Annotated in this window: 49 protein-coding genes (1 of these 49 running past the window's edge); 32 read left to right on the top strand and 17 right to left on the bottom strand. The window is 39.6% G+C overall.

Translation table 11 applies throughout. From position 1 onward, the window contains the following. Position 1 precedes the first annotated feature (1 nt). A complete protein-coding gene (locus PSR9079_RS01400; protein WP_149980150.1) occupies positions 2–901 on the top strand; it encodes a redoxin family protein in 900 nt (299 codons plus the stop codon). A gap of 66 nt (positions 902–967) precedes the next feature. Then, entirely contained in the window at positions 968–2,248 is a 1,281-nt protein-coding gene (locus PSR9079_RS01405) for a flavohemoglobin expression-modulating QEGLA motif protein (RefSeq protein WP_145235968.1), read from the top strand. A gap of 146 nt (positions 2,249–2,394) precedes the next feature. On the opposite strand, the gene PSR9079_RS01410 is transcribed toward PSR9079_RS01405, so the two are convergent. From PSR9079_RS01410 to PSR9079_RS01425, 4 genes are read right to left on the bottom strand one after another with little or no spacing between them, the layout of a single operon-like run. After that, positions 2,395–3,198 carry a DUF1338 domain-containing protein gene (locus tag PSR9079_RS01410; protein ID WP_149980151.1) on the bottom strand — a complete coding sequence of 268 codons (804 nt, stop codon included), beginning with the start codon at positions 3,196–3,198 and terminating at the stop codon, positions 2,395–2,397. Between the two features lie 47 nt (positions 3,199–3,245). Beyond that, positions 3,246–4,727, bottom strand: coding sequence for a succinylglutamate-semialdehyde dehydrogenase (astD, locus tag PSR9079_RS01415; RefSeq protein ID WP_149980152.1), 1,482 nt, complete (start codon positions 4,725–4,727; stop codon positions 3,246–3,248). An 18-nt stretch (positions 4,728–4,745) separates the two neighbouring features. Next, positions 4,746–5,780, bottom strand: coding sequence for an arginine N-succinyltransferase (astA, locus tag PSR9079_RS01420; RefSeq protein WP_149980153.1), 1,035 nt, complete (start codon positions 5,778–5,780; stop codon positions 4,746–4,748). A 44-nt stretch (positions 5,781–5,824) separates the two neighbouring features. Beyond that, positions 5,825–7,030: an aspartate aminotransferase family protein gene (locus PSR9079_RS01425; RefSeq protein ID WP_149980154.1), complete on the bottom strand. Its 1,206-nt coding sequence runs from the start codon at positions 7,028–7,030 to the stop codon at positions 5,825–5,827. Between the two features lie 204 nt (positions 7,031–7,234). Between PSR9079_RS01425 and PSR9079_RS01430 the strand changes: the two genes are divergently transcribed. After that, a complete protein-coding gene (locus PSR9079_RS01430) occupies positions 7,235–7,663 on the top strand; it encodes an Lrp/AsnC family transcriptional regulator (RefSeq protein ID WP_145235943.1) in 429 nt (142 codons plus the stop codon). A 267-nt stretch (positions 7,664–7,930) separates the two neighbouring features. Further along, complete coding sequence (locus PSR9079_RS01435) at positions 7,931–8,956, top strand: GGDEF domain-containing protein (protein ID WP_149980155.1); 1,026 nt, start codon at positions 7,931–7,933, stop codon at positions 8,954–8,956. Here PSR9079_RS01435 and PSR9079_RS01440 read toward each other — a convergent pair. Together PSR9079_RS01440 and PSR9079_RS01445 are read right to left on the bottom strand one after the other, a co-directional pair. After that, complete coding sequence (locus tag PSR9079_RS01440) at positions 8,953–9,876, bottom strand: hypothetical protein (protein WP_149980156.1); 924 nt, start codon at positions 9,874–9,876, stop codon at positions 8,953–8,955. The two genes, PSR9079_RS01435 and PSR9079_RS01440, sit on opposite strands and share 4 nt — an antisense overlap. 91 nt (positions 9,877–9,967) lie before the next feature. Beyond that, positions 9,968–11,881 (bottom strand): putative bifunctional diguanylate cyclase/phosphodiesterase, encoded by a 1,914-nt coding sequence (locus tag PSR9079_RS01445; RefSeq protein ID WP_149980157.1) that lies wholly within the window; start codon positions 11,879–11,881, stop codon positions 9,968–9,970. Positions 11,882–12,532: 651 nt separating this feature from the next. Between PSR9079_RS01445 and PSR9079_RS01450 the strand changes: the two genes are divergently transcribed. The 10 genes from PSR9079_RS01450 (at position 12,533) to rluF (ending at position 28,177) form a co-directional block, all read left to right on the top strand. Then, entirely contained in the window at positions 12,533–12,832 is a 300-nt protein-coding gene (locus PSR9079_RS01450) for an isoamylase early set domain-containing protein (protein ID WP_149980158.1), read from the top strand. 10 nt (positions 12,833–12,842) lie between these two features. Further along, a complete protein-coding gene (gene malQ / locus PSR9079_RS01455) occupies positions 12,843–14,840 on the top strand; it encodes a 4-alpha-glucanotransferase (RefSeq protein ID WP_149980159.1) in 1,998 nt (665 codons plus the stop codon). Continuing rightward, the gene (gene glgB, locus PSR9079_RS01460; RefSeq protein WP_149980160.1) at positions 14,841–17,069 is read left to right on the top strand and encodes a 1,4-alpha-glucan branching protein GlgB; all 2,229 of its coding nucleotides are present in this window, start codon (positions 14,841–14,843) and stop codon (positions 17,067–17,069) included. It abuts the gene before it with no gap. After that, the gene (glgX, locus tag PSR9079_RS01465; RefSeq protein ID WP_149980161.1) at positions 17,053–19,113 is read left to right on the top strand and encodes a glycogen debranching protein GlgX; all 2,061 of its coding nucleotides are present in this window, start codon (positions 17,053–17,055) and stop codon (positions 19,111–19,113) included. The genes glgB and glgX overlap by 17 nt, the downstream gene beginning before the upstream one ends. After that, complete coding sequence (locus PSR9079_RS01470) at positions 19,103–21,628, top strand: glycogen/starch/alpha-glucan phosphorylase (protein WP_149980162.1); 2,526 nt, start codon at positions 19,103–19,105, stop codon at positions 21,626–21,628. The genes glgX and PSR9079_RS01470 overlap by 11 nt, the downstream gene beginning before the upstream one ends. A gap of 14 nt (positions 21,629–21,642) precedes the next feature. Then, entirely contained in the window at positions 21,643–22,944 is a 1,302-nt protein-coding gene (gene glgC / locus PSR9079_RS01475) for a glucose-1-phosphate adenylyltransferase (RefSeq protein WP_149980163.1), read from the top strand. 32 nt (positions 22,945–22,976) lie between these two features. Beyond that, complete coding sequence (locus PSR9079_RS01480; RefSeq protein ID WP_149980164.1) at positions 22,977–24,518, top strand: glycogen synthase; 1,542 nt, start codon at positions 22,977–22,979, stop codon at positions 24,516–24,518. 118 nt (positions 24,519–24,636) lie between these two features. Continuing rightward, positions 24,637–25,848, top strand: coding sequence for an EAL and HDOD domain-containing protein (locus tag PSR9079_RS01485; protein ID WP_149980165.1), 1,212 nt, complete (start codon positions 24,637–24,639; stop codon positions 25,846–25,848). Positions 25,849–25,864: 16 nt separating this feature from the next. Beyond that, on the top strand, positions 25,865–26,950 hold the full coding sequence (locus tag PSR9079_RS01490; RefSeq protein WP_246175468.1) for a DUF418 domain-containing protein: 1,086 nt from the start codon (positions 25,865–25,867) through the stop codon (positions 26,948–26,950). Between the two features lie 303 nt (positions 26,951–27,253). Next, positions 27,254–28,177 (top strand): 23S rRNA pseudouridine(2604) synthase RluF, encoded by a 924-nt coding sequence (rluF, locus tag PSR9079_RS01495; protein WP_149980166.1) that lies wholly within the window; start codon positions 27,254–27,256, stop codon positions 28,175–28,177. A 60-nt stretch (positions 28,178–28,237) separates the two neighbouring features. Here rluF and PSR9079_RS01500 read toward each other — a convergent pair whose 3' ends face one another. Beyond that, complete coding sequence (locus tag PSR9079_RS01500; protein WP_149980167.1) at positions 28,238–31,300, bottom strand: efflux RND transporter permease subunit; 3,063 nt, start codon at positions 31,298–31,300, stop codon at positions 28,238–28,240. 1 nt (position 31,301) lies between these two features. After that, positions 31,302–32,384 (bottom strand): efflux RND transporter periplasmic adaptor subunit, encoded by a 1,083-nt coding sequence (locus PSR9079_RS01505; RefSeq protein WP_145235892.1) that lies wholly within the window; start codon positions 32,382–32,384, stop codon positions 31,302–31,304. A gap of 122 nt (positions 32,385–32,506) precedes the next feature. On the opposite strand from PSR9079_RS01505, the gene PSR9079_RS01510 reads away from it, so the two are divergent. Beyond that, on the top strand, positions 32,507–33,400 hold the full coding sequence (locus PSR9079_RS01510; RefSeq protein WP_149980168.1) for a LysR family transcriptional regulator: 894 nt from the start codon (positions 32,507–32,509) through the stop codon (positions 33,398–33,400). After that, positions 33,401–33,706 (top strand): MGMT family protein, encoded by a 306-nt coding sequence (locus tag PSR9079_RS01515; RefSeq protein ID WP_145235885.1) that lies wholly within the window; start codon positions 33,401–33,403, stop codon positions 33,704–33,706. It abuts the gene before it with no gap. Positions 33,707–33,715: 9 nt separating this feature from the next. Here PSR9079_RS01515 and trhA read toward each other — a convergent pair whose 3' ends face one another. Next, positions 33,716–34,354, bottom strand: coding sequence for a PAQR family membrane homeostasis protein TrhA (gene trhA, locus PSR9079_RS01520; protein ID WP_149980169.1), 639 nt, complete (start codon positions 34,352–34,354; stop codon positions 33,716–33,718). A gap of 255 nt (positions 34,355–34,609) precedes the next feature. Between trhA and PSR9079_RS01525 the strand changes: the two genes are divergently transcribed. From PSR9079_RS01525 to PSR9079_RS01595, 15 genes are all read left to right on the top strand, one after another. Continuing rightward, the gene (locus PSR9079_RS01525) at positions 34,610–34,900 is read left to right on the top strand and encodes a hypothetical protein (protein WP_149980170.1); all 291 of its coding nucleotides are present in this window, start codon (positions 34,610–34,612) and stop codon (positions 34,898–34,900) included. Positions 34,901–35,113: 213 nt separating this feature from the next. After that, positions 35,114–35,692 carry an LON peptidase substrate-binding domain-containing protein gene (locus tag PSR9079_RS01530; protein ID WP_149980171.1) on the top strand — a complete coding sequence of 193 codons (579 nt, stop codon included), beginning with the start codon at positions 35,114–35,116 and terminating at the stop codon, positions 35,690–35,692. 66 nt (positions 35,693–35,758) lie between these two features. Further along, the gene (locus tag PSR9079_RS01535) at positions 35,759–36,382 is read left to right on the top strand and encodes a sigma-70 family RNA polymerase sigma factor (protein ID WP_149980387.1); all 624 of its coding nucleotides are present in this window, start codon (positions 35,759–35,761) and stop codon (positions 36,380–36,382) included. Continuing rightward, entirely contained in the window at positions 36,375–37,037 is a 663-nt protein-coding gene (locus PSR9079_RS01540; protein ID WP_149980172.1) for a ChrR family anti-sigma-E factor, read from the top strand. The genes PSR9079_RS01535 and PSR9079_RS01540 overlap by 8 nt, the downstream gene beginning before the upstream one ends. A gap of 8 nt (positions 37,038–37,045) precedes the next feature. Then, complete coding sequence (locus tag PSR9079_RS01545; protein WP_145235868.1) at positions 37,046–37,999, top strand: YbgA family protein; 954 nt, start codon at positions 37,046–37,048, stop codon at positions 37,997–37,999. Then, positions 37,999–39,393 (top strand): deoxyribodipyrimidine photo-lyase, encoded by a 1,395-nt coding sequence (gene phrB, locus PSR9079_RS01550; RefSeq protein WP_149980173.1) that lies wholly within the window; start codon positions 37,999–38,001, stop codon positions 39,391–39,393. Before PSR9079_RS01545 ends, phrB begins: the two co-directional genes overlap by 1 nt. Before the next feature lies 1 nt (position 39,394). After that, complete coding sequence (locus PSR9079_RS01555) at positions 39,395–39,823, top strand: nuclear transport factor 2 family protein (protein ID WP_145235859.1); 429 nt, start codon at positions 39,395–39,397, stop codon at positions 39,821–39,823. Then, on the top strand, positions 39,823–40,533 hold the full coding sequence (locus tag PSR9079_RS01560) for an SDR family NAD(P)-dependent oxidoreductase (RefSeq protein WP_149980174.1): 711 nt from the start codon (positions 39,823–39,825) through the stop codon (positions 40,531–40,533). Before PSR9079_RS01555 ends, PSR9079_RS01560 begins: the two co-directional genes overlap by 1 nt. Then, positions 40,530–41,786, top strand: a complete 1,257-nt coding sequence (locus PSR9079_RS01565; RefSeq protein ID WP_149980175.1) for an NAD(P)/FAD-dependent oxidoreductase — start codon at positions 40,530–40,532, stop codon at positions 41,784–41,786. Before PSR9079_RS01560 ends, PSR9079_RS01565 begins: the two co-directional genes overlap by 4 nt. Next, entirely contained in the window at positions 41,779–42,513 is a 735-nt protein-coding gene (locus PSR9079_RS01570; protein WP_149980176.1) for a DUF1365 domain-containing protein, read from the top strand. The genes PSR9079_RS01565 and PSR9079_RS01570 overlap by 8 nt, the downstream gene beginning before the upstream one ends. A gap of 26 nt (positions 42,514–42,539) precedes the next feature. Further along, a complete protein-coding gene (locus tag PSR9079_RS01575; RefSeq protein ID WP_149980177.1) occupies positions 42,540–43,802 on the top strand; it encodes an SAM-dependent methyltransferase in 1,263 nt (420 codons plus the stop codon). Between the two features lie 19 nt (positions 43,803–43,821). Continuing rightward, positions 43,822–44,292: a DUF2878 domain-containing protein gene (locus PSR9079_RS01580; protein ID WP_342799422.1), complete on the top strand. Its 471-nt coding sequence runs from the start codon at positions 43,822–43,824 to the stop codon at positions 44,290–44,292. A 44-nt stretch (positions 44,293–44,336) separates the two neighbouring features. Further along, positions 44,337–44,828, top strand: coding sequence for a chalcone isomerase family protein (locus PSR9079_RS01585; RefSeq protein ID WP_149980179.1), 492 nt, complete (start codon positions 44,337–44,339; stop codon positions 44,826–44,828). A 1-nt stretch (position 44,829) separates the two neighbouring features. Continuing rightward, entirely contained in the window at positions 44,830–45,363 is a 534-nt protein-coding gene (locus PSR9079_RS01590; protein ID WP_149980180.1) for a DUF3833 domain-containing protein, read from the top strand. Positions 45,364–45,571: 208 nt separating this feature from the next. Beyond that, complete coding sequence (locus tag PSR9079_RS01595; RefSeq protein ID WP_145235830.1) at positions 45,572–45,847, top strand: HU family DNA-binding protein; 276 nt, start codon at positions 45,572–45,574, stop codon at positions 45,845–45,847. A gap of 69 nt (positions 45,848–45,916) precedes the next feature. Here PSR9079_RS01595 and ilvN read toward each other — a convergent pair whose 3' ends face one another. Both ilvN and PSR9079_RS01605 read right to left on the bottom strand, forming a co-directional pair. Then, the gene (gene ilvN, locus PSR9079_RS01600; RefSeq protein ID WP_149980181.1) at positions 45,917–46,414 is read right to left on the bottom strand and encodes an acetolactate synthase small subunit; all 498 of its coding nucleotides are present in this window, start codon (positions 46,412–46,414) and stop codon (positions 45,917–45,919) included. After that, on the bottom strand, positions 46,414–48,138 hold the full coding sequence (locus PSR9079_RS01605) for an acetolactate synthase 3 large subunit (RefSeq protein ID WP_145235824.1): 1,725 nt from the start codon (positions 48,136–48,138) through the stop codon (positions 46,414–46,416). The genes ilvN and PSR9079_RS01605 overlap by 1 nt, the downstream gene beginning before the upstream one ends. A 544-nt stretch (positions 48,139–48,682) precedes the next feature. Between PSR9079_RS01605 and PSR9079_RS01610 the strand changes: the two genes are divergently transcribed. Continuing rightward, complete coding sequence (locus PSR9079_RS01610) at positions 48,683–51,715, top strand: immune inhibitor A domain-containing protein (RefSeq protein WP_149980182.1); 3,033 nt, start codon at positions 48,683–48,685, stop codon at positions 51,713–51,715. Positions 51,716–51,779: 64 nt separating this feature from the next. Here the strand turns inward: PSR9079_RS01610 and PSR9079_RS01615 are convergent, their stop codons facing one another. The 6 genes from PSR9079_RS01615 to PSR9079_RS01640 all read right to left on the bottom strand — a co-directional run. Continuing rightward, positions 51,780–52,787, bottom strand: a complete 1,008-nt coding sequence (locus PSR9079_RS01615; RefSeq protein ID WP_149980183.1) for an isocitrate dehydrogenase — start codon at positions 52,785–52,787, stop codon at positions 51,780–51,782. A gap of 345 nt (positions 52,788–53,132) precedes the next feature. Further along, positions 53,133–54,821: a hypothetical protein gene (locus PSR9079_RS01620; RefSeq protein ID WP_149980184.1), complete on the bottom strand. Its 1,689-nt coding sequence runs from the start codon at positions 54,819–54,821 to the stop codon at positions 53,133–53,135. Between the two features lie 10 nt (positions 54,822–54,831). Beyond that, positions 54,832–55,215 (bottom strand): DUF3192 domain-containing protein, encoded by a 384-nt coding sequence (locus tag PSR9079_RS01625; protein ID WP_149980185.1) that lies wholly within the window; start codon positions 55,213–55,215, stop codon positions 54,832–54,834. A 69-nt stretch (positions 55,216–55,284) separates the two neighbouring features. Further along, positions 55,285–56,058: a flap endonuclease Xni gene (gene xni / locus PSR9079_RS01630; protein WP_149980186.1), complete on the bottom strand. Its 774-nt coding sequence runs from the start codon at positions 56,056–56,058 to the stop codon at positions 55,285–55,287. 14 nt (positions 56,059–56,072) lie between these two features. Continuing rightward, positions 56,073–57,416, bottom strand: a complete 1,344-nt coding sequence (ppnN, locus tag PSR9079_RS01635) for a nucleotide 5'-monophosphate nucleosidase PpnN (protein ID WP_149980187.1) — start codon at positions 57,414–57,416, stop codon at positions 56,073–56,075. Between the two features lie 41 nt (positions 57,417–57,457). Further along, positions 57,458–57,671 carry the 3' portion of a GGDEF domain-containing protein gene (locus PSR9079_RS01640; protein ID WP_342799423.1) on the bottom strand. Its footprint extends 1,322 nt past the window's final position, so only the last 214 of its 1,536 coding nucleotides appear in the window; its start codon lies beyond the right edge, outside the window; its stop codon occupies positions 57,458–57,460.

The raw sequence follows: 57,671 nt of genomic DNA on the forward strand, positions 1-57,671 counted from the left end.
AATGATGAAGTCTAAATATATTACGCTGTTGTGGGTCTTTTTGTACTTTTCAAGCAGTCAACATTTGTTAGCAAATGAGTCAAATTTGGTTTTAAAAAACCAACAGGGGGAGCTGTTCGAGCTGAATAAAATCGTTGGCAAAAAGCCTGTGTATTTAAAATTTTGGGCAACGTGGTGTAAGCCTTGTATGGAGCAAATGCCACACTTTCAGCAGGCCTATGAACAGTATGGAGATACAATTGATACAATAGCGATTAACATTGATCTAAATGATGATCCTACTGCTGTTGCAGCTGTTAAAAAACAGTTTAATTTAACCATGCCTATCATGAGTGATCATACCGCAAAAGTTGCTCAGCATTATCAATTTATAGGCACTCCTTTTCATGTATTACTCGATAAAACGGGCAAAGTGATTTTTCAAGGCCATCAAGCAGATAAAGCACTTGATAATACACTGCGATTATTATCACATGACGGCGTGGTGGCAAAGGCCCGCTTGTTAGATGAAGGTAATAAGCAAGTTGCGACTGCTTTAGTTATTCCAGAGCATGGCTTAAAGGCAATATTATATACGGCAACGTGGTGTGATTGGTATTTAGCTGACACTCGCCCGAAGATGGCAACAAACTGTGCCGCAGCTCAAAAGCAAATCAATCTATTAACCAATCAGGGAATTGATATTGAAGCTAGGGTTAGCCAATTATGGACAGATCAAGCCGCTGTTGATGAATATATCGAAAAATTTAAAGTCATACATCCGGTGTACATTGATCACGGTAATGATTTATTTATTGATAATAAAATCAGTAGTGTGCCTACCTTGGTCATTTATAAAAATGGACACATGGTCAATCGTATCAGCGATTTTTCTAGCCCTGTGAATTTGCAAAGTAAGTAATAATTTGCTTTGAAAATGAGCAAATCTAGCCTATCCTCTAGGCTCATTCATCAGTGAGCTTAGAGCATGATAGATAAGGCGTTATTACTTAAAACTCGCGAGTTATCAGATCGATTAATCGCCCTACAAACCCCGATCCGTATCTTAGATGCGATAAATTGGGATAAAAGCATAAAAGAAGAGTTTTTTAGACAAAAATGTCAAAAAAATCCACTGGTTGATAAAGCCTATTATCAGCAACGGGATCTAGGTTTTGTACCTAGCGAGCTACGCCAAGCATTTTCTGATCTAAACCGTAATATCATTAGCCAGCTTGGGCAACTCAATCCTATCGCTCAATATATGAGTAAAATGTGCAGCGAGTACAAAACAGTATTGAGTATGCTTGAATACCGTGGCACTGCTGAATTTCATGATTTATCTGTAGAGTTGTTTGGTCATCCAAAAGATTTATTTCATGCCGGTGAGCCATCGTTATCAGAGCTTGCAAATATGCTTGAGTTACCGCTCAAAAATCTATTGGCGGCCGATATTTTACCTGATGATCCTAAAAATATAGATGCTGATGAAGCCGTTCGAATTCTTGCTGAACAAGTACGTTTAAGTATGCCAGGTATCGATGTTGAAGTGGTCATTAGTGATGGGATCGTCAGTGATGCAGCTGCTGGTGCTAATAATATTAAGCTAAATCAAGATGTAAAGTTTTCTCAACGTGAGCTTGATATTTTAGAAGTACATGAGGGCTGGATCCACGTAGGTACAACGCAAAATGGTTTAGCTCAGCCATACTTAACCTGTTTAAGTAAAGGCACACCAAGTTCAACAGTGACACAAGAAGGGCTGGCAGTACTAACCGAAATTATCACCCTTAAATCAACCCCTCGTCGTTTAGCGAAGTTAGTAAATCGTATTCAAGCGGTGACCAAGGTAATTGATGGGGCTGAGTTTGTTGATATATATCGTGATTATGTTGCCCAAGGCTTGAGTAAAGATGAGAGCTATACATTGGCCCAGCGAGTATTTCGTGGCAGTACCGCAACAGGCTTGCCATTTACTAAAGATATCGCTTATATCAAAGGGTTTGTATTGGTTTACAATTTAATTCGGGTTGCGATACAACTTGGTCGCATCGATCAATTACCCTTGCTGTTAGTGGGTAAAATCTCGATTGATGACTTTAGACTAATATCGCAATTACATGATTTAGGTGTAATTGAAGACCCTAAGTTTGTTCCGCCACATTTTAAAGATTTACGCGGTTTAGCAACGTGGCTTAGTTTTGGCCGTTTTATTGGTGATTTGTCATTTGAACAGTTAGAAAACGACTATAAACCACTATTTATATAGTGACTCATAATCCTAGTATAAAAACAATAAAAACGCAGTTGTAATGAACAACTGCGTTTTTCTATCGTACAGCTAAGTACTTTATGAAATCAGCCAGTAAGCACCCAGCTGCAAACACATGCACTTATGATCTGAATCTAGATTAATTAACGTGCATTGGTGCTTTCAAAGATTTTATCGGCCGATGCAGCAACGAAACCGGTATATAGTTCACCATCAGGTTTCGCATAACGCAGGGCAAACTCATAAAAACAACTAGGTACGCTCATCGTCGTGTCACTAAACTCTACGGCAAAGTCATCGGCAAGGGTTGATGATTGCTCAAGTAATACCTCAGGTGAGCCTTTTACTTCACCGCCTGAAATATTAAGGGCAAAACCGGCATCTTTAAGCGCTTGGTTAACGTCTTCAATTTTATCAAATTTGGCAAGTTCATTAATGTTCACGGTGAAATGATTAGCACGGTAACCCCATGCTGACATCCACGCTGCATATTCGCTTTCAGCCAGTAACTGTTTATAAGTTTCAGAGCTTACTTGCCAATGGGTGCCTGAGTATAAGAAGTTTTCTGCGGTTACGGCATCTGCATCTATGCTGGCAACCAGCTCATTAACGATGGCTTGCAGTTGCTCAGAACATTGCTCTACAAGTAATTCAGAAATAAATACTTTTGGTTGCTTTGGATCGCTATGCTCATAATGTTTAGCATACAATTTTTTAGCTTCAAAATGATATTCACCACATTCTTTATAACCGACGGCTAAGAAATGGGCGGCTAACTTTTCCAGACCAATTTTTTCATGATTGAAAGTGCGTAGTGCAATATGGTCGTTGATCACATCATCCTGTTGTGTCGAGCCTAGTAGCTCATGAACTTTTACAGCTGACGGTGTTACCGCTAGGTAGTTTTGCCATAAGTTGTCAAAAAGGGCATTTACATCTGTGTGCATTTTTAATTCCTTAATTTAATTTCTGCAGCCGTTAAGCTGCAGACTGATTATTCAATAATTAAGCCCGGCGCAAGGGTACTTGGTAAACTAACGCTTGGTGCTTCAACAGAGGCTACTGGGTATGAGCAGTAATCTGCGGCGTAATAGGCGCTCGCTCTGTGGTTACCACTGGCACCAATACCACCAAATGGCGCGGCACTTGATGCACCGGTAATTGGGCGATTCCAGTTAACAATACCGGCGCGAATGTGCTTTAAGAAGTGCTCATAATCTTCACTTGAGTCACTTAAAAGCCCAGCCGATAAACCAAATGAGGTATTGTTCGCTTCCACAATTGCACTGTCAAAGTCGCTATAGCGATAAATTTTAATTAATGGGCCAAAGTGTTCTTCATCTGCGATGCTGGCCACATTTGTTACATCGATAATACCAGGGCTTACAAAACCGGTGCCTGGTTTTAAGTGTTTTAGTTCAACTAAAGGTTCAGCTCCCATATCAATCAATTGTTGCTGAGCGGCGACCATCCCAAGCGCGGCTTTTTCGCTGATCATAGCCCCCATGAAAGGTTGTTCTTCGCTAAAGCTGTCTGCAACTTTAATACTTTTAGTTGCGGTGATCAGCTTTTCTAAAATAGCATTACCATTAGCTGTATTTGCAATAAATACCCGACGGGCGCACGTACAGCGCTGACCAGAAGTTATAAAGCCGGATTGGATAATGTCATGCACGGCAGCACTTACGTCGGCCACATCTTTAATTATGAGCGGGTTATTTCCCCCCATTTCTAGCGCTAAAATTTTACCTGGATGTCCAGCAAACTGCTTATGTAATAAATGACCTGTGTTTGAGCTGCCAGTAAAAAACAAGCCATCGGTATCTTGGTGGCTAGCAAGTGCAATACCGGTGTCAACTTCACCCTGAACAAGGTTGATCACCCCAGCTGGCAGGCCTGCTTTTAACCATAACTCAAGTGTGTATTGAGCAACAAGAGGGGTTAGCTCAGATGGTTTAAAAACGACGGTATTACCCGCTAAAATTGCCGGCACAATATGACCATTTGGGAGGTGGCCTGGGAAATTATAAGGGCCAAAAATAGCCACTACGCCATGCGGCTTATGACGAATAAAAGCTTTAGCGCCGGGCATTGGATTTTCAGTAGTGCCTGTTCGTTCATTATGAGCTTTTATTGAGATCGCCACTTTGCCTGTCATAGCACCCACCTCGGTGCGTGTTTCCCATAGTGGTTTACCTGTTTCGCGGGCAATGATAGTCGCAAACTCTTCGCTATTTTCTTTTAGCTGGCTGACAAAACGCTCAAGAACCGCAATACGCTCTGTAATTGGGGTATTTGCCCATGTAATGTGTGCCTGACGAGCTGATTTAATCGCTGCGTCTACTTGTTCTTTACTTGCCGCTTTACCTTGCCAAACAATATCCCCGTTACTTGGGTTTATTGAACTGAAATCATGACCTAAGCCAGTTTGCCATTGGTTATTGATTAGTTGGCTGTTGTGCGTATTAACGCTCATAGAAACTCCTACAGAGGTTTACAGACGGAAAAACCGCGCTGCATCTCCTTGTTTTAATTTAAGTGCTTTTGCAACTTCACTACTAATAATCAAGGTATGTTTAGCATGATTATAATGTGCATGTTTTGTGAAAGTGGCTCTGAAGTCATTCACGCCTTGATTACAAATAGCTAAGGTGTCGGAACTTTGTTGATTAATATGATCAAGTTCACCTATGGTAATAGGGCATACTTGAGATTCACGGATGCTACGTATATTGCCAAGTTTGGCTTCAACTGTTGGCCCAGCATCAAATAAATCAACGTAACCTCGATGCTCAAAACCTTCTTTTTCAAGCAATTTTAGTGCAGGTTTAGTGTGCTCGTGTACTTTACCAATTACAGCTTGCGCTTTTTTGCTTAACAGGTTGGCGTAAATAGGGTACTTGGGCATTAATTCACTAATAAATACTTTATCGCCTAAGCCGACTAAATGATCGGCTAGTGGGAATTCAATACTGAAAAAATGTTCTTCAAGCCATTGCCAAAATGGAGAATGGCCGTTTTCGTCACTAACGCCACGCATTTCTGCAATGATGGTATCGGCAAAACGCTCACTGTGTTGAGCCATAAACAAAAAGCGTGAACGCGATAAGAAACGTCCTGTTAGCCCTTTGCGGCTATCTTCACGTAAAAACAGTGTGCATATCTCTGAGCAGCCGGTGTAATCATTACACATGCTGAGAATATCAACGGTGTTATATACGTTAAGAGTGCGAGAATGATGAACCGTTTTACCTAAATGATAGTGATACAAAGGAACGTTCATACCGACCGCCGCTTCAATCGCGGTAGTGCCGACTACTTGACCTGTTTCACTGTCTTCTAATACAAATAGGTAGCCCTCGTCTTGAGGCTTATTAATGTTTTTTGCAAAGCTCCTTTCTGCTCGTTCAATTTTCTCTAGCAACAAGGCATCATCAACAGGTAATGATGTAAAACCATGGCCTGACTCTATTGCTATTTGTTTTAGTGAGTCAAAATCATTTGCGGTTATAGGACGTAATACTTGCATTTAAAAGTGCTCCATTAACGCCCTAAACAGGGCGTTAAATTAGGTTAACCGTTTACAACGTCTGCTACGGCTTTTTCAAAGCGCGCTAGACCTTCTTTAATGTCCTCAAGTGGGATCACCAGTGAAGGCGTAAAACGAATAACATCAGTACCAGCAACTAAGCTCATTAGTCCTTGTTGAGTACTTGCTACCAAGAAGTCGCGAGCGCGCCCTTCAAACTTGCTGTTTAGTACGGCGCCTAATAATAGACCTTTACCGCGTACTTCACTAAATACGTCGTATTTTGCGTTGATCGCTGCAAAACCATCACGGAAAAGCTGTTCACGCTGTTTAACGCCGCTTAGCACTTGTTCGGTATTCACGGTATCAAATGCCGCTTCTGCCACTGCACACGCTAACGGGTTACCGCCATAGGTTGAACCATGCGTGCCCACTTTAAGATGTGCTGCAATATCAGTCGTGGTGATCATCGCACCAATAGGGAAACCGCCACCTAACGCTTTTGCTGTTGTTAAAATATCTGGTGTCACGCCTAATTCTTGGTATGCGTATAGTGAGCCTGTACGGCCTACACCCGTTTGTACTTCATCAAAAATAAGCAATGCATTGTGTTTATCACACAAAGCACGCACACCTTTGATAAATTCATTATTTGCAGAGATAATGCCGCCTTCACCTTGCAGAGGTTCCATCATTACGGCACAGGTTTTATCGCTGATCAGTGCTTCAAAAGCTGCTAAATCATTGTAGTCACAATGATCAATTGCGGCTGGTTTAGGACCAAAACCGTCAGAATATGCGGTTTGGCCACCCACAGTTACGGTAAAAAAGGTACGACCATGAAAGCCTTTGTTAAATGCGATTATTTGGCTTTTATCAGCACCATGTACATCCAATGCGAAACGACGCGCGAGTTTTAGCGCTGCTTCATTTGCTTCTGCGCCTGAGTTTGCAAAGTAAACTTTGTCTGCAAATGTTGCGTCGGTGATTTTTTTAGCTAATCGAAGTGCTGGCTCATTAGTCATCACATTGGATAAGTGCCAGATTTTTTCGCTTTGCTCTTTTAACGCATTAACAAGGGCTGGGTGACAGTGACCTAAACAGTTGACCGCAATACCGCCAGCAAAGTCGATATATTCTTTATCGTTTTGATCCCAAACACGAGAACCTTGGCCACGCACCGGAATAACCTCTGATGGGTTATAGTTAGGGACCATTACGTCGTTGAATAATTCTCTTGTTACTTGCATTTGTTACACCTAATTCTGGCTTAATATGAAAAAAACAAATTGCATTTGATGGGTTAATCAAGCCGTTATTACCCTGCAATAATGTGCTTTAATGATTTTTCTTATTTACTACCGCCATTATCTGAGTTCAAAGCTTAAATTTGCAGTGCTATTTTGTGAAAAATGATTAAAATAAAACACAAAATGACGAGGTTAATAATCAATATGATAACTATACAAGACGAAAAGCTACTTTCTATACTTCGCACGAATGCCAGAGCGAGTATTTCTGATCTTGCCAGGGCACTTAACTTATCGCGCTCAACTGTACAAAGTAGGATGTTAAAGCTAGAAGAAACTGGAGTAATAAAGGGCTACAGTGTTGACTATGGCGATGCGTACTTAAGTGCCATGGTATCGGCCCATGTATCAATTAAGGTAAAGCAAAAACTAACCACTAAAACTAACCTTGAACTCAAGCAGATTGATGCTATTTCACAATTGTATGCTATCAGTGGTGAGTTTGATTTGATAGCCGTTGTACAAGCACAAAATTTAGAAAAACTCAGCCATTTACTCGATGACATTGGTAACTTAGATGGGGTTGAACGTACGACTTCCTCTGTTATTTTAGAAACAAAGTTTAAACGCTAAGTTGACCACAAATACAGAATGTCATACTTTATATATATTATTTTTTGCTGTGTAGCGTATTGAGGTTAAATTATTTCCTATCTTTACGACTAAACAAAACAGTATTTACGCACTACACTTACTACTAGCGCTGGGTTTTTTACTCGTTAATGTAATTATGCTCCCTAATTTTATTGGCGTTTTTATTTGGTTTATATTTTCTAGAACTTATGTTCGGGTAATTAATCATAATTAAGAATCTTCAGTTATTTGCAATATAGGATCCCTATGGAAGAAAACTTATTAAACTCTGTTATTAAAATAACTAAAAACCGCGATGTAGATTCATTAGAATATAGCTTGATCTCGACGATCCAAGAATTTGTAGGCTGTACAGAAATTGTTGTTTATAAGGATTTAGACGTACACACTGATTTAACGATTGAGCGCAGCATATCGTTAAAAGTAATTAATGGTAATCAGTTTGAATGGGCACAACGTAAAGTAGTCGATTCACCAGAGCCAGAACTGTTGTCATGTTTGCGATCAGCATGCATTATTACTGTACAATCAGCGGATGGCATTGAGAAGCGTTGGTTACCAATTTCTTTGCAAGATAAGCCGATAGGTGCTATTGCGGTTGTATGTAAAGGTTTAAAAAGTGCGGATCAAGTGTTGCTTAATGCCTTTTGCCGTATCTATGAAAATTATTTATTTATCTTGCATGAAAATGAACGGGATCAACTGACAGGTCTGTTAAATAGACAAACATTTGATAAAAAAATAAAGCAGCTAATTGAAAAGCAAGTAATAAAACAGCATAAAACAGCAAAAATGGATAACAATCGCAAGCGTAGGCTCAGCTCTACATCTTGGCTGGCAATGCTTGATATTGATCACTTTAAAAAAATAAACGACAACTTTGGTCATGTTTGTGGTGATGAAGTTTTATTGCTGCTTGCACAAAAAATGCGGCACTTTCTACGCTCAACCGATTTGATTTTTCGCTTTGGTGGAGAGGAATTTGTGATCGTGTTTGAGCCCACCAATTTTGAGTCGATTGAAAAGAAAATGAATGAGTTTATGGAGATGATCAGAGAAACTCATTTTCCATTTGTTGAAAATATGACCGTTAGTATTGGCATGTGTCGCATCAGCCCTTACGACTTTCCTATTAATGTGTTAGAAAATGCGGACAAGGCACTTTATTACGCAAAGGAAAATGGTCGCAATAGGCTGTGTTTTTATGAACAGTTAATGGAGAACAACTTGATTGACTCAAATGATAAAAGCACGGATATAGATTTATTTTAATCTGACGCCTTTGGTATTTTCTTAATGATAGTTTTTGTTACTTCATCAAGTTTAATGACATAGGCGTTACCGCCAATTCCTTTAAATTCTTCATCGGTGAATACAATGGTATTTTCATCATAGAAAGTAATCGCTTCTTTTTGAGTCACAATCCCCAAATCTATTCGTGATACGTCCCCTGAGAAAAACTTATCACCAGTAAAGTTTTCAAATAACCAAATGCTTGTTGAATCTAATAATACTAACTTTGTTCGATCGGGGCTCAGTGCTGCAGAGGTTATCCAGCAAAGCTTTTCCATTGTTGTACAGGTTTTAAATGAATCTATTAACTGCGCATCAAAATTAGCTGCATGATCGCCAACTTTATACACATTAGTAATGCCATCAAATGGCTCAGTACGGTTTTTAGTAAACAAATATAAGTGGCGGCCAAAGGCAACAAATGCTTCTAGATCAAAGTTTCGCTTATCTGGTGTGATAGGGCTACCGTCAAGTTCTGGATAAGTAAACTTGATAATTTCAGCTTCGGTGGTATCAGTTTTGATGTCGATGGGATTTTCTATTTTATAAATAGTGAGCCACTTACGTTCTTGTTTATTATTACCAAAGTCACCTAAAAAGAAGTGCCCAAAGTCATTCTGAGTCATATCTTCCCAATCAATGTTTTTCGCATTAGTAACAAGGACCTCTTTGGCGATAGAGCCATCTTCGTTGAGGCGATAAAGTTTTGGATCATCACCGCTGTCATTTATTGCCCACAAGCGCTTGAATTTATCAAATTCGATCCCCGATATTTCTTTGAGTTTAGGATCAACACTGAGTTTCTTTTTGCTGTATAAGGTATAAATTGACATGCTGGTAAGTACAATACTCACCAAAATGATGATTGAGATGAATGAATAAATACTTTTTTTAAGCATGGAGGAAGTAGAATCTGATACTAAGTTATTGAGTATTATTATCTATTTTAAGGTAAATTTCCATGCCAATAAGACTATAAATGAATAATCGTTAAGTTTCGAGGCTCCATACGCCAGTGCCTGTCGCCGCGATATGATTAACATTTCCTTGTAGTACTTTGCTGCCAACATTCACAGATGACTGCGGACGACTGACCAAATACCCTTGCACGCAGCTAATACCCATACGCTTCACTAATTCAAACTGGGCGATTTCTTCCACCCCTTCGGCAACGATTTTAAGGCCAAGCTTTGCGCCTAACTCACTGATTGAATTTAATATTTCATTATACTTCGGGTTCTCATTAGCTTGGGCTATGAATAATCTATCAATTTTGATCACATCAATAGGTAGATCAGCTAAGGTGCTTAAAGAACTAAAACCGGTACCAAAGTCATCAATTGCGATAGTGACGCCTTCTTTTCGTAATTTCTCTAATTCATTAATAATAGTGTGACTTGCGGTGATCAATGTTGATTCGGTGATCTCTAACATCAAAGAAGTAGGCGGGAGACCCGTTTTTGCGAGTTTTTTCATTACCCATTCGTGAATAGGGCGATGTTTGAGTTGAATGCCTGAGACATTAACTGAGATTTTAACTTTGCGCATACCAGCATTATGCCAAGCTGCCATTTGTCGACATGACTCTAGCATTATCCAATCACCAAGCTCTAATATAAGGTTTGATTCTTCGGCAATCGGAATAAACTCTACTGGAGAAATAGCCCCTTCAACAGGATGATCCCAGCGCACTAATGCTTCGAAGTAATCGATGGCGCAATCTTCAACATGCACAATAGGCTGAAATGATAAATGAAAATTATGACACGCAATGGCTAAACGCAGCTCTTCGAGTAAGTAATGGTAGCGACGCATTTTATTGCCCATTTCTGGCGAATAGACTTTAAAAATACCACGTCCATCGGTTTTAGCACGATACATAGCAACATCCGCCATTTGCAACAAAGCATGGGGAGTTGATGCACTCTCCGGGTAAACCGCAATACCGACACTGGCACTGATCTTTATTAGTTTATTGCCTAGTACAAAGTCTCGCTCTATTTCGTTTAATACATGCTGTGCAACATCCAAACTTTTAGAACTGGAATCAATGTTATTAATAAAAATAGAGAATTCATCGCCCCCTAAACGCGCTAAATTTTGCTCTAGTAGACTGGTTGGATTGATATCATTAAGCTTGTGATGGCGCAATACGCTGGCGAGGCGTTCGGCTACTTGAATCAATACTTCATCACCAAAACTGTGACCAAAAGAGTCATTTACTTGCTTAAAACCATCTAAATCAATAAATAACAAGGCACAGTGAATGTTTGTGAGTTCAGCACCACTGAGTTGACGGTCTAAGTGCTCTATATAAGCGTGACGGTCAATTAACAAGGTCAATTTATCTTGGCAAATACTGGTTTGAGTTTCACGAGCATAATTGGCTACATGGCTGGTTAAGGCATTAATTGCTTGGCTTAAGCGGGTAACTTCTGTTGCATGCTCAAGCTCAGGAAGTTGAATGTTAAATGACTCGATTACTTTTTTTGTTTGTGTATTAAGTTGTTCTATTAATTGTTTTTCGCGTTTAATGTTTAATTGCTTACCAAAATACCAAGTTAAAAATAAACCTATTAAAATCAATAAAATAAAGTTTATGGGTGACAAAATAGTGGCATTGAGCATTGATGACACTTGGGCAGTAATAAATTGTGTGTCTGTTGCTTTAATAAGTAAATAATCTGTACCATCTTTACGAACAATATAATGGCCATTTAATATAGGATTATACCAAGAGGGCATCGTTAGTTGGGTGGTAGCAGTATCAAAAGCGCGAGTGGCGATACTAGATTGTTGTGGGTTAATGGTATTGACTTGCTTGGTCAATAAAATATTCATGCCGTAGCAAAAAATAAACATAGCAATAAAGGCAATACTGAGTAAGCGAAAAAGTTTAGTCATTCCATTAAACCATTTTATCCCAATTATATGAGTTTATTATTAGGTATTACATAATTTTATCAGTATATAGTTTGTCAGAGTCACTGACAAAACATTTCTTTTTACAATAGTCTTGTAAAAGCAACCCTTTTCCTGTTAAGTGTTATTTTATCGATGTTTGCCGAACTTTTACTCAATTTAATCATTAAATAAATTCACTTTACCAGCGGTTAGTTGTTAACTACTTTAAAGGTCATAATTCAGACCGTGATTAAACTTGGTTTAGTTCTTGCTCTCATTTAATTGGTGATAATGAGGTGAGTGTTTTGTGTTTTATTTGCACATATTTGGTGCGATATTTTTTTAATTGCACTGTCATAAAGCATAAATATAACTTTGTTTAACTAAGGTGTGTTTATTTTTCGAGGTTACTTTTACTGCAGTATGTTTGATTGTTAGGCAAATCAGAGCACATAGTAGTGTTTTATCTACATAAATTGTGCGATAACGTAGCATAACGACCAATCGCAGTTTGAAAGTTGAACAAATTTCAAGCTTGAAAAGTTACACGCCCTAATAAAAATACATTTTACAGCCCTGCGTATGTTGAGTAGTTGAACGCACTTCTGTGGCAAGGATTAATTGACCTTAAGGTTTAGTTTGGAGCCCACTATGTTAAGTAAACGATTTTTTAAAACTAAAAATGAAGCTGAAGTTACATTTGAATTTCAGCATCCTCAGGCTGAGCAAGTTCAGTTAGTTGGTGAATTTACTGATTGGCAACCTGTTAATATGAAGTTTAATAAAAAAGAGCGATGTTTTAAGTTAAAACAGCGCTTACCGAATGATCAACAGTTTCATTTTCGATATTTAGTTAATGGTACTATTTGGGATAATGATCATCATGCTGATGGATACATAGCAAACAGCTTTGGTACAGAAAATAGTATAGTCAATACACAACGTATTTAAGGCGCGGTAAATGGAGTCTCTTTCACAGCTTTTTTATCTACATGGTATTGGCTATGAATACACCAAATATACCGGTGAACACGTGGTTTTTAGCGATGCAACCCGCAGTGCGGCACTCAGTTGTTGTGGTGTTGATGTTACAGATCACGCTCAAATAGCGCATTTAAATATCAGCTTAGATGCCAATAAGTGGCTGCAACTAGTACCAGAGTGTAGTTTGGTATGTGCTGAACAACCAGCCGTTAAAGTGCGTATTGATAGGCGTATGCTAGGGCAACAATGTACCGTATCATTTGCACAGCTTGATTTGCCTAGCATTACTCACCAATTAGCTGATTTGCAATGCAGTGGCGATTATTTATTTAACGACGTCACTTATTTAGAGCTTATTTTACCGCTTCCATTATTGCCAATTGGTTATCATGATGCGCATATTAGCGTTGCAGGTTTAACGGCGACAACTCAACTGTGGGTGACACCTAAATATAGTTTCCAAGTGACAGATAAAAAGCAAAGCGGGCTTTCAATTCAACTTTATAGTTTAAAAAATAATGCAGCACTAGGGATAGGCGATTTTGCCGATTTATTATCGCTGACCGAGCAAGCAGCAAATCATAAACTGGATTATATTTTACTCAATCCACTGCATTTATTATTTTCCGAGCAACCAGAGCGAGCAAGTCCGTACAGTCCAAATAATCGCGCGTTATTAAATCCACTCTATATATCAATTGATTTATGCGATGACAGCATTAATAACCCCGATATCACTGCGTATTTACAAAGCAGCTATGCGAGTGACTTTAAAAAGCGGACTCTGCAGTCGCAGTATATTAATTACAGTGCAGTGAGTGAATTCAAATACGCAGCCTTTAACTTGCTATACCAGCATTTTTGTATGCATGGGAGTGAGCACCGCAAACAACACTTCAGCGATTTTTGTCAACAGCATGGTGAGACACTTGCGACCTTAAAAGTCACTGACAGCGACTTTGCTTACTACTTGCAATGGCAAGCATATGTGCAATTAAAATTATGCCAAACTACCGCCCGAGAGCAGGGAATGAGTATTGGTTTGATCAATGATTTAGCGGTGGGGTGTGCCGGTGATGGCAGCGAGTTTCTCAATCAACAATCGTTGTTTACCGATTCTGCTTATGTAGGTGCACCGCCTGATCCATGGGCAGAGCATGGCCAGAACTGGGGATTGCCAGCACTGAATCCGATTAAGCTCAGTGATAATAATTTTAGCTACTACCGAGCATTGATCCGTGCAAATATGGAAAACGTCGGTGGTTTGCGTATCGATCATGTTATGGCAATTCGCCGTTTATGGTGGTGTTTCGAGCATCAACAGCAACAAGATGGTTGCTATGTGTATTATCCATTTGAGCATTTATTAGCGGTACTGACAATAGAATCCCATTTGAATCAATGTATTGTCATTGGTGAAGATCTTGGGGTTGTTCCACCAGAGGTGAAAGCTGCACTTGCAGATAAAGCAATATTTTCAAATAGCTTATTCTATTTTGAAAAAGATTATCAAGGTGAATTTTTAGCGGCCCAGTCATTTGCGCCACAATCATTGTTAATGGTTGCAAACCATGATGTACCGCCTTTCTTTGGTTGGTGGCAGGGGCTTGATCTTACCTTGAAACTAGAATATCAATTAGTTGATGAACAACAATTAGCTCAACTGCGTGCAGACCGAGAAATTGAAAAACAACGACTACTGCGTTTTCTGTCAGGATGTGCAGAGCACACCTTGTTTGTGGACAGTACAGCAAGTGATGTTTATCAGGCGCTGACCTTAGGCTTGGCCGCTGCACCAGCGCGGTTATTTACTATCCAGCTCGATGATTTAGATGAGCAAACGTTACCTGTAAACATTCCTGGAACGGATCAAGAATACCCTAATTGGCGTCGGGTATTAACGCATTCAAGTGAACAAATATTAACTCGTCACAGTGCATTTCTCAGTGCTATTAATTCCATAAGGACTAATTAAATGAACAGTATTGTTCGTAAAACCGCAAAGTCACAGCACTATGATCAACAAGTTAATGCTTTAAAGCGCGGCTGTTTTAAAGACCCGTTTAGTTTTTTAGGCGTACATGCAATTACTGACACGCACAGTGAAATACGCTGTTATATGCCCGGGGCAACAAAAGTAACGATTAAACTGCCTCAGCAAATGATTGTTAGCACACGCTATGGAGATTCAGATTTATTTATAGCACAGCTTAGTAATCAAGATATTTCAGCTTATCAGCTAGTGGTAGATTACAGCGATTGTCAGGTTATTTGTGAAGATGTGTATAGTTTTGATAGCAGCCTAGATGATAGTGCAATGTACTTATTTAATGAAGGCACATTAGAGCACGCATATCGCCATCTTGGTGCCCACTTTATTGATTTTAAAGGTGTTGCAGGTGTACGTTTTAGCGTTTGGGCACCTAATGCAAGCAGTGTTTCAGTTATTGGTGAGTTTAATCACTGGCAGCAAAGCCAACACTTTATGCGTTTTAACCCTGCGTCTGGAGTCTGGGACTTATTTATTCCAGAGCTAAATGAAGGTCAGTGTTATAAGTTTTCTATAACAACACTCAGTGGCGAAGTGCTCGAAAAGGCTGATCCATTTGCATTTAAAATGCAGCAAGCACCAGGCACTGCTTCAGTACTTCAAACTCGGCCCGCAGCAATTAAACTAACTGATAAAATGCAACGTCAGCGTGTTAAACGCAACGCGATTGATGCACCTATCTCTATTTATGAAGTGCATTTAGGTTCTTGGCAGCGAAAAGAGGGAGATCTTTATTTAACTTATCAAGAATTAGCACAGCGGTTAATTAATTATGTCACTGAGCAAGGCTTTACGCATATCCAACTTATGCCGATCAGTGAATTTCCATTTGATGGTTCTTGGGGGTATCAGCCAGTTGGCTTATTTGCACCAACGAGTCGGTTTGGCGGTTTGGATGATTTTCGTTATTTTGTAGAGCAATGCCACCAAGCTAACATTGGTTTACTCATTGATTGGGTTCCAGGCCACTTCCCAAGTGATCCGCATGGCTTGCATCGTTTTGATGGCACACATTTATTTGAACATGCCGATGTGCGTCAAGGTTTCCATCCAGATTGGAATACCTATATCTACAACTATGATCGCCCAGAGGTTCGCAGCTTTTTAGTTGCTAATGCAATGTATTGGTTAGAAGAATTTGCCATTGATGGATTACGTGTCGATGCTGTTGCCTCAATGCTATACCTTGATTACAGTCGTGAAGATGGACAGTGGATCCCGAATAAGTTTGGCGGACGCGAGAATCTTGGTGCTATTGAGTGTTTAAAACAAGTTAACTTACGTTGTTATGCTAATAACCCCGGCATTATGATGGTGGCTGAAGAGTCAACGGCGTGGCCTGGTGTTACCCGTCAGGTGAATCATGATGGCTTAGGATTTGGCTACAAGTGGAATATGGGCTGGATGAACGACAGCCTTCACTATATGCAACGCGATCCTTTATATCGCCAACATCATCATCACGAATTAACTTTTTCGATGGTGTATGCCTATAGTGAAAATTATATTTTACCTTTGAGCCACGATGAAGTGGTGCACGGTAAAGGCTCATTAATTGAAAAAATGCCTGGTGATGATTGGCAAAAATTTGCAAATTTACGCGCTTATTATGCATTTATGTGGGCGCATCCAGGCAAAAAATTACTGTTCATGGGCGGTGAGATTGCCCAGCGTAGCGAGTGGAATCATGATCAATCAATTGATTGGCATTTACTTGAGCATCTATCGCATCAAGGTGTACAACGAACTATCGCGCAGCTCAATAAAGTATATCGCGATGTTCCAGCTTTACATCAGCTAGATACTGAACCGTCAGGTTTTAGCTGGATCGATAATCAAAATGCCCAACAGAGTATTTTTAGTTTTATTCGCTTTGCTAAGAAAGCCAGTGATTACGTGGTTGTGATAAGTAACCTCACGCCAACGGTTTATCATGATTATTGTATTGGTGTACCAAGCTCAGGTGAATTTGAAGTCATTTTAAATACCGATGATGAACAGTTATTTGGTTCTGGAGTACAAGTGTGTGGGCAATCAGCTAAAACAACCAGTACAGTAACTCCATGCCACGGGCATCAACATAGCATTAAACTCTCACTGCCAGCGCTTGCGACGGTTTATTTAAGAAGGGTGGCTGATGAGTTTATCGATTGAATTAAATAAAGGGCAAACTTTTCCGCTGGGAGCCAGTGTCTTAACAAACGGTGTAAATTTTGCCGTTTATGCGCCATTGGCTAAACAGTTGTATGTGTGTTTATTTGATGCCAGTGGTCATACCGAAGTTTTAAAGTTAGCAATGAATAATAATGAAGGGGGGATATGGAGTTTACATATAACCCCACTGGCTATGGGCACTTTATATGGTTATCGCGCAGAAGGTGAATATCAACCTAAAAAAGGATTGTTTTTTAATAGCCAAAAATTGTTAATTGACCCCTATGCAAAAGATTTATTTGGTGAGTTTACCTGGAGTGAACGACACTATGGGCAAATGCCTAAAGGTACTTTGAGTACGGTAAACAACGCCATTGATATCCCTAAATCTAAAGTCACACAGCTGCAGCCTTATCAAGGTAAAAAACCGAGCCATAGTTGGGGAGAAACGGTTATTTATGAATGTCACGTTAAAGGCGCCACAGCACGACATCCCTCTATTCCAAGTCAGCTACAAGGTACCTATTTGGGCTTGAGCCATCCCAGTTTTATAGAGCATTTACGTACACTTGGCGTAACCACTTTAGAACTGTTACCGGTACATAGCTTTATTAGCGAACAGTTTTTAACCGCCAAAGGCCTGCAAAACTACTGGGGTTACAATACATTAAATTTTTTTACACCAAATAAAGATTACTTAGTAACTGATGAAATTGGTGAATTTCAACAAATGGTTACTAAACTTCATCAAGCGGGTATTGAAGTGATTTTAGATGTGGTTTATAACCACACCGCAGAGGCTGGCAGCGATGGTCCTGTGCTATCTTGGCGCGGTTTAAATAATCCGGGCTACTACCGCAGTGTTAACGATAATCCTGAAGTGTATATCAATGACACTGGGTGTGGTAATACCTTAAATATAGACGACCCATTTAGCTTGAAAATGGTACTCGATAGCTTACGTTATTGGGTAGAAATAATGGGGGTTGATGGTTTTAGGTTTGATTTAGCAACTATTCTTGGGCGTACGCCGCATGGCTTTAGCCAAACCCATAGTTTTTTACAAGCAATCAATCAAGATCCAGTGTTAAGCCAAGTGAAATTAATTGCTGAGCCTTGGGACATAGGCCCTGGTGGTTATCAATTGGGAGCATTTCCTGCGCCTTGGCGTGAGTGGAATGATAAATACCGTGATGTTGTTAGGCGCTTTTGGCAAGGGCAGCACAATATGCTGGCTGATCTTGCAAAACGTTTACATGGCTCTTTTGATTTGTTTGATCATAATCACCGTGGGCCATTAAATAGTATTAATTTTATAACCAGTCATGATGGCTTTACCTTAACCGATTTAGTGAGTTACGAACAAAAGCATAACGAAGCAAATGGTGAACAAAACCGCGATGGTCACAGTGCTAATTATTCGTTCAATTGCGGTGTTGAAGGCTTTACTGATGATTTAAAAGTTACCTCCATGCGGTTACAACAACAAAAAAACTTTTTACTTACCTTACTACTTTCCAAAGGGGTGCCTATGCTGTCATCAGGCAGTGAAATGGGCCACTCGCAAGGAGGGAATAACAATGCTTATTGTCAAAATAACCGCACTAGTTGGCTGGCATGGAAAGACTCGCAGCGTAGCCACAGCCTCATTCGTTTTATTGACGATGTATTGACCTTACGAAAGCAACACTGTGTGTTTAAACACAGTGTATTTTTACACGATAGCGATAAGCGATTTAGTGTTGATTGGTATACTGAGCAAAGCCAAGCCATGCAAGAAAGTGACTGGCATGATGGTTCAAAACAGTTTTTGATGTACAGCTTAAGAGACACACAATTAAATACGGCATTACTCATTATTTTGAATGCCAGTAATGTGGCAGTTAAATGTCAATTACCTGCTAATCACGATTTATCGGTATGGCGTTTAGCGATTTCAAGTGTTGATCAAGCAATGGTTAAAAATACAGAACAGTTTGAGGTTGCTGCACAAAGCAGTTGGGTTTTTACAGCCAATTTAGAGGACGAATGTAATGGCGAATAATGGTGAACAAATGTGTGTTGCTAAAGGTTGGCAAGATGCCCCTTTAATAGATGAAAGTACCCTTGAAGATGATTTATCACGCCATTTCTATTATACCCTTGGGCGCGATAAGGTCGGAAAGTCTCAACTGTATTTGTATAACGCACTAGCGTTGACAATTCGCGATCGATTAGTCGCTCGTTGTCGAGCAACAAAACAGCAAATGCACAGTGAAAAGCGTCGAAAAACGGCTTACATATCACTTGAGTTTTTAATGGGCCGAGCATTAGGTAATGCCATTTTAAATTTAGATTTAGAAGAGCAAGTCAAACTTGCACTTAATAATTATTGCGCTCACATTGAACATGTTGCGCAAGCAGAGCATGACGCTGGGTTAGGTAATGGTGGTTTAGGCCGCTTAGCTGCGTGTTTTCTAGATAGTTGTGCGAGTTTAGCATTACCTGTAACCGGTTATGGTATTCGTTATGAATACGGCATGTTTAACCAGTCAATCGAAAATGGCCATCAAATAGAGCAGCCTGATAATTGGTTACGTGAAGGGCATCCATGGGAGCTGAGCGCACCAGAGCAAGCCAAGCGTGTTAAGTTTTTTGGCCATGTTGAAAGTTATACTGATAAGAACGGACGCATTCATCGACAATGGTTAGACACTGAAGATGTATTAGCTGTCCCTTATGATGTGCCGATCCCAGGTTATAAAAATGACATAGTTAACACCCTCAGACTCTGGAAATCAGAAGCCACTGATGAGTTTGATTTAGGTGAGTTTAACGCCGGTAGTTACTCAGAAGCCGTCGCGCATAAAAACCTTGCAGAACAAATCACCATGGTACTTTATCCTAATGACAGCAGCGAAAATGGTAAAGAGCTACGTTTAAGGCAGCAATACTTTTTATCGTCGGCGAGCTTACAAGATATTGTTGGTCTATGGGTATCACAGCATGGTGAAAAGTTTTGTGATTTTGCTGATTTTCATGTTTTTCAACTTAATGATACCCACCCAAGTATTGCTGTTGCAGAGTTAATGCGATTGCTGATTGATGATTATGACTTGGATTGGGATGCTGCATGGCAGATCACCACAAAAACCATGGCGTATACTAATCATACGTTACTTCCAGAAGCGCTCGAAAAATGGTCTGTATCATTATTTGCGCGTTTATTACCGCGTATTCTTGAAATAATTTATGAAATAAATGCACGTTTTCTTGCTCAAGTTGCGTTGGCGTGGCCGGGTGATGTTGCAAAACAACAAGCGTTGTCTTTAATTGAAGAAGGCTCAGATCCACAAGTAAGAATGGCGTATTTAGCCATTGTTGGCAGTTTTTCAGTTAATGGCGTAGCTGCACTGCACACAGAATTACTTAAAGAAGGTTTGTTTAAAACTTTTTATGAATTGTGGCCTGAAAAATTCAACAATAAAACTAATGGTGTAACGCCAAGGCGGTGGATAGCTCATTGTAACCCCAAACTAACCCAGTTGATTGGTGAAAAAATTGGTCAAGATTGGGTGAGGGATTTTGCGCAAATTAGCCAGCTGCGTCGCTATTATGATGATGTTAAATTCCATAAACAATGGCAAAGCGTCAAACTTGAAAACAAACAACGGCTAGTTGATTTAGTCAAAGAGCGTTGTGGTGTTGAATTTGACACTAGCATGCTATTTGATGTGCAAGTTAAACGAATTCATGAGTATAAGCGCCAATTACTGAATGTATTACACATAATTCACTTGTATGACCGGATCCGTCGTGGCGATACCGCTAATTTAGTGCCACGCTGTGTATTACTAGGAGGAAAAGCCGCACCGGGGTATTACATGGCTAAGCGCATTATTAAGCTAATTAATAATGTTGCAGATGTAATCAACAAAGATCCGCTTGCTCAGCCTTATTTACGGGTGGCATTTTTACCAAATTATAATGTTACAGCAATGGAAACGATTTGCCCCGCAACAGACTTGTCTGAACAAATTTCAACCGCAGGTAAAGAAGCATCTGGTACCGGTAATATGAAGTTTATGATGAATGGGGCGTTGACGATTGGCACTTTAGATGGTGCTAATATAGAAATTCGCGATGCAGTAGGGGCTGATAACTTCTTCTTATTCGGCGCACAAGCGGAACAAATTGAGGGAATAAAACAAAGCTATAACCCATTACATATTATTCATAATACGCCTGACTTACTAAGTGTTATGCAATTACTTGAAAGTGGGCACTTTAATTTATTCGAACCTGGTTTATTTGACGACATTATTGGTGCAATCAAAAGCCCACATGATCCTTGGTTGGTTGCCCACGATTTTGATAGTTTTGTACAAGCACAAAAGGCGGTTGAACGCGCCTATCAAGATCAACAGCATTGGACGCAAATGAGTATTTTAAATACTGCGGCTAGTGGTACTTTTTCAAGTGATAGAACGATCAGCCAATACAGTGATGATATTTGGCATTTGGAAGCATTAACAACATCTAGTTCGGCCGACACAGCCGTAAGCAACAGCAAAGATTAATACGGAGATAAATTATGCCAAGTTATGCAAATCGCTACATAAGTAGTCTGACACGAGAAACCTACGCACTGATTTTAGCAGGGGGCAGAGGTTCACGCTTACATGAATTAACAAATTGGCGGGCCAAACCGGCGGTTTATTTTGGTGGCAAACATCGTATTATCGATTTCCCGCTATCAAACTGTATTAATTCAGGTATTCGTCGTGTTGGGATTGCCACACAGTATAAATCGCACTCGCTGATCCGCCATGTTAACCGTGCATGGGGTCATTTTAAAAAGGAACTGGGTGAATCGGTAGAGATATTACCGGCATCACAGCGTTATGGTGACGAATGGTATTGCGGCACTGCAGATGCGGTGTTCCAAAATATGGATATTATTCGTCATGAGCTACCTAAGTATGTAATGATTTTATCTGGCGATCATGTTTACCGTATGGATTACGGCGGCTTATTGGCAAAACATGTTGAAACAGGTGCAGACATGACGGTGTGCTGTATTGAAGTTCCTTGCGAAGAAGCCGCAGAAACATTTGGTGTGATGACGGTAGATGAAGAGAAACGAGTACGTCGTTTTGACGAGAAACCGAAAATGCCAAGTTCAATTCCTGGTCGTCCGGGCACTTGTTTAGCGTCAATGGGTAATTATGTATTTAATACTGAGTTCTTATTTGAACAACTAAAAAAAGACGCAGAAAACGAAGGTTCAGGCCGTGATTTTGGTCATGATATTATTCCAGCAATTATTGAAGAGCATAATGTATTTGCTTTTCCATTTCGAGAGCCTGGTCATGACGGCCAACCTTATTGGCGCGATGTGGGTACACTGGACTCATTTTGGGAAGCAAACATGGAACTGGTGATGCCAGAGCCACAGCTGGATTTATACGATCCAACTTGGCCTATTTGGACCTACCAAGAACAACTGCCACCGGCTAAGTTTATTTTTGATAATGACGACAGACGTGGCATGGCTGTAGATTCAACCGTATCAGGCGGCTGTATTATTTCAGGCTCGGTGGTTCGTAAATCACTGTTATTCTCTAATGTACATATTCGCTCATACTGCGTCATTGAAGAGTCGGTGATATTACCAGGTGCGATTATTCAACGTAATTGCCGTATTCGCCGTGCTATTATCGACCGTGGATGTGAAGTGCCAGCCGGTGTTGAAATCGGTTTTGATCGTAAAGCAGACGAAGAAAATGGTTTCAGAGTATCTAAAAAGGGTATTGTGTTAGTGACCCGTGAAATGCTCACAGAACTTTCCAAAAAACTTGAGCGCCAAGAGCGTGAGAGTAAACAATTAGCTTAAAATATCATACAGTTGTAGGAAGTAAGAAAAAGATGCATGTATTAATGGTTGCGGCCGAAAATGACGCTTTACCAAATGCCAAAGTGGGTGGTGTTGCAGATGTACTACGAGATTGTCCCAAAGCATTAGCGGAGCTTGGCTTAACCGTTGATGTGGTTATTCCAGATTATGGTTTTACCACGTTAGAGCGTGTGCAATTAGGCACGCTCCATGTGCCCTTTGCCGGATATATCTATGATGTTCAAGTGTGGCAAGTATATGTTGATCAGCAGCAAGTCAGGCAATTAGTTCTATCACATCCGTTATTTAGTCAGCACCATGGCGCTGTATACTGTAATGATGATGGTGACCGACCTTTTGCCACTGATGCCACTAAGTTTGCATTATTTAATGCTGCAGTGTGTGAAGCGCTATTGCAAGGTGTGATCACTCGTCCTGATGTGTTGCATTTGCATGATTGGCACAGCGCGTGTGTGGCGGTATTGTTAAAGTTTGATCATCGGTTTGCATCTTTTTCTTCTTTGCGCAGCGTATTTACAGTACACAATATTGCACTGCAAGGGATCCGCCCATTCAAAGGAGATGATTCAAGTTTAGAAGCATGGTTTCCGGCGTTGAGTTATAACGGCGAGATATTATGCGATCCGCGTTATCCTCATTGCTTTAATCCGATGCGCAGCGCTATCAATTTAGTTGATAAGATACATTTAGTATCTCCAAACTACGCACAAGAAGTATTGCAAGCCAGTGAACCGCATAATGGTTTTTTTGGTGGTGAAGGCTTAGAGCGCGATTTGAATAATGCGATGGCGAACAATAAAGTCGTCGGAATATTAAATGGCTGTGAGTACACTGAGCACAATGCACAGTCAACCAGTACGCTATCACAATTATACTTTGAGATAGAGCAGGCATTGTTTGTTTGGATGGCTAAAGAAGTTAACCTGCAAAGCAGTTACTATATAGCTCATCAACGGTTGCAGCAGTTCATTGAGCAGCCAGTTAAAGGGCCTTTAGTCACCAGTGTTGGACGCCTAACCGATCAAAAAGCTTTGTTACTGCGCCAACCCTACGAAAACCAGCAAGTGCTTGATGCATTGTGTGAAAAGTTAAATGAACAGCAAGGACGTATGATCATTTTAGGTTCCGGTGACACGGCCCTTGAAGAGGTTATAACAACTGCCATGGCACGAAATAGTAACTTATTATTTTTAAAGGGTTATGGTAATAGCGTTGGCGAATTACTGTATGAGTTAGGGGACTTATTCTTGATGCCTAGCTCCTTTGAGCCATGTGGTATTAGCCAAATGCTTGCTATGCGAGCAGGGCAGCCTTGCTTAGTACATCAAGTCGGTGGTTTAAAAGATACTATCACTCATTTGGAAAATGGTTTTAGCTTTAGTGGTGACACATTACAAACACAAAGCGAGGCGCTGGTAACGTGTTTTGCTAATACTCTTACTCTGAGACAAGAACAACCCAAACAATGGGATGAAATTGTCAGCAATGCTAAGGCTGCTCGCTTTACATGGTCTTATGTAGCAAAGGACTATATCAGTAAACTTTATAATTAATACTGCTATTTATCATCTTACTAGCTATAATGGATTGCAATAACATTATGATTTAGTTACTTAGTATTGTGTTTTATTTCGTAACTAACCATCAATAGTCGAGTTTAAGGGTGAAAAAGTGCAAGTATTTGTTGCGCGCCAAGCAATATTCAATCGTCAACAACATGTAGTTGCCTATGAATTATTGTTTCGTAATAGTACCAATAATTGTTTTCCAGATATTGACGAAAGCGTCGCAACAGCAAAACTGATCATGGAAAATCAGCTTAATTTCGGCACTCGACATATTACTGCTGGTAAAAAAGCACTGATTAATATCGGTCCTGATTCTTTAAAAATGGATTTATGTGCATTTTTGCCTTCGCAAGATGTGGTACTTGAGTTGCTCGAAACAATTGAGCCGACAGAAGAAAACTACCAGCTATGTCGTGCGCTGTTTCATAAAAACTTTGTGTTAGCACTTGACGATTTTGTATATGAGCCTAAGTGGGAAAGGTTTTTAAAACTTGTTAAATTAATCAAATTTGATATTCAAATAACTCCTTTGCAGCAAATTGAACCGCTGATTCGACGGCTGCAAAAATACAAAAAGCTAAAGTTGCTTGCCGAAAAAGTCGAAACTATTGATGATTTTAAAATAGCTCATAAGATGGGCTTTGATTATTTTCAGGGTTATTTTTTTGCCAAGCCGGTAGTCATTCAACAAAAAGACATTGATATAAACTATGCACTAGCGTTGACCATCTATGCACAAGTTATGAAAGAGCATCCTGATATCAATTCGATTGCGCGATTGTTTCAATTAGATACAGCATTAGCATTTAAGTTATTAAGATTGATCAACAGCGGTGTGTTTCCTGTCCAAAAAGAAATAGAGTCACTCAAACAGGCTTTAGTTTATTTAGGTCATGATCATATAAAGAAGTTTGTTAGTTTGATTATTACCGCTCACGTTGCACAAACGAAACCTAACGAATTGATCAAAATGTGTATCATTCGGGCGCGATTTTGTGAGCTGATAGCGAAAAAGATAGCGCCTTCGCAAGCGAATAGTGCCTTTTTAACCGGTCTTTTTTCGTTGTTGGATGCAATATTAGACCGGCCAATGGAGCAGTTACTCCTTCGTTTACCATTTCCAGAACCAATCAAAGACGCTCTAATGGAAGAAAAAAACACCCTGTATTATATCCTTACAACAGTAAAAGCGTATGAATCAGGTAGCTGGTGGGCTATGGAGCAAGCAGTTGTATTTATTAACATAAATAGTGATTTACTGCCGAAGTTTTATCGAGATGCGCTAGACTGGTCAAACATACATAAGCACAACTAACAAGTCGAGCTCAATAATGCGTAATCAAAATATGGATGTTATTCGTGGTGTTGCTGTGCTCGGCTTAATGTACATGAATGCCTATTCCTTCGGTTTATTTGAATTTGGTTACGTACCATTACAGTCCCCGCCTTTTTCGGATCATGTTATTCAATGGGTGAGCCTTAGTGTTATTGACGGCCGCTTTCGCAGCTTATTTTGCTTACTCTTTGGTGCTGGCTTATATATTCAGTGGCAGCGTTACCAGCAGGTTGAGCAATTGCAAAAACGCTTAAAAGTATTAGCCGTGTTTGGTTTACTACATGGCTTTTTGTTGTGGGCTGGTGATATTTTGTTTATCTATGCATGCGCAGGGTGGTTGGCCATACAATACCTTGATGCGAGTGACGAGATATTATTAAAACGCGGTTGGCAATTTCTATCATTAGCCGCAGCGATAACTTTTTTGATAGCCTTAGTTGACCCCACACTGACTATCTATCGAGATTCGGCAGATTTTTTAGCAAGTTATAATGCTTCACAAGGATCGGCATTAACTATTTTTGTCAATAATAGTGTGATGTTTATCGTGATGCTCATTGCACTTCCGCTGATCACTTTGTGGATGGCTGCAGGATTAATGCTATTCGGTATTTATGGCTATAAAAATAAACTGTTTGAGACCGGTTTAACTAAATTAAGCAAAATCAGAGTATTGGCAATTGCGCTACTGTTAAGTGCGATTAGGATCAGTTTTGAATATCAATCTAGCTTATTTATTAGTGCATTAAAAGAACCCGTAAGCTGGTTTGCAGCATTATTCACAGCCCTATTAATTATTCATTTTGTGGTAATGCTGATGACCAAACATGACTTTCACTTTATTGCATTGCAGCGTGCAGGAAGGCTCGCATTAACTTTATATCTAATGCAAACTATTTGCTTGTTATTGTTGTTTAAAGTTTTTTATCCGCACTGGGTGCTAAGCTTTAATCATTTAGAATATTACGTATTAGTGAGTGGTTTAGTTATTTTTCAACTTAGTTTTAGTGTGATTTATTCGCGTTATTTTAAGCAAGGTCCAATGGAATTTATTTGGCGAAAGTATGCAAATGCTGCTTGAGTTGAAGCTACTGTAAATAGTGTGGTAATTTTTCTCTGTCACAGTAGGTTAAAATTATCGCAAACCCATATACCGTAAAACAGAGCAATCGTTTAAGTATAAACAAACAGACTAGATGTTTGCTGTGAAAAGGCTAATTGTTGGTTTAACGGCGCTTTATACTGCGTTATTAATTTTAACAAGTGGCTTCTATTGTTTGCAATCTATGCCTTGTCTAAATCGCTTTTAAATTCAACTGAGCTCGCATCTTAAGGTGGTTTGGGTATACAATATCGGCCTTTAAAATTAATATGAATTTGGCCCATGACAGACTTAAAACGATTAAATAAATTTATTAGTGACACTGGTTTTTGTTCACGACGCGAAGCGGATAAATATATTGAAGATGGTCGTGTTACTGTCAATGGTATTCGACCGGAAATGGGTGTCAAAGTAGCATTGTCTGACACGGTACTGATTGATGGTAAGCCGCTGAAAAAAGTGCCGAAACGCGCGTACATCGCTTACAACAAACCCGTTGGTATAACCTGTACAACTGAGCGTAAAATTCAAAGTAATATCGTCAAAGCGGTTAACTACCCAGATCGTATTTTTCCAATTGGTCGCTTAGATCGCCCATCAGAAGGGTTGATTTTCCTGACAAATGAAGGAGATATCGTCAATAAAATCCTTCGTGCAGGTAATAATCATGAAAAAGAGTATGTTGTTACAGTCGACAAGCCATTAAATCGTCAGTTTGTGAATAAGATGGCAGGTGGTTTACCAATTTTAGATACAGTCACGAAAAAATGCAAAGTTACACAAACAGGACCGCAACAATTTACTATTGTATTAACGCAAGGTTTGAATCGTCAAATTCGTCGTATGTGTGAGTACTTGGGCTATGAAGTGGTCACCTTAAAACGCGTACGTATCATGAATGTCACGTTAAAAGGCTTAAATGTTGGCCAGTGGCGCCATTTAACTGAGCAAGAAATGGCTGAGATTAATAACTCGATTGCCGACTCGGGCAAAACCGAGGAGTTATCAGTGGATGAGAACAAACAATCTGCGAATATCAGCAAGCCTAAACAAGCACGCACGCCTTACAAAGATAACGATAAAAAGCGTGATTTTGCTAAGCATGTCAAACAAGGCCGTTTTGATTCTAAAAATGACCAAACTAACGCCAAACCTGCAAGAAGAAATAGCACCACTCGCACAGGCACATTAAGCCTTAAAAAATAAGATCAAATTGTAAAACCAGGAACAACATAAATTGTGCTCCTGGTTTTATTTAAACCTCAGTTATTTTGCTTTTGGCACCTCAATTTTAAATAGCACGGTATAAAGCACCGGCACTACGATTAATGTCAACACGGTTGCAAATCCTAAACCAAACATAATCGTCACCGCCATTGATTGGAAGAACACATCAAATAATAATGGGATCATTCCTAAAATGGTGGTGATTGCTGCCATCGCAACGGGCCGCACACGGCTTACACCGGAATCAAATACTGCTTGATAAGGCTCTTTGCCTTCACTGAGCTCAAGGTTGATCTGATCAACCAACACAATGCCATTTTTAATCAACATACCGCTTAAGCTTAATAACCCAAGTAGCGCCATAAAACTAAATGCGGCGTTCATCACTAGCAAGCCGGCGCTGACACCGATGATTGCTAAAGGTACTGTGGCCCAAATAACCAGTGGTTTTTTTACTGAGTTAAATAGCAACACAGTGACTGCAAACATCGCTAAATAGCCCAAAGGTAACGAGCCAAAAATAGCTTTTTTTGCCTTTGTTGATGATTCAAACTCACCGCCCCATTGTAATTCATAGCCATTAGGGAGTTTAATTGCTTCAATACCTGGCCTGATTCTTGAAAATAGTTTAGCGGGTGTTTCATCGCCGATTACGTCATGATCGGCCATTACTGTAATAGTACGTTTGCGATCGCGGCGCATTATTAGGCTGTCTTCCCACTGTACAACAAACTCATCCACCACTTGAGTAACTGGCACGAATACGCCTAATACTGGGCTGTATATTTGTAGGTCACGGAGGCTTTCAACATTAAGACGCTCTTGTGCCGGTGAGCGGGCAATAATGGGGATCTGTTGAGTACCATCTTTGTAAATGCCGACTTTTTTACCGGAAAAACTGGTTAATAATAGTTGGTCCAAGTCTGTTTTAGCGATACCCAGACGCCGCGCTTTTTGTTCGTTAAGTTGCGGGCGAATGAGTTTTGAGCGTTCACGCCAATCATCACGGATATTATAAGCACCGGTATCTTTTGCAAGCACTTCTTTTGCTTGTTTAGCTAATTGGCGAAGCACTACTGGATCAGCCCCCGAAAAACGTGCTTCTATTTTAGCATCAGTAGAAGGGCCTATTTCCATACGTTTTATTTTAAGCTTGGCATCAAATACGTGGCTGTATTCATAGTCGCGAACTTTTGCAATCATCGTCGCCACTGCTTCGCGGTCTTTTACACGGATAATTAATTGACCATAAGCTGGGTATGATTTTTCAGGTGCGTAGGTCAACATAAACCTTGGTGCGCCTTGGCCTATCGTTGACGTTACTTCTTCGACCAGCTCATCTTTTTGTAAGAATGCTTCGAGTTTGGCGACGCCATCTAAAGTGGCATGAATATCAGCCCCTTGGGTATGCCAATAATCAACGTAAAACATTGGCGTGTTAGAAGCTGGAAAAAACGCTTGTTTAATAAACTTAAAGCCAAAAACAGAGCTAGCTAATAAAACGACCATCAACAATAAAGTGGTTTTACGAAAACGCATCGAGGTGCTTAATAAACTTTTATATAGATTAAAGATCACACCTTGATATGGGTCTTCATCATGGCTTTGCTGCTTGAGCTCTGTTTCTTTAAACATTAAGTCAGCAAAGAAAGGAGTTAAGGTGATGGCAGTGATCCAGCTTAATAATAATGAGATAAATAATACCCAAAATAAGCTGCCGGCAAATTCCCCACTAGCGTCAGAGCTTAAGCCAATTGGCGCAAATGCAGTAATAGCAATCACGGTTGCGCCAAGTAAAGGCCACTTTGTTTGCTCCACTATATTAGCCGCTGCTTTTATCTTTGTTTGCCCTCGCTTTAGGTTTATTAAAATACCTTCAGTGACTACGATGGCGTTATCAACCAACATTCCTAATGCAATGATCAGTGCACCTAAAGAGATACGTTGTAAATCAATCGCAAACAGTTTCATGAAAATGAATGTACCTAATACGGTCAGCAATAAAATTGCCCCGATCAGTACGCCACTTTTAAAGCCCATAAAGACAAGCAGGACAACAATAACGATAGCGACAGCTTCGAGTAAGCTGATGATAAAGCCATTGACTGATTTTTCGACTTCAACAGGTTGGTTATAAACGGTATTTATTTCCATGCCATGGGGGCGCTGATATTCAAGCGATGCTAAATGCGCTTTAATGTTATCGCCTATATCCACAACGTTTACACCACTGCTAAACGATACGCCAACGAGCAAGGCTTGCTGCTGGTTAAAACGGATTACATTATTAGGTACTTCGGCGTATTCACGAAACACCGTTGCAACGTCACCGAGGTAAATCAGTTCATTTTCACCTGGTTTTGAGATCAGTAGATTTTCGAGCTCTTTTACGTCTTTGAATTCGCCTGTTGGGTGCAGTCTAATTGATTCATCGCCTACGCGTATTTTACCTGCATTCGATACGGTATTTTGTGATTGCAATAATTGATAAATTCTAGTTGGTGCAATACCAAGCTGCGCCAGCTTACGCGTCGATATTTCAACCATCACCTGTGCTTGTTGTTCACCACTGACGGTCACTTTACCTACGCCGTCAACGAGTACCAGTTCGCGCTTTAAGTAATCAACATAGTTTTTTAGTTCGTCATAAGAGTAACCATCGCCAGTGACGGCATACATTACGCCGTATACGTCGCCAAAATCATCTAAAATGGTACTTGGGTATACACCACTTGGCAGTGATGAAGCGTTATCGTTAATCTTGCGCCGTAGCTCATCCCAAATTTGTCGTAAGTCTTGTTTGCGATAGTTGCTTTTCATTTCAACGGTAATTTGTGATTTCCCAGGAGATGAAATGCTGGTTACGTAATCCACATACGGCAATTGTTGAATTGCATTTTCAATCGGAAAAGTAACTTCATCTTCTACCTGTTGTGGTGAAGCGCCAGGATATAAGGTGATCACCATGGCTTTTTTTATTGTAAATTCAGGGTCCTCAAGCTGACCAAGTCCTAAATAAGATACTACGCCACCGATTAATAGTAATAGCGCGCACATCCAACTGACGACCTTTTGTTTTATGGCAAGTTCAGCAATGCTCATTTTATAAGCCTCGCTCTTTTTGCCACGGACGTACTTGCATGCCTTCTTTAAGGTAGTGAACACCAGCCGCGACCACAGTTTGACCTTGCTCTAAACCAGCAAGCACTTCAATACCACGTCGATGTAATTGGCCAACTTCAACAGCTTGCTTTTTCACCTTGCCAGTCTGTGGATCGTATAGCCAGACATAGCTGTTATTAGTAGGCTGTGTTGGTTCAGAGAACACCGCTTCAACAGGGAGTAAAATATAGTGTGATTGCGAGTGAGTAACTTTACTTAGATCAATATCTACACTGCCGGTCATGCCTGCCAACAGGTTAAAATCCTTAGGCACAGGTAATGAAAATACCACCTTGTAAGTTAATGTGGCTGGATCTGCTTGGGTGTCGAATTCTTTAATCATTAAGGTATATGATTTATTTGGAAAACCGTCAAAAACCACGCTTGGCTGATAGTCAATGTCTTTATCAATACGGGCGATTAGTTTTTCGGGTACTTGAATGATCACATCCATTAAATCACGGGTTTCTAAGCGAAGAATGTTTTGTTTTGCTTGGATATTCTCAAAGTTTTTAACAAACACTTTGGAAACGGTGCCGCTAAAAGGGGCACGTAATTCGCTATTATCTAAGTTGGTTTTTGCAATTTTTAATGCCGACTCAGCTACCTGTTTATTGGCAAGTGCCTGATCAAGTTCGGATTGACTGGTAATTGATTTATTAAATAGTTTTTGTACGCGTTCAAGTTGCGAGTGCGCCAATTCAAAACGTGCTTTTCGCTCATCATATTGCAGTTGAAAATCTTCAGGGTCTAACTTGGCAAGGAGTTGATCTTTTTCAACATGTTGACCCGCCAATGCCGGGAACTCTAATAACTCACCGTTAACTCTAAACGCCAAATAAGATCCTTGATTTGCCACTACTTCTGCCGGAAAACTGCGTATTGTCTGATCTGAGTTAGTATCAATTTCAAATAGTTTTACTGGACGAATAGCTTGTTCGACGTGAGTGTCGGTATTTGACTCTTTACAGGCGACTAAACTCAGTATTAATGTTGATATAATTAAAACTGGCGACAGTTTCATGGTCTTCTCCGTGGCTATGAAAACATAAATTAGGTGCAGCATACGCCGCGAACATATAAAATAAAAATTATTAAATTTTAAAAAGATCATAAATAAAATTTATAATCTTAAGTTGGACCATTATGAACTTAGTGCAGTTAAAAATGCTTGATGCCATTGTTCGCACTCAAAGCTTGTCGCAAGCTGCTTCAGCACTGTATAAATCGCAACCAGCTTTAACGTTAGCTATTAAGAAACTTGAAGCTGAGCTTGGTTTTGAATTGTTAGATCGTAGCCATTATCGATTGCAATTAACTGAAAAGGGTCGTATTTATCATCGCGAAGCAGCATTATTATTAGATGCTCAGGCACATTTAGCACAACTGGCCAGTGAGCTTGCACTTGGTAATGAAGCAAATTACAAAATTTGTTATGAGCAGTTATGTCACCAAGCACTGTATAACGATATTATTTGCAATGCTTTTGTTAAACATACCAGCACCGAGTTTAGTGTAACCAGCGGAAAACGCTTTGTTTCTCTTGAGCAAGTTAATAAAGGACAAGCAGACTTAGGGATTGGACCGTGGTTTGATTTGTTTCATGCTACAGGCGATTTAGAAAGTTTACCGATTGGCAAGCTCGATATTGGTATTGTTAGTGTGACAGGATTAGTGCCAGATAAAGTAACTTATCAACAATTACAGAACTTTCCTTGTTTAGCGATGTTTGAAAGTGATATGAGTTTTGACTCTGATCGTTTATCGTATTCAAAAGGCTCTACCATGATGAAAATTGATGATATATCAACTTTAAAATCGTTTTTATTATCGGGAGCTGGCTGGGCAATGATGAGTTTAGCGCATTGTCAAAATGAACTTGAAAGTGGTGTATTACAACAAATTAAAATACTAGACAGAGAAAATACGTTTAGCGCACAGATCAGAGTATTCCGACAAAATGCCACTCATCATGGACCCGTGGCAAGAGCCGTGTGGCAAGATTTTAAGCAGTTAAGTAAAACGTTTTTAGGGTCGTAAATGCAAGCCAGTAAAGAAGACAAAATTTATACTGTGATGGCGAATATACCGCCAGGAAAAGTAGCCAGTTATGGACAAGTAGCGGCAATGGCAGGATTGCTAAATAATGCTCGGCTAGTAGGGCGGCTATTAAAGTTAATGCCAAAAGATTCAAGCATACCTTGGCATAGAGTGATCAACAGCCAAGGTAAAATTTCTTTTCCTGAAGGGACAGCGCAGTACCAAAAGCAATATCAATTACTGCAAAGTGAAGGCGTAATTTTTAAAAATGGTCGTGTTAATATGCGTCAATTTCAGTGGGACTAATTAAAAAATTTAACCGACCGTAATAATATAGCGGCTGATTGCAATATAGTGACAAACACAGCCAGCAATCACAAATACATGCCAAAGTGCGTGGCTATATTGACGACTTTTAGCACTATAAAAGAGTGTGCCGAGACTATACAAAATCCCTCCACTGAGTAACCACCATAGTGCGTTTACTGGCACATTTAAATAAAGCGGGTAGACGATTGCAACTGCAAACCAACCCATTAATAAATATGTTGATAAAGACACCTTTTTGTTTTGTTTTTTCACCATTAATTTATAGCACACTCCGCCAAGTGCTAAAGACCATATAAATACTAGCGTTAAAATCGACCAAATCCCGGTTAATGAGAGTACTAAAAAAGGGGTGTAAGTGCCTGCAATTAAAATATAAATAGCACAGTGGTCACATTTTTTATAAAAAGCCCGCGCATCTATGCTGCTACTGCTGTGATAAAGCGTAGATGATAAAAACAGCAACAATAAACTACCGCCATAAATAATTGCACTGACCGTTGCTTCAATCGTGTGTGTCTTGCCGATAAGCTCCCACAATACAAACAGTGAAAATACAACGCCTGCGCCGTGAGACAAGCTATTAAGTTGCTCTTCTTTTTTAGAATAAGCGGGTTTAACCGACATGACATACTCATCGTAAAACATTAATATGGGTTTGAGTGTACAAGTGTACGCTGAAACTTTCAATGCTTATTTATTGACTATATTTTAGTGTTTTTAACCACTTTGAATGGTTTTAAAATTCACATCATCAAAAGGTTATGCACTTATGTGATTTAAAGTGCATAAAAAACAATTGGTTAAAATTTATTTCGTGGTTGGCACAACCTTTGATTAAGTAATAGCGACTAACTTAATAACACAATAGGGAATACCATCATGAAAAGCATTATTAAACTATCTGTTGCAGCACTTTTGGTTGTTGGTTCTACACAAGCAAGTGCAAATGACGGTCAATTAGATATCACTCAAACGCTATCAAACAGCATTGCACATTATATTGAAAGTACGAGTGATGAATTACAAAGCAAATTAAAACAGTCATTGTTTAGTGATTCGCAAAAAATGTTAACTGAACTGCTTTCACAGCATAGTGAGCAATCAGCTAAAGTTGCGGAAAATACATCACAACTCGTTGCAACTAGCAATGCAGTAAAAGTTGAGGATTAAGGCAATGAGCAGCGAATTAGGATTATTAGCTTTAATGTTAGCACCTGTAGTGAGCTTATTAAGTGTGTATGCCTCAGTTGAATTATTACGCAACGTAGGGCAGTGGTTAAACATAGGCTAAGGGGATAGCGATAAGTAATAATCAGTAACGTTGATCTTATTTGCTGCGGTGCACGTAACGTAATGCATAGTTAAACTGATGTAGTAAGCCTTATGAAACGTGCAATCTTTCCATTACCGGTATTTATTCTACCAAGCGGGTATACGCGGTTACGTATCTTCGAACCTCGCTATCTTGATATGGTTAAAGAATCACTTAAAAATGATCATGGTTTCGTACTTTGCCAGTACGATGTTGATAGTTATCTCAACGTTCCTAGGTATGGATGCTTAGTTGATATTATTGACTTTTCACAAGATCAACAAGGACAACTATTAATTGATGTGGTGGCCAAATCTGTGGTTGAGTTAACTGATATAACTCAAGATAAACAGCAACTGCGTTTCGGTCAGCTATCTGCACCTAAAACATCTCTTTGGTTTGAACAACCTCACAACTTAGAGCGCGATGATTCATATTTAGTAACGGCACTAGAGCAGTTGTTTGCTGCTAATCTAGAGTTAACCGATTTATACCGCCAGACACACTTTGATGATCTGAACTGGGTGCTTGCAAGATGGCTTGAATTATTACCTATTTCAATTGATAAAAAACAACAGCTTGCCTTTAAATCGGACTTTGCGAAGATCCACTCTTTCCTTCATACTGTGATTAATAACGAATTTTCCTAATTAATATGATCTTATTTTAGTTGCTCTGCGTATTGCACAAGCAAGAACACTAATAGGAATATTATGATGGTAAGTCAACAACTTTCAACACGTTGTGAACCTAACACAGGTAATTACACTGCCATGCCACAAACGCCAAGCAAAGAACTTGCAGATGCATTATCTGCGGTTGCAGCTAATCGTGATAAACACGCTTTTGCTTATTTATTTGCGTACTTTTCACCGAAAATAAAACGCTTTGGTATTAAGCAATTTAATTCAGAAGCGCAAGCGATGGAATTAGTGCAAGACACCCTAACCTCAGTGTGGCGAAAAGCACATCTTTATAATAATGATAAAGGTGCAGCTACAACGTGGGTATATACCGTAATGCGTAACGCATCATTTGATATGCTCAGAAAAATGAAAAGTAACAAAGAAGACAATATTAGCGAAGATATTTGGCCGCTAGTTGAGCAACATGATAATGCCGACCATGAATTTAGTGATCATCTTGAAAACCAGCAAATCAAAAATTACCTCGATAAATTACCTCAAGCTCAACGCGATGTTGTTAAAGGCGTTTATTTTCAAGATATGTCACAAGAGCAACTTGCAGATCAATTGAATATTCCAATTGGTACTGTGAAGTCACGTTTACGTTTAGCGTTACAAAAATTACGCAATGAAATGGGAGACCGCAATGATTAAACATCACCCAAGCGATGCGCTATTAGCGCAGTATTGTAATGCGTCATTACCGGCGAGTATCAGTGTTGCTGTCGCTATTCATCTTGACATGTGTAGTTGCTGTAAAGATAAAGTGCAACGCATTGAAGCGCAAAATGCTGTAGATGTGTTTGCGCATCATAATGAACAACTGCAAACTACAGATTTAGCTATTGATGAACTATCATTACTTGATGCAATTACCGCTGACGATAGTGTTGATGATGTATATAAAGTGACGCCACAAACTATCCTTGTCAATCAGCAAAATTATCAATTGCCTCGTGCTCTTGCCCGTATTTCACATGGTAAGTTTATGCAAATGGGTAAGTTATCACGTTCTCGTATCGCTCTCGATGATGGTGCGCTACGTTCGAGTTTGCTACACATAGATGCCGGTGGGGAAATCCCTGAACATACCCACACTGGTTTTGAACTGACTTTATTACTCGATGGTGAGTTTAGTGATGAAGACGATCATTATGTGCCTGGCGACTTTATGTGGCTCGATGGTCGTCATCAACACACTCCGATCACAGAAAAAGGCTGTTTATGTTACACAGTAGTCAGTAGTGCTCTACACTTTAATAAAGGACTGAGTAAGTTACTCAATCCAATTGGCAATTTGATTTACTAGGAGTGTATATGCAGCAATCGACTATTCAAATAGGCATCAGTGCATGCCTTGCAGGTGAGAAAGTTCGGTTTGATAGTGGCCATAAAAAATCAAATTTTTGCATGGATGAATTTGCTAAACATGTTGAATATAAGCGTTTTTGTCCTGAAGTGGCGGTAGGTCTGCCGATCCCAAGACCGACAATTAGACAGGTTAAAGTAGGCACAACTATTAAAGTGTGCCGTCCTGACGGCAGTGGTGATGTTGGCCCACAATTGACAGAGTACGGTAAAAAAGTTGCCACAGAGCAGGCTGCACAATTAAGCGGCTTTGTTTTTTGTGCTAAAAGTCCAAGCTGCGGCATGGAACGGATCAAAATATACAATGAAGCAGGCACCGGTAATACATCAGAAGGCGTGGGCTTTTTTGCTGCGCAAATTATGGCTCACAACCCATTGTTACCGTGTGAAGAAAATGGTCGTTTAAATGATATGCACTTGCGTGAAAACTTTGTAATGCGGGTGTTTACTTATAAAAACTGGCAATTATTGCGTCAACAGCCAGCAACCCTGCATAGGTTAACGCAGTTTCATGCGCAATATAAGTATTTGTTAATGGCTCACAATTATCAGGCATATAAAGATCTTGGTAATTTACTGGGCACCTATGTTGGCGATGATTTTGAGCAGCTTGCTGACGATTATATTGCAGGTTTAATGGCAGCGCTGAAAAGACCTGCATCACGGAAAAATAACAGCAATACTTTAATGCACTTACAAGGCTACTTTAAAAAACATTTATCCAAAATTGAAAAAGAAGAGTTACGAGATGCAATTGATGAGTATCGCTCAGGTTTAGTGCCGCTGTATGTACCGCTGACACTCTTAAAACATCATTTGAAAGTACATCCAAACGAATACTTAGCAAAGCAAGTTTACTTCAACCCTTATCCTCACGAACTTAAATTACGCTACGGAATTTAATGAACACTGTATTTTGGTTTAGGCGCGATTTGCGCCTTTTTAATAATCATGCCCTTTATCAAGCAATCGACAATGGTTGTAAAGACGCTATATTTTTTATCACTGAGCAACAATGGCAACGCCATGGTGTTGCTTCAATACAAATTGATTTGCTAAAACGAAGGTTAAACTTCTTAGGTCAGTTACTAGCTGATAATGGTATCACCTTGCATATCATTGAAGCGGGTAATTACGCAGGATGTGTGCAGCAGTTAAGCGAGTTCTGCCAGCGACATTCAGTAACGCAGTTATTTGCCAATAAAGAATATGAAATTAATGAAGTTGAGCGCGATAACGCATTTTTACATCATGCTGATGAACTTAAAGTATCAGTCACCTTGTTTGATGGTGACGTGGTTGCACCGCCTGGAACGGTACTGAATCAAAGTGGTGAGATGTTTAAGGTGTTCACCCCTTTTAAAAATGCCTGGCTAAAGCAATATCAAGATACTCATTTTTATTTTCAAGCCCCTCCGACAATGTTTAGCCCAATACCTTGGCAAGGTTCAGCGTTACTTACCGGTGATGATTCCTCACATAAGTGGCCAGTTGATGATGCGTCATTAAGTCAAATCTGTGCCCGCTTTATCAGCGATAAATTACTCAGTTATAAAGATCAGCGAGATATTCCAAGTATTAAAGGCACATCAGGCTTAAGTCCGTATTTAGCTTTAGGAATTGTCAGCGTTGAGCAATTAATTGCTCTTGTACAGCAACAATATGTCGATGTTTTAAGTAGCTCTAAAAGCAATTTATTTACTTGGGTCAACGAGTTAGTGTGGCGTGAGTTTTATCGTCATTTAATTGTGGCTTATCCAAAACTTAATAAATATAACAATTTTAATGAGAAATATGACCCAGTAAAGTGGCGAACTGATGAGGCTGATTTCACTGCTTGGTGTGAAGGTAAAACAGGCTACCCGCTTGTTGATGCCGCTATGAGGCAGCTTATTCAAACTGGCTGGATGCATAATCGCTTACGAATGGTAGTTGCCAGTTTTCTTACCAAACACTTGTTAATTGATTGGCGTAAAGGTGAACGTTTCTTTATGCAGCATTTGATCGATGGCGATTTAGCGTCTAACAACGGCGGTTGGCAATGGGCTGCAAGTACCGGGTGCGATGCCCAGCCATACTTTAGAATATTCAACCCGATTACTCAAAGTGAGCGATTTGATCCTGATGGTGATTTTATTCGTAAGTATATACCGGAGTTGGAAAATGTGCCGAATAAGCAAATTCATTTTCCACATGAATATTTAGCGAAAAGCGGCAAAGCAAAAGCAGTTTATTGGCCAGCAATCGTTGATCATAAAACCGCTCGCTTACGAGCGCTTGATGCATTTAAGGTATGATATGAGCAACCACAGAACAGATAAATTTATCGCGATATACCAAAAGCTAAGTAAAGAAAATCTACATTTACTGAGTGATATTTATGCTGCAGACATTCACTTTTCTGATCCATTGCATGAAGTCGATGGTTTAGCTGACTTACATCAATATTTTGCTAAACTTTATAGCAATGTTATTGAATGCACGTTTGATATCAGTGATGCTGTTAGTGTAGGCGATAATGCTTTTGTTTACTGGACTATGTATTATCGCCATCCAAAGCTTAGTAATGGCCAGCAAATAGCCGTAGCAGGCCATAGCAAGTTAACATTTACTGGTGACAAAATCAGCCTTCATAAAGACTACTTTGATGCTGGTGCATTACTTTATCGACATATCCCTATTCTCGGTTCAATTATTAAATACATAGATAATAAGGCAGCGGAATAATGATCACGCTTATAACAGGTGCAACATCAGGTATTGGTGAACAACTTGCGAAACTGTATGCGCAAGCCGGGGATACAGTGATCGCTTGTGGGCGTAACCAAGAAAAACTAAACGAACTTGCGCAACTAACGAATATTGAAAGTTGTCAGTTTGACGCTACTGATTTACAAGCAATACGAAGTAGCACTGTTGCTTATACGCAATTTGATCGCGTTATTCTTAATGCTGGCAATTGCGAGTATATAGATGATGCGCGTAATTTTGACAGTGCATTGTTTACCCGCGTTGTTACTACTAATTTGCTTTCGATGGGTTATTGTCTTGAGGCTTTATTACCGAAGATAAAGCCAGGTGGTCAGTTGGTGATTGTCAGTTCAAGCGTAACTTATTTACCGTTACCGCGCTCTGAGGCATATGGCGCATCAAAAGCTGGGGTCAGTTATTTAGCAAAAAGTTTAGCCATTGATTTAGATGATATTGACGTAACCTTAGTGCACCCAGGCTTTGTTAAAACACCGTTGACTCAAAAAAACGATTTTCCAATGCCAATGGCAGTTACTGCAGAAAAAGCGGCAAATTATATTATCAAAGGGGTCGCTAAGCGCCGCAAAGAGGTGCATTTTCCTTATCGTTTCACCCTTATTTTAAAATGTTTACGCATGTTGCCGCTGCCAATTTGGCTCATGCTTGCAAAAGGATTAAGTCGTTGAAAAAAATAGCAATTATAGGTTCTGGAATTGCAGGGTTAAGCTGCGCGCATTTGTTGCACAAAAAGTATGAGATTACGGTATTTGAAAAAAATAACTACATTGGTGGGCACACCGCAACGATAGATATACAGGTTGATGGTGTTAAGCGTGCTATTGATACTGGCTTTATTGTTTTTAATGATCGCACTTACCCTTATTTTGAAAAGCTGTTAAAGCGCATCGGCGTTGAACGACAACCGACAGAAATGAGTTTTAGTGTGCATAATCAGCAAACTGGTTTTGAATATAATGGCCACACCTTTGCCAGTTTGTTTGCTCAAAAGCGCAATATATTTCGTCCGCGTTTTTGGAAGTTACTTAGTGATATTGTGCGTTTTAACACCTTGTGTAAAAAACTATATCATGACAACGATTACCAAAGTGAGCAGATGCTAGGTCAGTTGCTCGACCAACACGGTTTTAATGATTTTTTTCGTTACCATTATATTTTGCCGATGGGCGCGGCTATCTGGTCAACAAGTATTAAAGAAATGAGTAATGTTGGCGTTGAGTTTTTTGTAAAATTCTTTTTCAATCATGGCTTATTAGATATTACTAATCGTCCGCAGTGGTATGTTATTCCCGGTGGTTCAAGGGAATATATCAATCCATTGATCAGTGGCTTTAAAGATAAAATAAAATTGAACACGGATATACAGTCTATTTTTCGCACCCCGGAGCAGGTGTTGATCCGATTGAAAAATGGTACCGTTGAGCAATTTGATAAAGTTATTTTTGCTTGTCATTCTGATCAAGCTCTCGCTTTACTTGAAAACCCAAGCACAGATGAAAAAGCAATTTTATCAGCCATTCCCTACACTGAAAATTCAGTGATTTTGCATACTGACACTGCTTTGCTGCCAAAACGTAAAGCCGCATGGGCCAGTTGGAATTATCTACTTACCGATAATCTTGATAAAGCTGCTGTTGTAACTTATCAAATGAATATTTTGCAAGGCATCACAAGTAAAACGCAATTTTGTGTCACGCTTAATCACCGCGAGGGAATTGATAAAACTAAAATACTCCGAGAATTTACGTATCATCATCCAGTATTCAATAAAACGTCTATTGCTGCTCAGCAACAGAAACAGCTTATTGATGGAGCCAACAACAGTTATTTTTGTGGCGCTTATTGGTATAACGGATTTCACGAAGACGGCGTGAAAAGCGCTGTAGATGTTGCTCGCAAACTTGGGGTTGAATTTGAATAGTGCACTTTTAATCGGTGATGTTCGTCATCACCGATTAGCAATTAAAGCGCATAGCTTTAATTATCAGTTGTACATGATGTGGGTTGATCTTAATGCTCCTCAGCAACTTGATGGTGTTCACCCTTGGCTTGGAACAACAGGCTTTAAAGCACTTAAATTTAAACAATCCGATTATCTTAATCGTGATTTAGATACTCAACAACCAATCAAACAACGAGCAATTGATAAAATTGTCGAGCTGGGGATTACTGCTCCGTTTAGTAATGTTTATATGCTCGGACAGCTGCGCTGTTTTGGGGTGTATTTTAGCCCAGTTAACTTTTTCTTCTATGAAACGGCTGATGGCGATTTTCCCTATATGGTTGCTGAAGTGAGTAATACCCCCTGGAACGAGCGACACTATTACTTGGTTGATTTACACAAGAAAGTGAACTTTAAAAAGGCTTTCTCCGTATCACCATTTATGAGTTTAGATATGGATTACCACTGGAAAGTGCGTTTAACAAAGCACAATACTATGATCCATATAGAAAATAAAAAAGATAATACGCTATTATTTACTGCCAGTTTGCGTTTACAACGCCAGTCACTCAGTCGTGCTGCGGTTACTGCGTTACTGAAACGTTTTCCTGCCATGACCATCACTGTGATGAAAGGAATTTACGTACAGGCGTTTAAACTATTTTGTAAGCGAGTGCCTTTTTTAGGTCACTCAGGCAAGAATTGATAAGCTAAAATAATGAAGGTCATGAGATGGAAAAAGTATCCAGTTTAGCTGATAACGCATCAAGTAGCTTGTTAAGTAAGCTGTATAAAAAGTTAGTTATTGGTGCGTTTGATAGCATTGAAGTAGGCGCAATTACCCTAGTTGATGGTAACGACGTTCAACACTTTGGTGATCCTCAAAGTCACTTACAGGCTAAAGTAGTTGTCAATAATCCGGCAATGTATAAAGCATTTGCGCTCTCTGGCAGTGTCGGAGCTGGCGAAGCTTATATTTTAGGCCAGTGGGAATGTACTAACTTAACTCAGTTGATTGAAATTTTTGCCATTAATCAGGCTCAACTGGACCAATTTGAACGTAAGTTTGCGTTTATTAGTAATCTTTATAATCGAATAAACCACCGTAAAAACAAGAATTCTGAGCAAGGTTCAAAGAAAAATATTGTTGCTCATTACGATTTAGGCAATGAGTTGTATTCATCATTTTTAAGCACTGAAATGCTTTACTCAAGCGCTGTATACCCATCAAAAGATGCTTCTCTTGAACAAGCACAAAGCCATAAGCTTGATTTAATCTGCCAACAAGTAGATTTACAACCCGGTGAAACGGTTATTGAAATTGGCACAGGGTGGGGAGCGTTTGCCATTCATGCTGCAACACATTATGACTGCCACGTTACTACTACAACTATTTCTGATGAGCAACATGCGTTTGTGGCAGAAAAAATTACCCAGTTGGGGCTTGAAGATAAGATAACCTTATTGAAACAAGATTATCGTTTACTCGAAGGCTGTTACGATAAGCTAGTGTCAATAGAAATGATAGAAGCGGTTGGTCATGAATACCTACCCAGCTTTTTCAAAAAATGTAATGACTTACTCAAAGACAGTGGTGCAATGCTGATCCAAGCAATTACAATTGCTGATCAACGCTATCAACATTACCTGAAAAATTCTGATTTTATTCAGCAGTATATCTTCCCTGGTGGTTGTTTACCGTGTATTGATGAAATGAATAAGCAAATAAAAAGTCAATCAGACATGGTGGTACACAGCATTAACGATATCGGCGTTCATTATGCAAGAACCTTAGCTGATTGGCGCACACGGTTTATCGCAAGCTGGCCAGAAATCGACAAAGTTAAGTTTGACCAGCGCTTTTATCGATTATGGTTATTTTACTTAGCTTACTGTGAAGGCGCATTTAGGGCGCGAGTAACCAGTACAGTGCATTTAGTTGCCCGTAAACCGCGTTTTAACCATTCAAGTGATGACATTGCGCTCAGTTATTAATTTTTTGCTGTTTCAAGGAGTGTGGTTTTTAGCATTATTCCTTGAGCAGCGCGCTATCATACCGATTTTATTAATCATCATAGTGATGTTATGTCTGTCGCAACAAAAGCAACAAGATATGCTGTTACTGTGCTATGGCTTAATGATCTCGTTAAGCTTTGAATATTTGATGGTTGAGGTTGGCTTTTTATCTTTTAGTATATCGCCCTTTCCATTGTGGTTTGTATTACTTTGGTGTGCTTTACTGTTAACCATCAATACATCAATGCAATTTTTGCATCGCACGCCTTGGTATTTAGCGCTGTTGCTCTGTGCGGTTTTTGCCCCCGCAAGTTATATTGCTGGTGCACGCTTTGGGGCGTTAGAGGTTCATTCTGTAGTTTGGCAATTTTGGCTTATATATGGTTTAGCTTGGTCGTTTATGTTCAATTTTATCAGGATTATAAATACATACAGCAAAAAGTACCTGTTAGTTTCTGAACATAAATGAACATACAGGTGTAACTATTTAACTTAGAAATTTGGAGTCCGGTAATGATAGCAAGATTAACTAAAGGGCTAATTATTTTAAGTGTATTGGTATGCAGCCGAAGCTTTGCTGCTGATTTTAAAGTGGTCGGTGAGGCTCGTTTTGAGTATCTATTTTGGGATGTTTATCAGGCGCAGTTAGCAACCCCATCGGGGATCTATCAGTTTGGCAATCACCCCACTAAACTGACATTGACCTATTTACGCGATTTTGCTGCCAAGGACATAATCAAAGCGACGAACGAACAATGGCAGCATTTGGGCAAAAAAGAGATCATTAAAAAATACGATGCACAGTTAGCTGCGCTTTGGCCGGATATCAAAAAAGGTGAATCGCTATCGTTCATTACTGATGAAAATGGTATTGGTACATTTTATTTTAATGATAAAAAGCTAGGGGCTATAGAGCAAAGTGGTTTTGCAGATGACTTTTTAGCTATTTGGCTTGATGCTAATACCTCTGAGCCACAAATGCGAAAACAACTAATAGGGCAATAACATGAAGCGAATTACTATATTATTTTTACTTAGTTGCACATTTTTATTAAGTAGCTGTGCTGCGCCAGATGTTGAGTATTACCAAGGAAGTCAGCCAGAATTTAATTTTAAACAATTTTTTAATGGCAAATTGAAAGCCTATGGCGTTGTCCAAGACTTTAAAGGTGAAGTAACCCGTAAGATGGTCGTTGATATGAATGCTAGTTGGGATGGCAATAACGGCGTTATAGAGGAAGATTTCGTTTACGACGATGGTGAAACCCAACGCCGAGTGTGGAAAATAACACTCAATGCTGACAATACTTTAACTGGCACTGCAGGTGATGTGATAGGTATCGCGAAAGGAAAAAGTAATGGCAGTGTATTTCATTGGCAATATACCCTTAAATTACCCTATGGAGATGACACCATTGAAGTTAATTTAGATGATTGGATGTATCTGGTAACACAATCGCGCTTGATTAACCGTACAGCTATTGATAAGTTTGGCATTGAGGTTGGGGAAGTGACCTTAGTTATCGAAAAAGTTGAATGATAAACAAATTGTCATATTGATTTATTAAATACTGCTTAAATTCATTGTTGGTTAATCTTTAAATCAATATTTATTTCGGCAATTATTTAAAATTTACTCATTTTTTAAGAATTTACGCGAAAAAAGCATTTTGCTGTTGCCAATACTTAAAAAATGCATAAAGATAGGTTTTGCGAAGGCAAAATAATAACGAATAGGAATTTAACAAATGAATAAAGCTCAATTAGTTGAAAAAATCGCTACTGATGCAGAAATCTCTAAAGCAGCAGCTACACGCGCACTTGACGCATTCACTGGTGCTGTTACTTCTTCTTTAAAAGAAGGTAATTCAGTTGCACTAGTTGGTTTTGGTACTTTCTCTGTAAAAGAGCGTGCTGCACGTACTGGCCGTAACCCACAAACTGGTGCCGAAATCCAAATTTCAGCGGCAACTATCCCAAGCTTTAAAGCAGGTAAAGGTCTTAAAGATCAAGTTAATCCTTAATCAATTAGATTGGTTAAATAAAAAAGGGCTAATTAGCCCTTTTTTTGTATCTGCTCATTAATCTAAGGTTTAAGCTTTTAGTGCTTTATCACCGCGGCCAATACCTACCGCACCAGAGCGTACAACTTCAATTATGTCTGTCTCATGACGTAAGGTATCTAAAAACGATTCAATTTTATCTGTGCTACTAACAAGCTGCAATGTGTAGCTGTTGCGACCCATGTCTAAAATAGCACCTTGGAATACATCGACCACTCGCGTTACTGCCGCTCTTTTAGCTTCATCTTGAGCGAATACTTTTACTAATAGCAGCTCACGTTCAATATGCGCCATTTCAGTTAGATCAATAATTTTTAATACATCAACTAATTTATTAACCTGTTTAGTGATTTGCTCAACCACACGGTCATCACCCATGGTAGTGATAGTAATGCGTGATAAAGAATGATCGTCTGTTGTGCCAACGGTTAAACTATCGATGTTATAAGCTCGTTGTGAGAATAGGCCAACAATACGCGACAATGAGCCTGGTTCATTCTCAAGTAAAATAGATAATATACGACGCATTATGCTTTCACTCCTTTACGTAACCACATTTCATCAACTGCTCCAAGCTTAATTTGCATTGGGTATACATGTTCATTTTCATCAACAAGAATATCTAAAAACACTAAACGGTCAGTGATCGACATGGCTTTATCGATTGCCGGCTGTAGTTCATCAAGAGTATTAACGCGAATACCGACATGGCCATAACTTTCAGCAAGTTTGACGAAATCAGGTAACGATTCCATATACGACGATGAGTGACGACCGCCATAGACCATATCTTGCCATTGACGCACCATACCCAGAGAGCGGTTATTCAGTGACACCACTTTTACAGCCAAGTTATATTGTAAACATGTCGAAAGTTCTTGAATGTTCATTTGAATCGAACCATCACCGGTGACACACACTGACTCTTTATCCGGGAACGCAAGTTTTACTCCCATTGCCGCTGGCAGACCAAAGCCCATAGTGCCAAGACCCCCTGAGTTGATCCATTGGCGCGGGTTTTTAAACGGGTAGTACTGCGCCGCAAACATCTGATGCTGACCTACATCAGAGCTTATATAGGCATCACCATTGGTAGCTTTATAAATTGCTTCAATGACGGCCTGAGGCTTTATTTTATCGCCCGCGGTGCTGTAGCTTAAACATTTTTGTTCACGCCAGCTAATGATCTGACGCCACCAATCTTCTTGAGCACTACGATCAATTTTGATTGGACTTTTATCTATGGCTGTCTGTAATTGCTCAAGTACGGTTGATAAACAACCGACGACTGGAATGTGGGCTTTGATCGTTTTTGAAATAGAGGTCGGATCAACATCAACATGAACAATCGTCGCATTGGGACAAAATTTCTTCACGTTATTGGTTACCCTGTCATCAAATCTGGCGCCTAGAGCTAAGATCACATCGGCATTTGCCATCGCCTTATTTGCTTCAAGGCTCCCGTGCATACCTAGCATACCAACGAAATTAGGGTGAACCCCGGAAATACCGCCCAATCCCATTAAGGTATTAGTGATTGGTGCATTGAGTGATTCAACCAAATGAGTCAGTTGCTCTGAAGTGTTAGAGATAATAATCCCGCCACCAGAGTAAATGACCAGTTTTTTAGCTTCTAAAATAGCGGCAACGGCTTTGCGAATTTGCTTTGGGTGGCCTTTGGTATTTGGACTATAGGTTCTCAGCTCTGTGGTTGCTGGAAACTCAAAGTCAAATTTAAGTGCAGGGTTTAACATATCTTTTGGTAGTTCTACGACCACAGGACCTGGGCGTCCAGTACTTGCAATATAAAATGCTTTAGCCAAAATTTTAGGGATATCTTTTGCGCTACGACAGTTAAAACTGTGTTTTACGATTGGCCGAGAGCAACCAACAATATCGGTTTCTTGAAATGCATCATCACCAATTAAGTTAGTCGGCACTTGACCGGATAGCACTACCATAGGAATAGAATCCATATAGGCTGTAGCGATCCCCGTGATACAGTTTGTCGCACCTGGACCTGATGTTGCTAATACTACGCCCACTTCACCTGTGGCACGTGCATAACCATCAGCCATATGGGTTGCAGCTTGCTCATGACGAACTAAAATATGCTCTACATCATCTTGCTGAAATAATGCGTCATAAAGATCTAATACTGAGCCACCGGGGTAGCCAAATATATATTTTACCTTCAATGCCTTTAATGCCTGAACAACTAGTTCGGAGCCATTATATTGTTGTGTACTCATCCTCATTCCTCTGTGTGCCTGTTACCGATTGATTATTATCATGAGTAATAATGTGCTATTGCACGCACTCCCCATTTATTCTGTGCAATTACCGTATAATTTAAATGCATAAAAAAACCCCCGCTTAGGGCGGGGGTTTTTAAAAAGCTATCTCACCTTCTAATACATCCCCGCTGGGCTTAAAACTAAGACCAGTACGAGTACAGTGACTAGGTGAAATTGATATTTCATAACGTTATTTTTCTTCTCGGTATTTGTTATATAAGTTCAAATGAGTTATTGCGCTGAGATAGCCGAATAACTCATTTAGTCTACAAATTTAATAGTCTTATTTTTAAAGGTTTTGCCAGCTAATGTCAACAGTCAAAACGGCAATGTTGCATTAAAATTCCAAATTAATTGTTTTTATATTTAAAAGTTGCTTTAAATTGCATTTTTAACCGTTAAAAGCAAAGAAATTATGCTTTTTGTGAAGCGTGGGAATATTCACTGTATATCTATAAATGTAATGTAAGTATATAAATTATTCGCTATTATTATCGTTATGGAGTTGTTGATAGGTGATCCTGTGAAATACTCACAATTGTTATGTGGCCTGACTTTGGCATTGTTAAGTCAACAGAGTGTGGCAAAACCACAAAATAGTAGCCCAACTGATATTGGGGTCGTTAACAAAGAGCGAATTTTATATTGGTTAGATAAACGCGGGCAGCTTGACGATAAAATAGCGCATGACAAATTATTGTCTGATTATATTGGCCGTGGTGAATCGATGCATTCACGTCGGCAGCTTAACCCTCAAGTTTTAACCCAACAACGAAAAATGGCTCAGCGCTTAGCGAGTGTGTCTTCGCAGTTACCTAACTCGACGCACAATACCGTAAAAGTGTTGGCTATATTGGTTGATTTTCCTGACTTACCTCATGATGATAATGGCTTAGCCGCAGTTGATAGCGATATGTACTACTCAAGCTATAGTCAGCAGCATTACCAACAAATGTTGTTCGCTACTGATGGTTACTCAGGTCCACAGCAGCAACCGTTGCAAACAGCGTATCAATACTATCAGCAAGCCTCAGGGGAAAGCTTAGCATTTACGGGTCAAGTTTATGGCTGGGTAACAGCCGATAAAGATGCGAAAAGTTATGGGGCTCGCCAAGGGGGTAATAATGATATTGATGCCCCTAGTTTAGTGCATGAAGCGGTAGAAAAAGCCGTAGCCAAATTTAATATTAATTTAGCCGATTATGATTTAACAGATTTGGATGATCGTGATGGTGATGGGATCACCAATGAACCTGATGGGATTATTGACCATGTTATGATTTTCCACTCGAGTATAGGTGAGGAAGCCGGTGGTGGCGTACTGGGTACTGATGCAATTTGGTCACATCGTTTTTATGTGTACGACCAAAACAATCAGCCAAGTGCGGTTGATGGCAGTAGTATTCGTTTATTTGGTTATACTATAAATCCTATCGATGCTGGTATTGGCGTGGTGGTACATGAGTTTGGTCACGACTTAGGTTTGCCTGATGAATATGATTTAACCGGCAGTGCGCTGGGGGAGCCAGTTGCGCTTTGGTCTGTGATGTCTGGTGGTAGTTGGGCAGGCTCACCTCGTGGCTCACAGCCGGTGATGTTCAGTCCTTATGCACTCGAGTACTTACAAAACCGTTATCAAGGAAACTGGCTTAATCAAACGACGATATCGTTAGACGAAATCGATACCAATCAACAGCAAATACTTCGCCATAGTAGTGGGGTATCAACTGAATTAAACCAGTTAAAAATCACCCTACCAACCAACTTACAACCGTTTTATCAAGCAGTAGAAGGGCACTTGCAATACTACTCTGGCAGTGGTGATAATGTTTCACAAAGTATGACATATACAGTTAATATACCTGCAAGTACGCAGCCTACTTATCTTGATTTAAGTGCCTATTACAGCATTGAAACGGATTATGATTATGCTCAAGTATTAGTAAACGCACAGCCTATTGCTTCGCAATATACTCAAGCAGTCAATCCATTTTATGGAGACATTGGTCCATATATAACAGGGTCTTCAAGTTCAGTAAATGACGCTCAGCAGCCGAATAATTATTTACGGCATCGTTTTGACTTATCAGCTTATGCTGGTCAAACAATCACACTTAGTTTTAACTATAAAACGGACACTTATACTCATTATTTTGGTCTAGTGGTTGATGATATGACCATTAGCCAAGGTGATACTTTCGTTTGGCAAGATAATGCAGAGCAGTCAACACAAGCACAACTTGATGGCTTTAGCCGAGTGGGGGATCACATCTATGCAAAACCACACAATTACTATTTACAGTTACGTAGTTATTTAGGAATAGATAGTGGTTTACAAGTTGAGCAGTATTCACCGGGTTTATTACTTTGGTCTGCTAATGAACAGTATACAGATAATAATACTCCTGAGCATATTGGTGAAGGGTTTATATTGGTTGTTGATGCCGATCAAAATGCCATTGCAAAAGGTAATAGCAGCGCACCTGCCAGTACTACGATTCAGTTAAGAGATGCTGCTTTTAGTCTTTATGATCAGCGCCAAGGTTTAGGCGATACGCAGTTAACAGCAATCACTGAGTTTAATGATAATAATGATTACAGTTTTGCCACGCAACCGGCCTCTGGTGTAAAAGTTTCAACGTTTGGTTTTAATTTTTCTATTGTTGAACAAGCGATTAATAATAGCTCAATTGAATTGAATTTGGGCTATACACCACAGTCTGGGATCAATGTAATTACTAATGATCTCGAAGCGAGTTTTGAAATTAAAGGAATGGCGTTGACCCCAACCGATAGTTTTAACTGGCAGTTTGGTGATGGACAAAGTAGTGATGAATTGAATCCAAATCATAAATTTGCCGATTACGGTAGTTACACTGTGGGTTTTACTCGTACTAATGAACAAGGGCAGCAGTTTCAAGAATCGATGACTTTTGTGCTTACTGCGCCGTTATCAATTTCCAGTGTGGATACCAGTATAGAGAAAGGCAATGTTACTGCAAAAGTCACTGTATCAGGTGGTCAAGCACCTTATGACTATGCATGGCAATTAGGTGATGGCTCAACTGCGAAAGGGCAGAGCATTAACTACCGCTATGAATACAGTGGCGATTATACCTTGAGCGTTATTGTAACTGATGCAAATGGCGCTATGCAGTCTTTTGCAACCCAAGTGTCGGCAGATGTATTACTTACAACACAGGCCAGTTACAGTGCAAAAGATTTGCTGGTTAATTTTAACAGTGATACCAAAGGCGGGTTTAATAATTACACTTACAGTTGGGATTTTGGAGATGGCAGTGCTGTAAGCCAACGTGCTAATCCTACACATACTTATAGCCAAGCGGGAAGTTATACGGTGACACTGATCGTGACTGATACCTCTGCAAAAGGCATAAAAAACACCTTACCGTCTAGCAAGCTTATGGTAACAGTGCAAAAACAAGTTGCCAGTTCAGGCTCCAGTGGCGGAAGTATATTTTGGTTATTGTTACTGCTACCGCTCAGTTTTCGAACAAAGAGGCAATCATAAACTAAGTGACAAAAAAGCCAGTAAATACTGGCTTTTATTATAATGCTAATAATCTAGGTTTGGTTTATAAACGGTCGATAACAGCTTGAGTGAAGTCAGTAGTACCGTGACTGCCACCTAAATCGCGAGTGGTACGATCACCCGATTTAATTACGTCAGCTACAGCATTGCGGATACGCTCTGCAGTTTCGCCCATTTCTAAATGCTCTAACATTTGAATAGATGCCAAAATAACAGAGGTTGGATTTGCTAAGTTTTTACCAGCAATATCAGGTGCGCTGCCATGAACTGCTTCAAAGATTGCTGCATCTTCACCGATGTTAGCGCCAGGTGCCATACCTAAACCGCCTACTAGACCAGCACATAGATCAGATAAAATATCACCAAACAGGTTTGTAGTAACGATAACGTCAAACTCTTCAGGGCTCATTACCAGTTTCATACAGGTTGCATCAACAATCATTTCAGTTGATTCAATTTCAGGATAACGCTCAGCAACTTCACGAGCTACTTTTAAGAATAAACCTGAAGTTGATTTTAAGATGTTAGCTTTGTGAACCGCTGTCACTTTTTTACGACCTTCACGCACGGCTAGTTCGTAGGCAAAAGTAACGATTTTTTCAGCACCTTCACGGGTGATCATAGACATTGCTTGTGCTTCGTTGCCATCTTCTGATGTCACTTGGCCTAAACCTGAATACATACCTTGCGTATTTTCACGTACCGTGATGATATCAATGTCTTCATAACGTGCTTTGGTGCCAACAAATGACTTTACTGGGCGTACATTGGCGTATAAACCAAACTGCTTTCGTAATGTTACATTGATTGAAGTAAAACCTTCACCAACAGGAGTTGTTAGTGGTCCTTTAAGAGTAATTTTATTACGCGCAATAGTATCAATGGTATCTTGTGGTAATAATTCACCGGTTTTTTCTAAGGCAGCAAGACCTGCATCAACGAATTCATAATCAAAATCGCACCCTGCGGCTGTTAAGATCTCAAGGGCTGAATCAATAATACTCGGACCGATGCCGTCGCCTTTGATCACTGTGATGGTTTGTTTGGCCATGAACTTTTCCTATTACGAGTTAGAAATGCACGTAAATGTGACGCATTATTATACCAATCGACTTAAATATTTAACCATTCTAGCGTGCTAAATAAAGCGCTAACTGCGTTATGAATTTCTCAAGTAGAACAACTACATGTCGAAATTTATGCCTTGTTATCACTCTATTTATCTGTTGCTATAAATGGCTAGTAACTTAACACGATTGGTATTAAGCGATTACTTGTTAGATTATTTACGTGAATGAGTTTGAAAATACAAGCGGCTTTTATAGCAATTTATTCAACTTTTTGCCAGTAAAACCCACGAAAACGCACTAAATTAGTCACTATGTCTAATAAATATTCATACGCTATTGCTTAAACCTAGGCTTGGTAGCTGTGCATAAAAATCCTCGCTGGACTGCCAATCTAAGCGTTTTAACACTTGCTCAAAAGTGTGTGTTTGCCAACTACTTTGTATTACGTTGGGTTGATACACCTTAATAACGACGAGTTTTATTGCAACCCATAATTGTGCCTCTGCAGATAAGTGTTGTTTTTTTTGCTGCTCTGCATCTAAGAGCGCTTGTGTCCATGGATTGTCACCAAGCAATTCAAGTAAATAAGCCGATAAATGCCCACTATCATGAACCGTGACACCAAATAGCCACGCAAAGGGCATACTTACATCACTTTTAGGTGAGTGTTCATACACTGTCTTACGGCTAATTGTGGTGCTACAGTATTCAATCAAATAATTAACGTAACCATAAATAGGCAAAGCGAGGTGCTCGAACTGGTTGTGTTGATCACGACTTACCAGCTGGTTTAATAAACTTATTATTGCCTGTAAGCGTAATTGTATATGTTGCATTAATGGATGTGCTTGGTAGTTTACTAATTGCTCAAAGAGCACCCGTTGAATGATCGCTGGTGCATTGTATAAGCCGACCATTGATAAACAATGGCGTAAATCTTTGCCTGCTAGGTGCTCTTTATTATAAGGCTTCACTGCTTCACGAAGTAACTCAATTGTCGCTGGATGATTGTTGAGTAATTTAGCAAGGGCACTGTATGAGTATTCTTTTTGTATTTTAACTTGGCTTATCAGCATCAGTAATTGTTGTTTTTCAAAGTTTACAATTTCAACAGGGGGGGCTATGTGCTCATTGAACCATACGCTAAACAATAATCGCTTGTCTTTACTTGGGCGTTGTTTTGAATGTGATTCTAGCTTTGCCTTAACGCTATACCATTTGGTTTTTTGCTGCTCATGCAATGCAATTAATAAATCCCGTTGCTGGTGGTTTTTACCAATATAAGTGAGCTGCTGATCGCTATAATTAACTAAAGAGCCTGGCAGGTAAGGGCCAAAATGACCGATTAATGCTTTTAATGCTTGTTGGGCAAACAGGTTAGGAGTACGGATATAAATATCAGCCACTGCCTTATAGATATCAATATGATCATTTTGGGTACGATAGGTAATGTTCATCGCAATAATATTTGCTAACGCAACTAACGTCGTTGGTCCATCATAGATCATGATTTTTGGCGTGCTTAGCAAGGCCTGCTTATACTTATTTAAGCGCGCTAAAATACCCGCAATATGGTCAGTGGGAACGTTAGCTGATTGCAGTAATTTTACTGCTAGCTGATGACGCGACTGCCATTGCTTTTTTTCTTGTTGGGTAAGAGGTTGGCGCAGGGCCAGCTTATTAGTTTGTGTTTGCACACATAAATAGTTAGTTAAACACACACAAATAAGCAATTGGCTGATTTTACTGTCGTAACTTAAACTGCGACAAAATGCGGCGACAATGACACATTGATTGACCACTAAGTTGGTTGTATAACCTTGTGTTTCTGCATATAGAGTAAGCTGGGCTTGTAATGCATTTGGATGTGAATCATAGAGTTTATAATATTGCTCAGCCAGTTGTGTCAACAGCGGATAAATTTGTGGCCACTGACTTTTATTATGATAACGCCTTAATATTTGGTGAGTTTTTTCAAATAGGCTGGCAAGATCTTGTGCGGAGAGTGCATCCATAAGTAATTAATTACCCGCGTTGCTCAAATGCATCAAATGCACTTGGGCCCCACAAAATCAATTCGCCATTTTTAAACAGTAAACCAGTACACTCATCCATAGTCGTGATCCCATCTGATTTGATATGTTGAGTACGGTAAAAAATAATTTGCCATACTTCCTCTTTATCACGTTTCGCGAATGTTAGATCAGGACTGCCTAAATACTCTAAAACTGTGTTTAAGTTAGTCGGTGTTTCGACACTTAATTTAGCGATATAACGTTTATTGAACGCTTCTCGGTCTTGCCAGATCATCGCCTGTGGATCATCTTTATAAAAAGTAATGACCAAAGTAGCGATCAAGGCGTATACACCCAAACCTAATATGAGATAGCGAAAAACCTTCTTAAACATTGTGCACTCTTACGCTGAGACTTAAATTTAGTATACGCATAGTTCAAATCCAGTGCTACGTGAATGCGATTAATTGAGCCTTAACTGCTTTAAACTAAAGCCTAAGTTAATATCTGTACGTAAACCAACCAAATGTTTAGAGGTAATATAGTCAGCCATTCCTGTCGCTAACTTTTTACGCACCGCAGCAGAGAGCGTTTCATCCTCTACCGCCAATGTTATATCTGCGTGCTTACTAATAATCTCTTGTGCTGTTTTAGTACCAATTCCCTTAATACCCGGAATATCATTCGTTTTATCACCAGCCATTGCCCAAAGATCAATTAATCGAGCTTGCTCAACACCAAAACGTTGTACGATAGAGTGATGATCTAAATATTCTTTTTTAAAATAATCATACACATTAATATAATTATTTAAGCTAGGTAAAAACCCTTTATCAGTGGAGACAATTGTACTATATAACTGATTTTTTGCCATTTTATCGGCTAATGTCGCGATAATATCATCAGCTTCATCATTTACTGGGGCAAACACCACAATACCCGTTTGCTCAATCGCCTGTTTAAATTTATCTAATGAATTTTTCAGAGTTTCAGGCATGGGGGCACGGCTGCTTTTATATTGAGCGTAATAATGATACCGCCAGCTTTTATCACCATCAAATACAGCAATAGCATGCGTTGCTTGGGTGATCTTTATAAGTTTTTCACAAGCGTGAGCTACCCGCGCGCAGCAGGTATTTATCATTTGCTCATCACTGCCTTTGTTTTGATTACTATCAACTGCATAAATGCGCCTAATTAAATTAAGCGCATCGATTAAAAGTAACTGACCTGACACGAATACATTAACCCTTATGCTTTCACTTCATAACATGGAACATATTGACTGCCTGGGAGCTTCATCCTTCCTTGCTCAACAAATGCTTGCAGCAGTTTGTCCATGGCTTTCATTAAAGTCGGCTCACCGCTAATGATAAACCGGCCATGTTGTTTAATGGCTTGTATGCCTTCGTCTTTAACATTACCAGCAACAATACCTGAAAATGCACGGCGCAAATTAGCGGCTAGTAATTGTTTTTCTTGGTCTAAATGTAAATCAAGCCCAGCCATATTGGCATGAGTTGGCGCGAAAGGTTGCTGAAATTCATTTTCAATTTTTAACGTCCAGTTAAAGTAATATGCATCGCCCTGACTCTTGCGGTAATCACGCACATTTGCCATTGCAGATTTGAGTTTGATCCCAACTAATTCTGGGTTATCAATAATAACTTCAAATTTATCAAGCGCCTCCTTACCTAACGTCATTTCAATGAACTGGCATAATTCGCTAAAGTAATTTTCACTTTCTTTCGGCCCAGTTAAAATAACCGGTAACGACTGTTTAGCATTATCAGGGTGAAGTAAAATGCCTAGTAAATACAATAACTCTTCAGCAGTGCCAGCGCCGCCAGGGAAAATAATTATAGCGTGGGCGGTGCGTACAAAGGCTTCAAGGCGCTTTTCAATATCTGGTAAAATAACCAGTTCATTGACGATCGGATTTGGTGGCTCGGCGGCAATAATACTTGGCTCTGTTAAGCCCAAATAACGGTTATTGGTGTTGCGTTGTTTTGCATGTCCAATGGTTGCACCTTTCATTGGACCTTTCATTGCACCGGGGCCACAGCCAGTACAAATATTTAAGCCACGTAAACCAAGCTCATAACCTACTTGTTTAGTGTATTTATATTCGTTTTCATTAATGGAATGACCACCCCAGCAGACAATCATACTTGGATCGCTATTAACGCGAAGCGCTGCGGCATTACGCAACATATCAAAGACCATATGAGTAATGGCTTTTTGTTCGGTTAAATCTTTTTCGTATTTTTGACAAATAAATAAAATATCACGAATAACAGAGAAAATATGTTCGTGGATCCCAGTAATTATTTCACCATCAACAAAAGCGGTAGTCGGAGGATTGAGTAGCTCAATTTTTATGCCTCGCTCACGGCTTAGTAAGCGAATATCAAAATCTTGATATTTATTGTAAATCTCTGAGCTGGAGTCAGTATGACTGCCGACATTGAGAACAGCTAGCGCACAGTTTCTAAATAACTTATAACGCTCACTGGTAGACGATTGCTCTAATAAATCAACTTCGAGCTGCGACAGTAAATCTAACACACCTGTCGGGTTTAACTGTATTAACATAGGCGTTCTCCTTGCTATAAAAAGCACTAGGTCGGTCGCTGTTATTTATTGATACACAAGCGATCACGACCGGTATTTTTTGCTTTGTAGAGAGCATCATCGGCGCGGTCAAAAGCGCCCAATGGGGTATCACCTTTTTTAAACTGCGTGGCACCGACGGAAACTGTTATCTCTACCTGTTTATCTCTGAACTTAAACGGAATCCCTTTCACCGCTTTTCTTAGTTTTTCAAGAGGTTTTTTGGCATGCTCTAAG

The sequence above is a fragment of the Pseudoalteromonas rhizosphaerae genome, from assembly GCF_902498845.1.
GTDB classification, from domain to species: domain Bacteria; phylum Pseudomonadota; class Gammaproteobacteria; order Enterobacterales; family Alteromonadaceae; genus Pseudoalteromonas; species Pseudoalteromonas rhizosphaerae.

Coding starts and splice junctions, on each gene's coding strand:
- PSR9079_RS01505 (WP_145235892.1), bottom strand. CDS start 32,384: ATGAAACTGTCGCCAGTTTTAATTATATCAACATTAATACTGAGTTTA.
- phrB (WP_149980173.1), top strand. CDS start 37,999: ATGAACACTGTATTTTGGTTTAGGCGCGATTTGCGCCTTTTTAATAAT.
- glgX (WP_149980161.1), top strand. CDS start 17,053: ATGAGTTTATCGATTGAATTAAATAAAGGGCAAACTTTTCCGCTGGGA.
- PSR9079_RS01490 (WP_246175468.1), top strand. CDS start 25,865: ATGCGTAATCAAAATATGGATGTTATTCGTGGTGTTGCTGTGCTCGGC.
- PSR9079_RS01510 (WP_149980168.1), top strand. CDS start 32,507: ATGAACTTAGTGCAGTTAAAAATGCTTGATGCCATTGTTCGCACTCAA.
- PSR9079_RS01605 (WP_145235824.1), bottom strand. CDS start 48,138: ATGAGTACACAACAATATAATGGCTCCGAACTAGTTGTTCAGGCATTA.
- PSR9079_RS01620 (WP_149980184.1), bottom strand. CDS start 54,821: ATGGATGCACTCTCCGCACAAGATCTTGCCAGCCTATTTGAAAAAACT.
- rluF (WP_149980166.1), top strand. CDS start 27,254: ATGACAGACTTAAAACGATTAAATAAATTTATTAGTGACACTGGTTTT.
- ilvN (WP_149980181.1), bottom strand. CDS start 46,414: ATGCGTCGTATATTATCTATTTTACTTGAGAATGAACCAGGCTCATTG.
- PSR9079_RS01540 (WP_149980172.1), top strand. CDS start 36,375: ATGATTAAACATCACCCAAGCGATGCGCTATTAGCGCAGTATTGTAAT.
- glgC (WP_149980163.1), top strand. CDS start 21,643: ATGCCAAGTTATGCAAATCGCTACATAAGTAGTCTGACACGAGAAACC.
- astA (WP_149980153.1), bottom strand. CDS start 5,780: ATGCAAGTATTACGTCCTATAACCGCAAATGATTTTGACTCACTAAAA.
- ppnN (WP_149980187.1), bottom strand. CDS start 57,416: ATGTTAATACAGTTAAACCCGACAGGTGTGTTAGATTTACTGTCGCAG.
- PSR9079_RS01595 (WP_145235830.1), top strand. CDS start 45,572: ATGAATAAAGCTCAATTAGTTGAAAAAATCGCTACTGATGCAGAAATC.
- PSR9079_RS01545 (WP_145235868.1), top strand. CDS start 37,046: ATGCAGCAATCGACTATTCAAATAGGCATCAGTGCATGCCTTGCAGGT.
- PSR9079_RS01530 (WP_149980171.1), top strand. CDS start 35,114: ATGAAACGTGCAATCTTTCCATTACCGGTATTTATTCTACCAAGCGGG.
- PSR9079_RS01535 (WP_149980387.1), top strand. CDS start 35,759: ATGGTAAGTCAACAACTTTCAACACGTTGTGAACCTAACACAGGTAAT.
- PSR9079_RS01435 (WP_149980155.1), top strand. CDS start 7,931: ATGGAAGAAAACTTATTAAACTCTGTTATTAAAATAACTAAAAACCGC.
- PSR9079_RS01400 (WP_149980150.1), top strand. CDS start 2: ATGATGAAGTCTAAATATATTACGCTGTTGTGGGTCTTTTTGTACTTT.
- PSR9079_RS01575 (WP_149980177.1), top strand. CDS start 42,540: ATGGAAAAAGTATCCAGTTTAGCTGATAACGCATCAAGTAGCTTGTTA.
- PSR9079_RS01470 (WP_149980162.1), top strand. CDS start 19,103: ATGGCGAATAATGGTGAACAAATGTGTGTTGCTAAAGGTTGGCAAGAT.
- PSR9079_RS01585 (WP_149980179.1), top strand. CDS start 44,337: ATGATAGCAAGATTAACTAAAGGGCTAATTATTTTAAGTGTATTGGTA.
- PSR9079_RS01610 (WP_149980182.1), top strand. CDS start 48,683: ATGGAGTTGTTGATAGGTGATCCTGTGAAATACTCACAATTGTTATGT.
- PSR9079_RS01515 (WP_145235885.1), top strand. CDS start 33,401: ATGCAAGCCAGTAAAGAAGACAAAATTTATACTGTGATGGCGAATATA.
- PSR9079_RS01440 (WP_149980156.1), bottom strand. CDS start 9,876: ATGCTTAAAAAAAGTATTTATTCATTCATCTCAATCATCATTTTGGTG.
- astD (WP_149980152.1), bottom strand. CDS start 4,727: ATGAGCGTTAATACGCACAACAGCCAACTAATCAATAACCAATGGCAA.
- glgB (WP_149980160.1), top strand. CDS start 14,841: ATGAACAGTATTGTTCGTAAAACCGCAAAGTCACAGCACTATGATCAA.
- PSR9079_RS01480 (WP_149980164.1), top strand. CDS start 22,977: ATGCATGTATTAATGGTTGCGGCCGAAAATGACGCTTTACCAAATGCC.
- PSR9079_RS01430 (WP_145235943.1), top strand. CDS start 7,235: ATGATAACTATACAAGACGAAAAGCTACTTTCTATACTTCGCACGAAT.
- trhA (WP_149980169.1), bottom strand. CDS start 34,354: ATGTCGGTTAAACCCGCTTATTCTAAAAAAGAAGAGCAACTTAATAGC.
- PSR9079_RS01615 (WP_149980183.1), bottom strand. CDS start 52,787: ATGGCCAAACAAACCATCACAGTGATCAAAGGCGACGGCATCGGTCCG.
- PSR9079_RS01410 (WP_149980151.1), bottom strand. CDS start 3,198: ATGCACACAGATGTAAATGCCCTTTTTGACAACTTATGGCAAAACTAC.
- PSR9079_RS01445 (WP_149980157.1), bottom strand. CDS start 11,881: ATGACTAAACTTTTTCGCTTACTCAGTATTGCCTTTATTGCTATGTTT.
- PSR9079_RS01405 (WP_145235968.1), top strand. CDS start 968: ATGATAGATAAGGCGTTATTACTTAAAACTCGCGAGTTATCAGATCGA.
- PSR9079_RS01625 (WP_149980185.1), bottom strand. CDS start 55,215: ATGTTTAAGAAGGTTTTTCGCTATCTCATATTAGGTTTGGGTGTATAC.
- malQ (WP_149980159.1), top strand. CDS start 12,843: ATGGAGTCTCTTTCACAGCTTTTTTATCTACATGGTATTGGCTATGAA.
- PSR9079_RS01450 (WP_149980158.1), top strand. CDS start 12,533: ATGTTAAGTAAACGATTTTTTAAAACTAAAAATGAAGCTGAAGTTACA.
- PSR9079_RS01555 (WP_145235859.1), top strand. CDS start 39,395: ATGAGCAACCACAGAACAGATAAATTTATCGCGATATACCAAAAGCTA.
- PSR9079_RS01425 (WP_149980154.1), bottom strand. CDS start 7,030: ATGCAAGTAACAAGAGAATTATTCAACGACGTAATGGTCCCTAACTAT.
- PSR9079_RS01525 (WP_149980170.1), top strand. CDS start 34,610: ATGAAAAGCATTATTAAACTATCTGTTGCAGCACTTTTGGTTGTTGGT.
- PSR9079_RS01560 (WP_149980174.1), top strand. CDS start 39,823: ATGATCACGCTTATAACAGGTGCAACATCAGGTATTGGTGAACAACTT.
- PSR9079_RS01590 (WP_149980180.1), top strand. CDS start 44,830: ATGAAGCGAATTACTATATTATTTTTACTTAGTTGCACATTTTTATTA.
- PSR9079_RS01500 (WP_149980167.1), bottom strand. CDS start 31,300: ATGAGCATTGCTGAACTTGCCATAAAACAAAAGGTCGTCAGTTGGATG.